Annotated in this window: 49 protein-coding genes (1 of these 49 running past the window's edge); 24 read left to right on the top strand and 25 right to left on the bottom strand. The window is 61.7% G+C overall.

The window, feature by feature from the left end; translation table 11 throughout:
* Positions 1–91: 91 nt before the first annotated feature.
* Positions 92–1444: a Fic family protein gene (locus tag HU759_RS12050; RefSeq protein ID WP_186617425.1), complete on the top strand. Its 1353-nt coding sequence runs from the start codon at positions 92–94 to the stop codon at positions 1442–1444.
* Between the two features lie 6 nt (positions 1445–1450).
* Here the strand turns inward: HU759_RS12050 and HU759_RS12055 are convergent, their stop codons facing one another.
* Positions 1451–1993 carry an acyl-CoA thioesterase gene (locus HU759_RS12055; RefSeq protein WP_017137744.1) on the bottom strand — a complete coding sequence of 181 codons (543 nt, stop codon included), beginning with the start codon at positions 1991–1993 and terminating at the stop codon, positions 1451–1453.
* A 106-nt stretch (positions 1994–2099) separates the two neighbouring features.
* Between HU759_RS12055 and HU759_RS12060 the strand changes: the two genes are divergently transcribed.
* The gene (locus tag HU759_RS12060; protein ID WP_017137745.1) at positions 2100–3056 is read left to right on the top strand and encodes a GlxA family transcriptional regulator; all 957 of its coding nucleotides are present in this window, start codon (positions 2100–2102) and stop codon (positions 3054–3056) included.
* A gap of 1 nt (position 3057) precedes the next feature.
* On the opposite strand, the gene HU759_RS12065 is transcribed toward HU759_RS12060, so the two are convergent.
* Positions 3058–3921, bottom strand: a complete 864-nt coding sequence (locus HU759_RS12065; RefSeq protein ID WP_099547761.1) for a LysR family transcriptional regulator — start codon at positions 3919–3921, stop codon at positions 3058–3060.
* Positions 3922–4023: 102 nt separating this feature from the next.
* Between HU759_RS12065 and HU759_RS12070 the strand changes: the two genes are divergently transcribed.
* Both HU759_RS12070 and HU759_RS12075 read left to right on the top strand, forming a co-directional pair.
* Entirely contained in the window at positions 4024–5022 is a 999-nt protein-coding gene (locus HU759_RS12070) for a quinone oxidoreductase (protein WP_186617426.1), read from the top strand.
* Positions 5023–5322: 300 nt separating this feature from the next.
* The gene (locus HU759_RS12075; protein ID WP_158235112.1) at positions 5323–5688 is read left to right on the top strand and encodes a hypothetical protein; all 366 of its coding nucleotides are present in this window, start codon (positions 5323–5325) and stop codon (positions 5686–5688) included.
* 121 nt (positions 5689–5809) lie between these two features.
* Here HU759_RS12075 and HU759_RS12080 read toward each other — a convergent pair whose 3' ends face one another.
* The gene (locus HU759_RS12080; protein WP_170038575.1) at positions 5810–6532 is read right to left on the bottom strand and encodes a pirin family protein; all 723 of its coding nucleotides are present in this window, start codon (positions 6530–6532) and stop codon (positions 5810–5812) included.
* A gap of 180 nt (positions 6533–6712) precedes the next feature.
* Between HU759_RS12080 and HU759_RS12085 the strand changes: the two genes are divergently transcribed.
* Complete coding sequence (locus HU759_RS12085) at positions 6713–7663, top strand: GlxA family transcriptional regulator (RefSeq protein ID WP_017137750.1); 951 nt, start codon at positions 6713–6715, stop codon at positions 7661–7663.
* Positions 7664–7810: 147 nt separating this feature from the next.
* On the top strand, positions 7811–9256 hold the full coding sequence (locus HU759_RS12090) for a winged helix-turn-helix domain-containing protein (protein ID WP_189660856.1): 1446 nt from the start codon (positions 7811–7813) through the stop codon (positions 9254–9256).
* Here HU759_RS12090 and HU759_RS12095 read toward each other — a convergent pair.
* Complete coding sequence (locus HU759_RS12095) at positions 9203–11965, bottom strand: winged helix-turn-helix domain-containing protein (protein ID WP_186617427.1); 2763 nt, start codon at positions 11963–11965, stop codon at positions 9203–9205. The two genes, HU759_RS12090 and HU759_RS12095, sit on opposite strands and share 54 nt — an antisense overlap.
* 57 nt (positions 11966–12022) lie before the next feature.
* Positions 12023–12421 carry an AraC family transcriptional regulator gene (locus HU759_RS12100; RefSeq protein WP_017137753.1) on the bottom strand — a complete coding sequence of 133 codons (399 nt, stop codon included), beginning with the start codon at positions 12419–12421 and terminating at the stop codon, positions 12023–12025.
* A 204-nt stretch (positions 12422–12625) separates the two neighbouring features.
* Here HU759_RS12100 and HU759_RS12105 point away from each other — a divergent pair, with 204 nt between their 5' ends.
* The 5 genes from HU759_RS12105 (at position 12626) to HU759_RS12125 (ending at position 17764) form a co-directional block, all read left to right on the top strand.
* Entirely contained in the window at positions 12626–13534 is a 909-nt protein-coding gene (locus HU759_RS12105; RefSeq protein WP_186617428.1) for a LysR substrate-binding domain-containing protein, read from the top strand.
* Between the two features lie 97 nt (positions 13535–13631).
* Complete coding sequence (locus HU759_RS12110; RefSeq protein ID WP_186617429.1) at positions 13632–14222, top strand: antibiotic biosynthesis monooxygenase; 591 nt, start codon at positions 13632–13634, stop codon at positions 14220–14222.
* Positions 14219–16057 (top strand): amidohydrolase, encoded by a 1839-nt coding sequence (locus tag HU759_RS12115; protein ID WP_186617430.1) that lies wholly within the window; start codon positions 14219–14221, stop codon positions 16055–16057. The genes HU759_RS12110 and HU759_RS12115 overlap by 4 nt, the downstream gene beginning before the upstream one ends.
* A gap of 28 nt (positions 16058–16085) precedes the next feature.
* On the top strand, positions 16086–16703 hold the full coding sequence (ycaC, locus tag HU759_RS12120; protein WP_017137757.1) for an isochorismate family cysteine hydrolase YcaC: 618 nt from the start codon (positions 16086–16088) through the stop codon (positions 16701–16703).
* A gap of 116 nt (positions 16704–16819) precedes the next feature.
* Positions 16820–17764: a LysR family transcriptional regulator gene (locus tag HU759_RS12125; RefSeq protein ID WP_225933044.1), complete on the top strand. Its 945-nt coding sequence runs from the start codon at positions 16820–16822 to the stop codon at positions 17762–17764.
* A gap of 66 nt (positions 17765–17830) precedes the next feature.
* Here the strand turns inward: HU759_RS12125 and HU759_RS12130 are convergent, their stop codons facing one another.
* The 6 genes from HU759_RS12130 to HU759_RS12155 form a co-directional block, all read right to left on the bottom strand.
* Positions 17831–18778 (bottom strand): D-isomer specific 2-hydroxyacid dehydrogenase family protein, encoded by a 948-nt coding sequence (locus HU759_RS12130; RefSeq protein WP_017137759.1) that lies wholly within the window; start codon positions 18776–18778, stop codon positions 17831–17833.
* Between the two features lie 13 nt (positions 18779–18791).
* Positions 18792–20048 (bottom strand): acyl-CoA dehydrogenase family protein, encoded by a 1257-nt coding sequence (locus HU759_RS12135; protein WP_225933045.1) that lies wholly within the window; start codon positions 20046–20048, stop codon positions 18792–18794.
* Positions 20045–21385: an LLM class flavin-dependent oxidoreductase gene (locus HU759_RS12140; protein ID WP_186617432.1), complete on the bottom strand. Its 1341-nt coding sequence runs from the start codon at positions 21383–21385 to the stop codon at positions 20045–20047. The genes HU759_RS12135 and HU759_RS12140 overlap by 4 nt, the downstream gene beginning before the upstream one ends.
* 14 nt (positions 21386–21399) lie before the next feature.
* Positions 21400–22374 carry an ABC transporter substrate-binding protein gene (locus HU759_RS12145; RefSeq protein ID WP_186617433.1) on the bottom strand — a complete coding sequence of 325 codons (975 nt, stop codon included), beginning with the start codon at positions 22372–22374 and terminating at the stop codon, positions 21400–21402.
* Positions 22375–22473: 99 nt separating this feature from the next.
* The gene (locus tag HU759_RS12150; protein ID WP_186617434.1) at positions 22474–24057 is read right to left on the bottom strand and encodes a rhodanese-related sulfurtransferase; all 1584 of its coding nucleotides are present in this window, start codon (positions 24055–24057) and stop codon (positions 22474–22476) included.
* Positions 24054–24665 (bottom strand): cysteine dioxygenase, encoded by a 612-nt coding sequence (locus HU759_RS12155; protein WP_017137764.1) that lies wholly within the window; start codon positions 24663–24665, stop codon positions 24054–24056. Before HU759_RS12155 ends, HU759_RS12150 begins: the two co-directional genes overlap by 4 nt.
* A 225-nt stretch (positions 24666–24890) precedes the next feature.
* Between HU759_RS12155 and HU759_RS12160 the strand changes: the two genes are divergently transcribed.
* Positions 24891–25796: a LysR family transcriptional regulator gene (locus HU759_RS12160; protein ID WP_186617435.1), complete on the top strand. Its 906-nt coding sequence runs from the start codon at positions 24891–24893 to the stop codon at positions 25794–25796.
* Between the two features lie 242 nt (positions 25797–26038).
* Positions 26039–26833, top strand: a complete 795-nt coding sequence (locus HU759_RS12165; RefSeq protein WP_186617436.1) for a class II aldolase/adducin family protein — start codon at positions 26039–26041, stop codon at positions 26831–26833.
* A 147-nt stretch (positions 26834–26980) separates the two neighbouring features.
* Here the strand turns inward: HU759_RS12165 and HU759_RS12170 are convergent, their stop codons facing one another.
* The 4 genes from HU759_RS12170 to HU759_RS12185 all read right to left on the bottom strand — a co-directional run bounded on the left by HU759_RS12170 (position 26981) and on the right by HU759_RS12185 (position 31929).
* The gene (locus tag HU759_RS12170; protein WP_017137767.1) at positions 26981–28063 is read right to left on the bottom strand and encodes an LLM class flavin-dependent oxidoreductase; all 1083 of its coding nucleotides are present in this window, start codon (positions 28061–28063) and stop codon (positions 26981–26983) included.
* Positions 28064–28358: 295 nt separating this feature from the next.
* Complete coding sequence (locus tag HU759_RS12175; protein WP_017137768.1) at positions 28359–29666, bottom strand: ATP-binding protein; 1308 nt, start codon at positions 29664–29666, stop codon at positions 28359–28361.
* On the bottom strand, positions 29663–30403 hold the full coding sequence (locus HU759_RS12180; protein ID WP_017137769.1) for a response regulator: 741 nt from the start codon (positions 30401–30403) through the stop codon (positions 29663–29665). The genes HU759_RS12175 and HU759_RS12180 overlap by 4 nt, the downstream gene beginning before the upstream one ends.
* A gap of 116 nt (positions 30404–30519) precedes the next feature.
* Positions 30520–31929, bottom strand: a complete 1410-nt coding sequence (locus HU759_RS12185) for a PLP-dependent aminotransferase family protein (protein WP_186617437.1) — start codon at positions 31927–31929, stop codon at positions 30520–30522.
* Between the two features lie 158 nt (positions 31930–32087).
* Between HU759_RS12185 and HU759_RS12190 the strand changes: the two genes are divergently transcribed.
* The 5 genes from HU759_RS12190 to HU759_RS12210 all read left to right on the top strand — a co-directional run bounded on the left by HU759_RS12190 (position 32088) and on the right by HU759_RS12210 (position 36264).
* A complete protein-coding gene (locus HU759_RS12190) occupies positions 32088–32252 on the top strand; it encodes a rubredoxin (protein ID WP_016968943.1) in 165 nt (54 codons plus the stop codon).
* Between the two features lie 27 nt (positions 32253–32279).
* Positions 32280–33149, top strand: coding sequence for a sugar phosphate isomerase/epimerase family protein (locus HU759_RS12195; protein WP_138452301.1), 870 nt, complete (start codon positions 32280–32282; stop codon positions 33147–33149).
* A 66-nt stretch (positions 33150–33215) separates the two neighbouring features.
* A complete protein-coding gene (locus HU759_RS12200) occupies positions 33216–33848 on the top strand; it encodes a LysE family translocator (RefSeq protein ID WP_017137772.1) in 633 nt (210 codons plus the stop codon).
* An 80-nt stretch (positions 33849–33928) separates the two neighbouring features.
* Positions 33929–34987, top strand: a complete 1059-nt coding sequence (locus HU759_RS12205; protein ID WP_099547776.1) for a diguanylate cyclase — start codon at positions 33929–33931, stop codon at positions 34985–34987.
* Between the two features lie 47 nt (positions 34988–35034).
* A complete protein-coding gene (locus HU759_RS12210; protein ID WP_170038553.1) occupies positions 35035–36264 on the top strand; it encodes a M20/M25/M40 family metallo-hydrolase in 1230 nt (409 codons plus the stop codon).
* A gap of 243 nt (positions 36265–36507) precedes the next feature.
* Here HU759_RS12210 and HU759_RS12215 read toward each other — a convergent pair whose 3' ends face one another.
* The 4 genes from HU759_RS12215 to HU759_RS12230 all read right to left on the bottom strand — a co-directional run bounded on the left by HU759_RS12215 (position 36508) and on the right by HU759_RS12230 (position 46067).
* Positions 36508–36906: a hypothetical protein gene (locus HU759_RS12215; RefSeq protein ID WP_346274596.1), complete on the bottom strand. Its 399-nt coding sequence runs from the start codon at positions 36904–36906 to the stop codon at positions 36508–36510.
* 25 nt (positions 36907–36931) lie between these two features.
* Positions 36932–41728, bottom strand: a complete 4797-nt coding sequence (locus tag HU759_RS12220) for an RHS repeat-associated core domain-containing protein (RefSeq protein WP_217858162.1) — start codon at positions 41726–41728, stop codon at positions 36932–36934.
* 146 nt (positions 41729–41874) lie between these two features.
* Positions 41875–44958 carry an efflux RND transporter permease subunit gene (locus HU759_RS12225; RefSeq protein WP_186618332.1) on the bottom strand — a complete coding sequence of 1028 codons (3084 nt, stop codon included), beginning with the start codon at positions 44956–44958 and terminating at the stop codon, positions 41875–41877.
* A 2-nt stretch (positions 44959–44960) separates the two neighbouring features.
* Positions 44961–46067, bottom strand: a complete 1107-nt coding sequence (locus HU759_RS12230) for an efflux RND transporter periplasmic adaptor subunit (protein WP_186618330.1) — start codon at positions 46065–46067, stop codon at positions 44961–44963.
* A gap of 101 nt (positions 46068–46168) precedes the next feature.
* On the opposite strand from HU759_RS12230, the gene HU759_RS12235 reads away from it, so the two are divergent.
* A complete protein-coding gene (locus HU759_RS12235) occupies positions 46169–47371 on the top strand; it encodes a multidrug effflux MFS transporter (protein WP_186618328.1) in 1203 nt (400 codons plus the stop codon).
* Positions 47372–47475: 104 nt separating this feature from the next.
* On the opposite strand, the gene HU759_RS12240 is transcribed toward HU759_RS12235, so the two are convergent.
* Complete coding sequence (locus HU759_RS12240) at positions 47476–48381, bottom strand: LysR family transcriptional regulator (RefSeq protein WP_187699730.1); 906 nt, start codon at positions 48379–48381, stop codon at positions 47476–47478.
* A 109-nt stretch (positions 48382–48490) separates the two neighbouring features.
* On the opposite strand from HU759_RS12240, the gene HU759_RS12245 reads away from it, so the two are divergent.
* The 3 genes from HU759_RS12245 to HU759_RS12255 all read left to right on the top strand — a co-directional run bounded on the left by HU759_RS12245 (position 48491) and on the right by HU759_RS12255 (position 51745).
* Entirely contained in the window at positions 48491–49357 is an 867-nt protein-coding gene (locus HU759_RS12245) for a pirin family protein (RefSeq protein WP_186618326.1), read from the top strand.
* Positions 49358–49441: 84 nt separating this feature from the next.
* Complete coding sequence (ycaC, locus tag HU759_RS12250) at positions 49442–50068, top strand: isochorismate family cysteine hydrolase YcaC (RefSeq protein WP_138453962.1); 627 nt, start codon at positions 49442–49444, stop codon at positions 50066–50068.
* A 231-nt stretch (positions 50069–50299) separates the two neighbouring features.
* The gene (locus tag HU759_RS12255) at positions 50300–51745 is read left to right on the top strand and encodes a mechanosensitive ion channel family protein (protein ID WP_186618324.1); all 1446 of its coding nucleotides are present in this window, start codon (positions 50300–50302) and stop codon (positions 51743–51745) included.
* A gap of 119 nt (positions 51746–51864) precedes the next feature.
* Here HU759_RS12255 and HU759_RS12260 read toward each other — a convergent pair whose 3' ends face one another.
* Complete coding sequence (locus HU759_RS12260; protein WP_186618322.1) at positions 51865–52563, bottom strand: SDR family oxidoreductase; 699 nt, start codon at positions 52561–52563, stop codon at positions 51865–51867.
* Positions 52564–52670: 107 nt separating this feature from the next.
* Between HU759_RS12260 and HU759_RS12265 the strand changes: the two genes are divergently transcribed.
* Positions 52671–53105 (top strand): helix-turn-helix domain-containing protein, encoded by a 435-nt coding sequence (locus tag HU759_RS12265; protein ID WP_186618320.1) that lies wholly within the window; start codon positions 52671–52673, stop codon positions 53103–53105.
* A gap of 321 nt (positions 53106–53426) precedes the next feature.
* Positions 53427–54014 carry a LysE family translocator gene (locus tag HU759_RS12270; RefSeq protein WP_170038538.1) on the top strand — a complete coding sequence of 196 codons (588 nt, stop codon included), beginning with the start codon at positions 53427–53429 and terminating at the stop codon, positions 54012–54014.
* Here the strand turns inward: HU759_RS12270 and HU759_RS12275 are convergent.
* From HU759_RS12275 to HU759_RS12290, 4 genes are all read right to left on the bottom strand, one after another.
* On the bottom strand, positions 53956–54849 hold the full coding sequence (locus tag HU759_RS12275) for an AraC family transcriptional regulator (RefSeq protein ID WP_186618319.1): 894 nt from the start codon (positions 54847–54849) through the stop codon (positions 53956–53958). The genes HU759_RS12270 and HU759_RS12275 overlap by 59 nt on opposite strands.
* Before the next feature lie 63 nt (positions 54850–54912).
* The gene (locus HU759_RS12280; protein ID WP_186618318.1) at positions 54913–55332 is read right to left on the bottom strand and encodes a GNAT family N-acetyltransferase; all 420 of its coding nucleotides are present in this window, start codon (positions 55330–55332) and stop codon (positions 54913–54915) included.
* Between the two features lie 193 nt (positions 55333–55525).
* On the bottom strand, positions 55526–56071 hold the full coding sequence (locus HU759_RS12285; protein ID WP_186618317.1) for a hypothetical protein: 546 nt from the start codon (positions 56069–56071) through the stop codon (positions 55526–55528).
* Positions 56072–56246: 175 nt separating this feature from the next.
* A protein-coding gene (locus HU759_RS12290) for a GNAT family N-acetyltransferase (RefSeq protein WP_170038530.1) crosses the window boundary here: on the bottom strand, positions 56247–56719 show its 3' portion. 19 nt of this gene lie beyond the right edge of the window; 473 of the gene's 492 nt are visible here — the last part of the coding sequence; its start codon lies beyond the right edge, outside the window; its stop codon occupies positions 56247–56249.

Consider the following 56719-nt stretch of genomic DNA (forward strand, 5'->3'; position numbering starts at 1 on the left):
CCCGCAACCCCACAGTCTGACTGCATAGTCCTTGACACCGCCAACCCCTTGCGCAAGGATCAACTCAATTTTCGAAAATTGAGTTTCAGCGATGGCGAGAATCCATAAGCCAACCGAATTCGCCGACTTGTTAAAGCAATATGGCCTGGAGATTTTCGAGCTGGCGCGCCTCTACAAAGCGGTCGACGGCAAAGGTCGGTACTTGCACTGGGATGAATTTCGTCGATATCCCGCGCCGGGCATCAATAAAGACGCTGCCTGGGCCGCGATTAAAATGTCGCGGGCCTGCGCAAGCAAGACCCTCGAACTGCGCAGCGAGTGTGGCAGCCCTTTTTTTGTGTGCACCACGGATTTCTGTGACGCGGTCGTTCACGCCGTGGAGTCGGTGACGTCCAGGCTGGGCGGGGCGGCGGCGTCGTCTCCCCAATACCGGGATAACACCCGCTACCTGGTTGACGCCTTGATGATGGAGGAAGCCATCTCCAGCGCCCAACTGGAGGGCGCCGCGACGACCCGTAAAATCGCCAAGGACATGTTGGCCAAGGAACGCCCGCCTCAAGATGATGATGAGCGGATGATCCTGAATAATTATCAGCTGATGAAGCATGCCAAATACAACAAGGACGAAAGTCTGTCGCTCGGGTTGATCTGCGAGTTTCATGGCATTGCCACGGCGGGCATTGATGAGGCGCATGTTCATCCGGGGGCCATCAGGGACGAAGACGATGTTTTTGTCGGCGGTGCGGGCAATGACATTGTGCATCAGCCGCCCAAGGCAGCCCTGCTGCCAGCCAGGCTTGAAGCGCTCTGCCGGTTTGCCAATGAGCGGCATGACGGGCAGGAGGGCAGGCACTTTATCCACCCGGTGGTGAAAGCCATCATCCTGCATTTCATGCTGGGCTATGAGCATCCTTTCAGGGACGGGAACGGGCGCACCGCACGCGCGTTGTTTTATTGGTTCATGCTCAAAAGTGGTTACTGGCCGTTTGAATATATTTCTATCAGCACGCTGCTTAAAGAGGCGCCAATGCAATATGGGCGTTCCTATGTCTACACGGAAACCGACGCCTTCGACCTGACCTATTTCGTGATTTACCAATTGCGCGTCATTGAGCGTGCAATGCAAGCATTCATGACGTATTTCGAGGCCAAAAGGAAAGAATCCACCGAGCTGATGGGCTGGCTGGATACGCTTGAATTGAAAGATGCACTCAATTATCGGCAGGGACATTTCCTGAAAAAGGTGCTGCAACACCCAGGGCGCACCTTCACGCCCAAGGAGATCACCCATGACTATGACGTTTCGGAAAATACCGCGCGTAAGGACCTGGAGAAGTTGGTTGGCATGAAGGTGCTGTTCAAGGTCCAGGAAGGCAAAAGCTTCCTGTACCTGGCCAGGGATGACGCCGAAGCCAACCTGAAGAAACTCGTATCCAAGGCCTAGGTGCGCTCAAACCTGCTCCTGCGCCCGCAACTGCACGCTCATCTCATCACAACTGTTTGCCCAGTCACTCAGCCACTGCGGCATGGGCGGTGACGCTTCGGCCAAGCCGAGTTCGCGCACAAAGTCGGCCGGGGGCAGGGTGCCCTTGGCGGAGCGGAACAGGCCGCGCATCACCACCACGCCCACCACTCGGCCCCGGCTGATAAAACGGTGCTCCATCAGGCTCCATTTGTGGTCCCAGCCGAGCATGCGCGTGTGTACCTCGAACACTTCAAAGAGCTTCAGCTCGCGGCGGAACTTGCCCCAGGTGTCGCCCACAATCGGCAACGCCTTGTTGCGCAGGGCCACGCGAAAAGCGCCGGTACGCAGCACAAAATCCATCCGCGCAACGTCTGCCAGGGTGAAGTACCGGCCGTTGGTGACGTGCCGGTTGATATCCAGGTCCAGCGGCCACACCCGCATGCGCACTACAGTGGTGTCCAAACCCTGCACGGGCTTGCGCCAGGGACGACGGAACAACATGAACAGCAATCGAAACCAGAGATTCATAAACGTGCCAGGCAGTTGATCAGAAGCCGCACTGTACGCAGCCGGAATCGGCTAAGGTAGGTGCGCAAATGACTTATTACATGTGAAAAACGCAAACAGGCTTTTTATGCACATTACCTTGCTCCTGGCCGATGATTGTTCTGCCGCCAACGCCACCCTGGTCCTGGAAATGCTCAGCGCCGCCAATCTGTTTGCCGACAGCCCACCCTTTGAGGTCGTGGTTGTCTCCCTGGACGGCCAGCCCGTGACCACGTGGAGCGGGCAGTGCATGCAGGTGGCGTGCGCGGCGGCGCAGGTGCGCCGCACCGACCTGATCCTGATCCCCGGTTTCCTGTTTACCCTCAAGCAGGCCTTGCCCACTTTTCCTGCCTACGGCCCGTGGCTGCGTGAGCAATATGCCCAGGGCGCGGTGCTGGCATCGATGTGCACCGCAGCTTTTTTGCTGGCCGAAAGCGGCCTGTTGCAAGGCTTGCGCGCTACCACCCACTGGGCGTTTGCCGAGCTGTTCCGGCGCCGTTACCCCGACGTGACCCTGGAGGACGCGCAGATCCTGTGTGAAGAAAACCGTGTAATCACCAGCGGTGGCGCCAGCGCGGCGATGGACCTGATGCTGCACCTGATCCGCCGCTTCGGTTCACCAGAGCTTGCGCATACCTGTGGCAAATACCTGTTGATCGACGGCGTGCGTACCGAGCAGTCGGTGTACGCCCTGTGGTCGTTGCCCAAGAACCACGGCGACGGCGAGATCCTGCGGGTGCAGCATTGGCTGGAGCAGCACTTTGCCCAGGCGTTGGTAATTGACGACGTGGCGCGGCGCTTTGGTTTTGGTGTGCGCAATTTCAAGCGGCGTTTCAAGGAGGCGACCGGCTATACGCCCGTGGGTTATGTGCAAACCCTGCGCCTGGAGCGGGCCAAGCAGATGCTGGAGTCCACGCGCATGACCCTCGAAAGCATCACCTACGCGGTGGGGTATGAAGACAGTAATTCGTTTCGCCGCCTGTTCCAGCAGCGCGTGGGGATGCTGCCGGCGGCGTATCGCAAGAAATTCCTCGCCACGGCCTGAATCAGCGACGTAGCTGCGCCTGCGCTTCAATACATTCCACCAGAAACTCCATCACCACTTTCACCGACGGTGAGCGGCGCATATCCGGGTAGACCGTCAGCCAGATATCACGCACCGGGCCGTCGCTGGGCGTGGGCAACCGGGTCAACAGCGGGTCGTGGTCGCCCACCAGGGTCGGCAGCACTACCGCGCCGACCTGCGCGCGCGCGGCCATCTGCTGGGTGATCAACTCGCTGGCGGCAAATACGATAGGGCGAGGGCCGCGCAGTTGGTGCAGCCAGGCTTGCTGGGGCAGGTGGTCGCGGCTGGCGTCGTAGGCGATGAAGGTCCATTGCGCTGCCGGCAAGTGTTCGAGCGCAGGTGCGGCGTACAAGCCGAAGCGCACCACGCCGACTTTGCGCCGCACCAGGGCTGCTTCGTCGGGGCGCACGGTGCGCAAGGCGATGTCGGCTTCGCCCTTGTCCAGCGCGGCCAGTTGAGTGGACGGCATCAGCACCAGATTCAGCTGCGGGTAGTGGGCGCGTAAACGCGCAAGCTGAGGTGCAATGCAGTGGTTGGCGATGGAGGGCGGGCAACTGACGCGCACAGTGCCGGCCAGTTCAATGGAGGCCACACGCGACAAGCGCATCACCTGCGTGGCCATATCGCCCATGCCCGCCGCCACTTGCGCCAAGGCCAGGCCTTGCGCCGTGAGCGGGCGGCTGCGGGGCAGGCGGTCCACCAGCTTTACGCCCAGGGCTTTTTCCAGTGCATCGACCCGGCGCCCGACGGTGGCGTGCTCCACCTGCAGCTCGCGGGCGGCGGCCGACAATGACTGGGTGCGGGCCAGCACAGTGAAGTAGTAGAGGTCCTGCCAATCGAACATCGGGTTATTTCCGCACAGAGGCTGGGAGGGATTGGGGAATATTGCAACCGAATAATCCCTTTTACCATGGCCGCTTCCCAGTGCAAACGGAGTTGTTCCCTGATGAAAGCCATTACCCTGCAAGCCTACGGCGGTCCCGATGTCGCCCAACTGCGCCATGATGTGGCCAAACCCCAGGTCACGGCCGGGCATGTGCTGGTCAAGGTGGCCTGCGCCGGGATTAATTTCATGGATATTCATACCCGCCAGGGCAAATACGCGGCGTCGGTGACTTACCCGGTGCGCTTGCCTTGCACCCTGGGCATGGAGGGCGCCGGCGTGGTGGTTGAGGTTGGCCCGGGCGTGAGCCACCTGGCCGTGGGCGACCGGGTGGCCTGGTGCATTGCCTGGGGCGCCTATGCCGAATACGCCAACGTGCCTGCCGACAAAGTCGCGCAGATTCCCAGCGCCATCCCCTTCGATCAAGCGGCTGCGGCGATGTTTCAGGGCTGCACCGCGCACTACCTGGTTGAGGACGTGGCGCGCTTGCAGGCAGGCAGCAGCTGCCTGATTCACGCGGCGTCCGGCAGCATCGGCCAGTTGTTGGTGCAGATGGCGCGGCGGTTGGGCGCGACCGTGTTGACCACCGGCAGCAGCGCCGAAAAATGCGCGATTGCCCGGCAACGTGGCGCCCACCAGGCCTGGACCTATGACGGCTTTGCCGATCAGGTGCTGCAAGCCACCGATGGGCGCGGAGTGGATGTGGTGTTTGATTCGCTCGGCAAAACCACCTTGCGCGAGAGTTTCCGTGCTTGCCGCTCGCGGGGTTTGATCGTCAATTATGGCAACGTGTCGGGCTCACTGAGCGATTTGGACCCGATTGAATTGGGCGAGGCGGGCTCGCTGTTTTTGACCCGCCCACGTCTGGCGGACCACATGGCCGACGGGGCGACCGTGCAGCGGCGTGCCAATGCGGTGTTCGCGGCGATGCTGGAAGGGTCGTTGAGCGTGGAGATCGAGGGCCATTACAGCCTGGAGACGGTGCAACAGGTACACGCACGCATCGAGGCGCGCCAGCAGATCGGCAAGGCGGTGTTGTGGGTGGACCGCGACCTGCGCTGATCGGTGTGGCGAGCAGTCTTGTTGTGGCGAGCAAGCTTGTTGTGGCGAGCAGGCTTGCCCTGCGTTGGGCTGCGAAGCGGCCCCAGTGCGGCTAATCCGATTTTTCAGTTAAACCGCGTGTTCAGGTTTCAGGGCCGCTGCGCGCCCCAACGCAGGGCAAGCCTGCTCGCCACAACAAGCCTGCTCGCCACAACAGCCCGTTAACCAGACGTTGGGTGGGGTACATGGCCAGATCGCAGGCGAAAAAAAACCGGCTGATCAGGCCGGTTTGGGGTGCCTCGCCAACAGCGAGGGTTATACGTGGTTGCTCTGCAGGCGATCCGAACCACCTTCAGCCAGGCCGCGTTCCTGCAGGCGATCAGCACCACCTTCAGCCAGGCCGCGTTCCTGCAGGCGATCAGCACCGCCTTCAGCCAGGCCGCGTTCCTGCAGGCGATCAGCACCGCCTTCAGCCAGGCCACGTTCCTGCAAGCGATCAGCGCCACCTTCGGCTATACGGCGTTCCTGCAGACGGTCAGAACCATTTTCGGCTACGTGGTTGCCTTGCAGGCGATCCGCGCCGCCTTCAGCGACAACCGGGTGGGCAAAAGCGTTGGCAGCCAGTACCGAGAAAGCGAGGCTAAGCAAGAGTTGGCGTTTCATGGTGGTGTGCTCCGAGAGTTGTAGTTGGGTGTTGCCGGGTATGGGTTTGATGGTACGCGTTGGATTTTTTAAGAGAACTTCATTGCGCTGATGGTGACTATCGACGCCAGCGATGGCCCGTTGTGGCGGGCCATCGTGCAGGCGCTCAAGGCATCTGCGGCAGTTCCTGAGGGCGCAGGTCAAACACCAGCACCTCGGCGTCTTCGCCCTGGCTCAGGCGGATCTGCCGCTCATTGCGCAGCCGTGCGCCATCGCCTTCCTGCAAGCGGTGGCCATTGAGTTCGACGCTGCCGCGGGCCACGTGCACGTACACATGGCGGTCCGCCGGCACGTCCAGGGTTGCGGTTTCGTCGCCGTTGAACAGCCCGGCATACACCCGTGCATCCTGGCGAACGTTGAGCGAGCCATCCGTGCCTTCCGGCGAGATGATCAACTGCAAGCGCCCACGTTTTTGCGCTGCGCTGAAGTGCTCCTGTTGGTAGCGCGGTTCGGCGCCGACCACATTCGGCACAATCCAGATCTGCAGGAAGTGCACGCCATGGCTCTGGCTGTGGTTGAACTCGCTGTGGGCCACGCCGCTGCCGGCGCTCATCAGTTGCACGTCGCCAGGGCGGATCACCGAACCGGTGCCCAGGGTGTCCTTGTGTTCCAGGGCGCCTTCGAGCACATAGGAGAAAATCTCCATGTCCCGATGCGGGTGCTGGCCAAAGCCTTTGCCGGCGGCGACGCGGTCATCGTTGATCACCAGCAGGTCGGAAAAACCCTGCTCCCTGGGATCCCAGTAGTTGGCGAACGAGAAGGTGTGGAACGACTTCAACCAACCGTGATTGGCGGCGCCGCGTTCCGAGGCTTTGCGAAGGGTCAGCATGGTCTTGTCCTCAAGTGAGCGCTGGCTGCGAAATGCAGGGCGCTTGCGTTGAGAAGAAGGTTAATGGTTTTCCAGTGATTCATTAATAAGCTGAAAATTGAATTAATGTCTCATTTTAGTTGACAGTTTCAAGCGTGCCATAATGCCGTCCCGACTCCCGTTACGATGGACTTGCTCTTGATGAAAACTGTGGCCATGGCGCTGTTTCCAGACTTCCTGCTGCTCGATATGGCCGGGCCGCTGGAGGTGTTTTCCATAGCCAATCGCTACTTGCCGGCGTCGGAGCATTATCGGATCCTGACGATCGGTACCGAGCCCGGTCCGCTGCGCGCCTCCAATGGCGTGCACGTGCATGCCGACCTGCAACTGGCGCATGCCGATGAGGCCTACGACCTTCTGCTGGTGCCCGGCGGGCCTGGCGCTTATAACGAATGCCATCCGGCTCTGCTGCCTTGGCTGCGGGCCGCAGCGCCTCGGGCACGGCGCTTCGGTTCGATCTGCACCGGCGCCTTTGTGCTGGGGCACGCCGGGCTGCTCGACGGCCACCGCGTCACCACGCACTGGCACTACACCGACCGCCTGATCAAAGGCTTTCCCAAGGCCACCGTCGAAACCGATCGCATTTACTTGCAGGATGGCCGCTTGATTACCTCCGGCGGGGTCACTGCCGGCATCGACCTGGCGCTGTCGATCATCGCCCAGGACCATGGCCGGCAGGTGGCGGTCGACGTCGCCAAGGTGCTGCTGGTGGTGATGAAACGCCAGGGCGGGCAGGCTCAGTTCAGCCCGATGACCGCCGCCGTCGCGCCGCTGGAAACCCCGATCACCCGCGTGCAGAACCAGGTGCTGGCGCAGTTGGATCAGCCATTGAGCATCGTGTCCATGGCCGCGCTGGCGGGCATGAGCGCGCGCCATTTTGCGCGGCTGTTCGCCAAAGAGGTGGGCATGACGCCCATGGCCTTTGTGCAAGGCGCGCGTATCGACCGTGCCCGGCACCTGCTGGAAAGCACAGACCTGCCGCTCAAGACCGTGGCTTTCCGCGCAGGCTTCGGCAGCGTGCGGCATATGCGCTTTCTGTTCAGTGAAAAACTCGGCCTTAACCCCACGCAGTACCGACAACAGTTCAGTTGACGCCGAAATGTCCGTCTGGCTGCCCTGATTGTCCGTGTCGCTCCCTGTGCCAGCATTGTCCTGTCACGCATAGCTGGCAAGATAGCCCCAGGCCCCTTGAAAGGAGGCGCAGGCGCCCAAGGCCGGGTGTTCCAGCGCTGTCAGCAGATGAACAATGCACACTCGGTGAGCTTCGGTCCCTATACCTTTCATCGCGATCAACGTCTGGTCAGCAAGACCGGCCAGCCGGTGCCATTGGGTGGGCGTGCGCTGGATATCCTCGCAATACTGTTGGAGACGCCGGGGCAATTTGTCAGCAAGGACACCTTGATCGGCCGGGTCTGGCCGAGCAGCGTGGTGGAAGAAAGTAATTTGCGCGTGCACATCGCCGCCCTGCGTCGTGCGCTGGACGGACAACGCTATATCCTCAATGAACCGCAACGCGGCTACTGCTTCGTGGCGCCGTCACCGGTGCCGTCACCGCGGCTTCGGCACAATCTGGCCGCACGGCTCAGCCCAGTGATCGGCCGCGACGAACTGCTGGGCAGCCTGGTGAGACGCCTGGGCGGCCAACGGCTGATGATGCTCACCGGCTGCGCCGGCATCGGCAAGAGCACCCTGGCACTGGCGCTGGCCGAACGGGTGTTGCCGCGTTATCGCGATGGCGTTTGGTGGCTGGACCTGGCAACTGTGCAGGCGCCGAACCGGTTGCTGGACTACCTGAGCGAAACCCTGCACCTCCAACCCTGTGTCGGCGCCCATGCACTGTGCGAGCAATTGGCCGCCCGGCAACTGTTGCTGGTGCTCGATAATGCCGATTTGTTGCTGGGCGCCTGCCGTCATCTGGTGCATACACTGCAAGCCAGGGCGCCTCAGGTGAGCGTGCTGCTGACCAGCCGCGAAACCTTGCAGGTGCCCGGCGAATGGGTGCACCACGTGCCACGGCTGGCGCTGCCGACATCGGCTGACCGGGGTGGTGTCGAGCAGGCCATGCTGTATCCGGCCCTGCAATTGTTTGTGGCGCGGGTGCGTGCCGGTCAGCAGGGATTTGTACTGCGGTCTGAGGACCTGGCGCCGTTGTGCGATATCTGCCGGCGTCTGGACGGCATCCCGCTGGCGCTGGAACTGGCGGCGGCCCAGGTTGAAGCCCTGGGAATACGCGGGTTGCAAAAGCAGTTACACAACGGCGTGCAAGTGTTAAGGCGTGGCCGACGCACGGCGGTCGAGCGCCATCAGTCGCTGACGGCGGCGCTGGATTGGACGTATCAACGCCTGAGCCTGCCGCAGCGTTGGCTGTTCCTGCAATTGGCGCTGTTCAAAAGCGCGGTGACGTTGCCGGCCTTGACCGAACTGGTGGCCGGCACTGAACTTGCGCACGCCGACCTGGCTTACCTGCTGGCACGCCTGGTCGCGATGTCTTCCCTGGTGGTCGAGCCCGGCCCCGGCCCGCGGCGCTATCGGCTGCTCAACAGTGTGCGCAGCTACGCCCTGGCGCAGCTGCGTGACCCGTTGCAGGTGGCGCGTTTGCAGCAGGGCTATGGGCATTATCTGGGGCCATTTTCAGGCCGGCCGTTTGTCCTGCAACTGGTCGAGCAGGCTGCGCACGCGGACTAGATCCTGGGTGGCATAGCCTTCGGTAAATTGCCCGTAGACCGAATTCAACAGCTCACGTGCTGCCCGCACACGGCCCTGGCTTTGCCACAGGCAAGCCAGTGAGGTCGCGCCGCGCAACTGCCAGGCCAGTGCGCCTTGCTCGTGCGCCAAGCCCAATGCCTCCAGCAGCAGCGATTCGCGCGCGCGCAGGTCGGGCAGGGCCTCGGCGCGCACCCTGAGAATCTCGGCCGTGCACCAACCGGCCGCGCCGTTTCTTGCGCGCTCAAATACCGTGTCATCTACCTGCGCGGCATTGAAGGTCACCAGTATGTCCTGAACCAGGCCCAGGCCTTGCAATGTCGCATGGGGTGCGGTGCCCTCGTAATGCCGCGCCCAGGTATGAAACAACTGCACCGAATGTTTCTGTGAGTGTTCCAGCAGCATCGCCAGCAGCGCGTGCGCCGCGCCGCTGCCACCGTTGTAGTGGGCAATCGGTACGCTGGCCAGGGCCAGGGTGTAGCAGATAGAGGTGCCGTGGTTGATCTGCAACGCCAGCTCCAGCGCCTGGTTTGCCATTCGTGCGGCCCGCTCTGGAAACCCGCGCAGCCACAGGATGCGCGCCAGCACCGTCAGCGACGCCACACTCTGGTCGTATTGCACGCCAAAGCCATGGGTGAAACGGTTGAGATGGCCGCTGTGGGCCATGCGCTGTAGTACTTGTTCGGCATTGTGCAGGGCCAGGACCTGGTTGCCCGCGAAATGCTGGGCCAGTACCCGTAAGCGCTGGGCACTCAAATCCAGCAGCGGATCGGTGCGCGGGTCGAGGCGGTCGAACTGCATGCTCTGCTCCAGCGCCTCACGGTAGCGGCCGGCACACAGGTTGACCGCCATGTGCCCGGAGACGGCTCGCAACTGGCCCCCATTGTCTTGGAGCGCTTGCGCCAGGCGCCGGGCCGCCACAAACGCAGCGATGGTCTGCGGTGCGCCGCCCAAGGCGTGATAGGACAGGCTGCCCAGGGCCAGTTGCAGTTGCATGGTCAACTGCGTGCAGGGCGCGCCCGATTGCGGCATCAGCGCCAGGGCCTGGTCTACGTACAGCCCATGTTCGCGCAGCAGCGACAACTCCTGCCACAAGGGCATGGCGCTGACCGTCAGGCGAATGCCAAGCAGGTGCGCGCCGTGTTCGCCCAAGCCCCAGTCGAGGGCGGCGCGAATGTCCTCGCGCAACGGCGCATAACGGTTGATCCACAGCTCGGTGGCAGTGAATTCCCAGTCTTCCCGCGCCTGGTCCATCAGCGCCAGACAGCGCGCCGCATGGCGTTCGCGTGTGCTGTCGAGTTCAGCTGCGTGGTCGAGCTTTTCCAGGGCATAGCTGCGGGTGACATCCAGCAGACGATAGACCATGTCATCATCGCCGGCCTCGACGTTGAGCAGCGACTTGGCCACCAGTTGGGTGATCGAACCCAGCACTTCGGCCGGTGCGATCTGCTCCCCGGCGATCACCGCCGCCGCGCTTGCCAGGCTGAACCCGCCGCGAAACACCGCGAGGCGGCGCAGGCAGATCTGTTCGCACGCGGTGAGCAGGTTAAAACTCCAATCCAGCGTGGCGCGCAAGGTTTGCTGGCGGGGCAGGTCGCTGTGCAGGCCACGGTTGAGCAGGCGCAGATTGTCCTCCATCTGCACCAGCAAACCCGGCAAGCCGAAGCGCTCGATCTGCGTGGCGACCAATTCGATTGCCAGGGGAATGCCGTCCAGGCGCTTGCAGATCTCGATCGCCAGGGGCAGTTGCGCCTCGCTGAGCTCAAAACTGTCCTGGTGCGACATGGCACGCTCGATCAGCAGTTGCAAGGCCGGGTAGCCGAGGGCCTGGGCGCGGTTCCCGGTGGCGGGTGGGCAGGCCAGCGGCTCCAGGCGTTGCACGTACTCGCCCTCGGCGCGCAGGGCTTCGCGGCTGGTGGCCAAAATGTGCAGGTGTGGCAGTTGACGCAGTAAGGTTTCGCTGATCAGCGCGATGTCGTCCAGCAGGTGTTCGCAGTTGTCGATCACCAGCAGCAACTGCCGCGCGTGCAGGCTTCGGGCCAAGGTCAGCAGCGGGTCATGTTCGGTGGGTGCGAGGTGGAGCAGGGCGGCCAGGTTGGGCAGGATCATTGACGGCGCGCTGAGCGGCGCCAGATCCAGCAGGTGAATGCCGTCGCGGTAATGGCCGATCAATAATTCCGCCACACGCAGCGCCACGGTGGTCTTGCCGATACCGCCCGCGCCGGTCAGGGTGATGAAGCGTTGCTGCGGCAGTTGCTGCACCAGTGCGTCGATCAACACCTGGCGGCCAATCATCCGCGTACGGCGCAGCGGCAGGTTATGGCCCTGGTTGTGGGGAATACCGTCGATGGCTGTCGTCATCGGTTCAATGCTCAGGGGGGCGACAAAGCTGTAACCGCGCTGGGCGACGGTGACGATATAGCGCTGCCCGGCCTGGCCATCGCCCAGGGCCTTGCGCAATGCGGCCATATGCACACGCAGGTTGCCGTCTTCGACCACCGTTTTGGGCCATACCCGCGTGATCAGTTCCTGCTTGCTCACCACATTGCCGGCGTGCTCCAGCAAAATCAGCAAGATTTCTAGCGCGCGTCGGCTCAGGCGCAAGGGGCGGCCAGCCTCCAGCACCAGGCGCTGGCGCGGGTGGACACGGTAGGGACCGAAATGCACGGCCTGGTCGTTGAGGTCACGCATAGTGGCCCCTGTTCAGGAAAAGAGTTTGGCCAGCATATTCCAGGCCGGTGCAGACCACTAGGCTGCAATCACCTGTGATTTTTGACGGATGTGGTGACTTCGCCAGGTCATCGGGTTCACGCCCTCGCTGCGCGTGAACATATGGCAGAAGTGCGCCTGGTCGCAGAAGCCGCATTCGACGCTGATCTGGGTCAGGCTCAGGGACGATCCGGTGATCAGTTCCTTGGCCCGCTGAATGCGCTGTTGGCGAATCCACTCCTGGGGCGACAGCCCGGTGGTGCACTTGAACGCACGGGAAAAATGGCTGCGCGACAGCGCACAGGCCTGCGCCAAGTCGGCAATTGCGAGGCTTTCGCCGAGGTTGGCGAGGATCAGTTGCTTGGCAACTCGCTCGCGCCGGGGGCACAAGCCACCGGTGACGCCAAGGCGAGGGGCACAGTCATCAAGTCGGGCCATGACAAATATCCGTAGTCGATGGGAGCGTTCCCGGTGAATGGATGCAGTGTAGACCGCTGTATTTTTGGCGCCGGGCCGTCTGGCTGGCGAGTTAATCGTTGTTAATTTCGCCAGGTGCGCGCCCGGAAAAGACAGCACAGGCATGCAATCTGCGATCTGTCCGGCATGCTTACCTGACGGCCTGATAACCGTTTGGATACCGCCATGAACCGCAACGACCTGCGCCGCGTCGACATGAACCTGTTGGTCATTTTCGAGGCGCTGATGTTCGAGAAGAACCTGACCCGGGTCGCCGAAAAACTCTTCATGGGCCAGCCGGCCGTGAGTGCCGCGCTCGGGCGCCTGCGCGATTTGTTCGACGACCCGTTGCTGCTGCGCAACGGGCGCGGCATGGAGCCCACGCCACGGGCGGTGGCGATACTCAAGGAGCTGCAACCGGCGATGGACACCATTTCAGGCGCGGTCAGCCGCGCCAAGGATTTCGACCCTTCCACCAGCTGCGCGGTGTTTCGAATCGGCCTGTCCGATGATGCCGAGTTCGGTCTGTTCCCGCCGTTGCTCAGCCAGCTGCGCGAAGAGGCACCGGGGATCATCGTGGTGGTACGCCGCGCCAATTACCTGTTGATGTCTTCGTTGCTGGCCAGTGGCGAGATTTCCGTGGGCGTCAGCTACACCACCGAACTGCCGGCCAATGCCAAGCGCAAGAAGCTGCGGGACATTCCCTGCAAGGTGCTGCGCGGCGACGACGGCGCGGCGCCGTTGACACTGGATGACTACTGCACGCGGCCCCACGCTATGGTGTCGTTCTCGGGGGACTTGAGCGGCAATATCGACCTTGACCTGGCGCGCATCGGCCGGGCGCGCAGGGTGGTGCTGGCGGTACCCCAGTTCAGCGGCTTGCGCGCACTGTTGGCAGGCACGCAGATCATTGCGACGGTGCCCGACTACGCCGCCTGTGCCTTGACCGAAGGCACGGTGCTGCGCGCCGAGGACCCGCCGTTCGCAATTGAAGCCTCGGAATTGTCGATGGTCTGGAGCGGCGTGCATGACAACGACCCGGCGGAGCGCTGGTTGCGCTCGCGCATCAGTGAGCATATGGCGCGTATGGCGTGAGCGCGCCAGGCGAAACAGCACAAACATCCAATTCCGGCCCCCCGTTCCCCGCCAGACTCCCCCCATCGCTCAACTCTCCAGGGGGGAATCACACCGTATGGACTCGACACCTGAAACCAGCCCCGACGAAGTCGTCACCCTGGTCGTCAAACACCTGATCAAGGCCGGCCGTGAAGCCGATTACGAGGCCTGGTTGCGGCGCATCGTACGCATCGCCGGCGAGCGCCCCGGCCACCTCGGTGTGGATGTGGTGCGCGGCAAGCAGGGCGGGCAAGCACTGTTTACCTGCGTCTTGCGCTATCGCTCCACCGACGCGCTGCAACGCTGGCTCGACTCCCCCGAACGCCAGGCGCTGATCGCTGAAGCGGCGCCGATGCTGGCCGACGGCGACAAAACCGAAATCGGTGCGGCTAATGAGTTCTGGTTCGCGCCACTGGCCGACAGCGCCGCCAAACCGCCGCGCTGGAAGCAGGCGGTGGTCAGCCTGTGCGTGATTCTGCCGCAAACCCTGCTGCTGCCGTTTATCTGGGGGCCGATCCTGCGTCTGCACCCGTTCCTGTCCAACTATGTGGTTTCCACTTTTTTGGTGACCCTGACCATTGTGTTGCTGGTGGTTTACCTGCTGATGCCGGCCGCCACCCGCCTGTTCGCTCCCTGGCTTGAAGCCTCTGTAAAGGACACCCTATGAACGCCGATCTGATTCTGTTCAATGGCCAGTTCCACACCGTGGACCGCGAAAACCCACGGGCCACTGCGGTCGCAATCCACAAGGGCCGCTTTGTCGCGGTCGGCACCGACGGCGAGGCCATGGCCCTGCGCGGCAGCGGCACCCAGGTCATCGACCTCAAGGGCCGCACCGTGATCCCCGGCCTTAACGACTCGCACTTGCACCTGATCCGTGGCGGGCTGAACTACAACCTTGAACTGCGCTGGGAAGGCGTGCCGTCACTGGTCGATGCGTTGCGCATGCTCAAGGATCAAGCCGATCGCACGCCGACGCCACAATGGGTGCGAGTGGTGGGGGGCTGGAACGAATTCCAGTTCGCCGAAAAACGCATGCCGACCCTGGAAGAGTTGAATCAGGCCGCGCCAGATACGCCGGTGTTCGTGCTGCACCTGTATGACCGTGCCTTGCTCAACCGCGCCGCCCTGCGCGTAGCCGGTTACACCAAGGACACGCCGAACCCGCCGGGTGGCGAGATTGTGCGCGACAGCAACGGCAACCCCACCGGCATGCTGGTGGCGCGTCCCAACGCGATGATTTTGTATGCAACCCTGGCCAAGGGCCCGAAACTGCCGTTGGAATACCAGGTCAATTCGACCCGCCAGTTCATGCGTGAACTCAATCGCCTGGGCCTCACCAGCGCCATCGACGCCGGCGGTGGTTTCCAGAACTACCCCGATGACTACGCGGTCATTGAACAACTGGCCAAGGACCAACAGCTGACGGTGCGCATCGCCTACAACCTGTTCACCCAAAAGCCCAAGGAAGAACTCAGCGACTTCAAGCACTGGACCGGCAGCGTCACCCTGCACCAGGGCGACGATTACCTGCGCCACAACGGCGCAGGCGAGATGCTGGTGTTTTCGGCGGCGGACTTCGAAGATTTCCTTGAGCCACGCCCCGACCTGCCGTTGACCATGGAGCAGGAACTGGAACCGGTGGTGCGCCATTTGGTTGAGCAGCGCTGGCCGTTCCGGCTGCACGCCACGTACGACGAATCCATCTCGCGCATGCTCGATGTGTTCGAGAAGGTCAACCGCGACATTCCGTTCAATGGTCTGCCGTGGTTCTTCGACCACGCCGAAACCATTACGCCGAAAAACATCGAGCGCGTCCGGGCCCTGGGCGGGGGTATCGCGATCCAGGACCGCATGGCGTTCCAGGGCGAATATTTTGTCGAGCGCTACGGCGCCAAGGCCGCCGAAGCCACGCCACCGATCAAGCGCATGCTGGCCGAAGGCGTGCCGGTAGGGGCGGGCACCGACGCCACGCGGGTCTCGAGCTACAACCCCTGGACTTCGCTGTACTGGATGGTCAGCGGCCGCACCGTCGGCGGCCTGGAGCTGCACGCCGAAGGCCTGCCGCGCCTCACCGCGCTGGAGTTGTTCACCCACGGCAGCGCCTGGTTCTCCTCGGAGCAGGGCAAGAAGGGCCAGATCAAGGTCGGCCAGTTGGCGGATGTGGCGGCACTCTCGGCGGACTTCTTCAGCGTCGATGAAGAAGCCATCAAATGGATCGAGTCGGTACTGACCGTGGTCGGCGGCAAGGTGGTGTACGGCGCCGGCGACTTCGAAGATTTCGCCCCGCCCCAAGTACCGGTGCTGCCGGACTGGTCGCCGGTGGTCAAGGTGCCGGGGCACTGGCGCCCAGGTTCACCGGTGCAAGCTCAAGTACACCACTGCAGCGGACCGTGCGGCGTGCATGCCCACGGCCATGAAAAAGCGCGGCTTTCCAGCGTACCGGTCAGCGATTTCCAGGGTTTCTGGGGCGCGTTTGGTTGCTCGTGCTTTGCCTTCTGATTTTAAAAACACCCAAAGGAGTTCACCCATGACTTACAAGCGCTTGAACAAAGATGACGCCGTTGTATTGCTGGTCGATCACCAGACCGGCCTGATTTCCCTGGTGCAAGACTTCTCTCCGAACGAGTTCAAGAACAACGTGTTGGCCCTGGCCGACGTGGCCAAGTTCTTCAACCTGCCGACCATCCTCACCACCAGTTTTGAAAGTGGCCCTAACGGTCCGTTGGTTCCGGAACTCAAGGCGCTGTTCCCGGACGCGCCTTACATCGCCCGCCCTGGCCAGATCAACGCGTGGGACAACGAAGATTTCGTCAAGGCCGTCAAGGCCACCGGCCGCAAGCAGATCATCATTGCCGGCGTGGTAACGGATGTGTGCGTCGCGTTCCCGACCCTGTGCGCCCTCGCTGAAGGCTTTGAGGTGTTCGTGGTGACCGACGCCTCGGGTACCTTCAACGAAACCGTGCAACAAGCCGCTTGGGCACGCATGACGGCCGCCGGCGCACAATTGGTGAACTGGTTCTCTGTCGCCTGTGAACTGCAAGTTGACTGGCGCAACGACATGGAAGGCCTGGCCAACCTGCTGTCGCCGCGCATTCCGAACTACCGTAACCTGATGAACAGCTACTCGGCGTTTACGGCCAAGTAAGCTGCGTTTGAAGGGGTAGATTAACCCTGTAGGAGGGGGCAAGCCCCTCCTGCATTTGATTGTGTCGTAGCGGCTGACAGGCTATAAACCAGCCAAATGTCCACCGAGAAGCGACAATGAACCCCTTCGAAGACATGCGCCTGTTTTGCCAGGTCATGGAGTCCGGCAGCTTCACCGCCGCCGCCGAGCAACTCGGCCTGTCCAAGCAGTTCGTCAGCCGCCGCCTTATCCAGTTGGAAGATCGCCTCGGCGTGCGCCTGCTCAACCGCTCCACGCGTCGGCTGGACGTCACGCCACTGGGCCAGAGTTATTACGAATCCGCTTTGCGCCTGCTCGGTGAAGTCGAGCAAGTGGAGCAGGGCATCGCTGGCCAGAACAGCGAACCGCGCGGCACGATTCGGCTCAGCGCGCCGTTGTCGTTTGCCATGGCCCATCTGGGCTGCCTGTTGCCGCAGTTCCTGCAACGCCACCCGCAGGTGTCGGTGGAAGTCGACTTGAGTGATCGCCCGGTGGACCTGATCGGCGAGGGCTACGACCTGGTCTTGCGCATCGGCACGCTGGAAGACTCAACCCTGATTGCCCGGCGCATCGCCAGTGTGCAGCGAGTGTATTGCGCCAGCCCTGATTACCTCGCCGCCAAGGGTACGCCGCTCAGGCCTGAAGACCTGGCCGACCACGACTGCCTGCCCTACGGCCATGGCCGCCAAGTGCAATGGCGCTTCAAAGGCAAGTTGCAGGCGCTCAGCGTCAGTGGGCGCATGCGCGTAAACAATGGCGAGTTGCTGCGCGACACTGCGATCGCCGGGTTGGGCGTGACCTACCTGCCGACTTTTATTGTTGCCGAGGCCTTGAAAGACGGGCGCTTGGTAACCCTGCTGGACGACTTCGCCCCCGAAGCCCTGACCCTGTCGGCGGTGTACCCGCAGCACCGGCAAAGTTCGCGGCCAGTGCAGGCGCTGGTGGAGTTTTTGCGCGAACGCCTGGCTGACCCACACGCATCTATTGTGAAGACTGGCTTATGTGGGAGCTGGCTTGCCTGCGATAGCATCACCTTGGTGTGACTGACACACCGAGGTGACTGCATCGCAGGCAAGCCAGCTCCCACACAAGCCAGCTCCCACACATATTCAAGGGGCGACAAGATTGGCCAACGTTGAACCGTCCACATACCGCTGCAGATTCGCCAGGAACGTGTCGGCAATCTCCTGCTGGCTGTTGGTCGAAATCGCCGAGGTATGCGGCGACAACCGCACCCGCGCATGGCTGTACAACGGGTGGCCCTGCGGCAGTGGCTCAGGCTCGGTCACATCCAGCGAGGCCAGGCCGATCTGACCGTTATCCAGGGCTTCCAGCAGGGCCTCCTGATCCAGCAAACCACCGCGCGCAATATTGATCAGGTGCAATCCCGGCTTGGCGCTGCCGAGCACATCACGGTCGACAATATGCCGCGTGGCCTCGGTGAGCGGCGCCGCCAGCACCAGGTGGTCGGCGCGGGCAAACAGGTCGTGGATGTCCTTGGCGGCCTCAACATGGTCCACCTCAAAGGGTGCCTGGCTCTGGCGCAGCGCAACCACGTTGATCCCCAAGGCCTGGGCTTTTTGCGCCAGGCTCTTGCCGATCGCACCAAAGCCGAGAATGCCCAATGTGCTGCCCTTGAGCGGGCGCAGCGCGGTGAATGTCCACTGGGCATCCTTCACCCAGATAGCCGGCAAATGCTTGGCCGCCGCAAAGATCGCCGCCAGGGCGAACTCGGCAAGGTTATCGGCCGCACTGCCCCGTGAGGTGGTCACCGGCGGGCCGTTGAACAGCCACTGCGGGTAGAAGTCGATGCCCGACGACACCAGGTGTACCCACTGCGCGCCATACGGCCAGCCCGGCGGCGGAGTATCGGGCGCGGTGTAGCCGCGCACATTGATAGGGCGCAGCAGCAGTATATTGGCCTGGGGCGGCAGGTCGCTGGGTACACCGGCCGGCACGCCGATCACTTGGGCATGGGGGTGGATCGAAGCAAGGCGTTCGCGCAATACCTGGTTGTAATCTTCGTCCAGCTGGCTGGCGATAATCACCTGACTCATGAGCGTTCCTTATTCATTGTTGCTCACGTTGAGCGAACACTGCTTTACCCACACCTTGCAGCACCGCGTCGTTCTGCGGCGTATGCACGCGGCTGCACAGCACGTCGCGGTAATGCCGTTGCAGCGGGCTATGGCGCGACAGGCCAGGGTTGCCCGAGGCTTCGATGGCAAGCTCCACGGCGCGGATCGCATTGCCGGTCACCAGGTATTTAAGCTGCGCCGCATTGGCGGCTGGCGTGTGGCCCTGGGCGGCGGCATCGAGCAGGCTGCGGTTGGCAAACAGCAGGGTGTCGATATGGCCGACGGTTTCCTGAAAACGCGGCAAGCTCGACAGCGCGGCGCCGAGGTTGGACGGCTTGCGCTGCTCCAGCCAGTTCACCAGCCAGTCCCGCGCCGCCTGGGCTACGGCGTCGTACACCGACGACAGCAGCACCGACATCCACAGGAACCCCTCGCCATCCAGCTCAGGTTGCGGTGCGCTCCAGGAGCTGACGCTGACGGCATGGTCCAGCGGCACCAGGACATTATCGAGCACCACTTCGTGGCTGCAGGTGGCGCGCATACCCAGGTGGTCCCAGGTGTCGATGATGCTCACGCCGGGGCTGTTTTTCGGCACCAGCCAGGCGCCCACCAGCGGGTCGGCATCATCACTGCGCGCCCACACGCTGAACCAGCTCAGGCCGTGGCTGCCGGTGGAGTAAATCTTGCGGCCGCTGATGCGCCAGCCGTCGGCGGTGCGCACCGCCGTGGTTGCCGGCAGCCCGCCACGGGCCGGGGTGCCCAGGTCAGGTTCGACGCGCAGCGCGTTGATCAACGCACCGTTGCGCACGGCGTCTTCGGCGACTTGTACGCGCAGGTGCTGCGGCCAGGTTTTGCTGTCTTGCAGGCGTGTGTGTTGCAGGTACTGCATCACCAGAATCAGCGCGGTAGACGGCTCGCCCCTGGCAATCGCGCTGATGGCCTTGCGCGCCTGCGCCAAGCTTGCGCCGCCACCGCCCAAGGCCTTGGGCACGGTGAGGGCGACCAGGCCATGTTCATGCAGCCGCGTGAAGTTGGCGTGGGGGAAGGCGCCGCTTTCGTCATACAGGTGCGCGCTGCTGGCCAGCTCGGCGCTGAGGCGTTCGAGCAGGGCGTCGAATTGCGCCGGCCCGTGTGGGAGCTGGCTTGCCTGCGAAGGCGGTGTATCAGCCACCCGCAAGGCAGGCCCGCAGACCGCTATCGCAGGCAAGCCAGCTCCCACCTTGGCTAGTCGGTTGAGAGGTTCACTCATGCCAGCGCTTCCTGTTGCACTTCAACTTCGCTGTACCGATTGGTCGGCACCTCCAGCCCCAGGTTATCGCGCAAGGTCTGGCCGCTGTATTCGCTGCGAAACAGCCCGCGTTGTTGCAGCACCGGCACCACCAGTTCGGTGAAGTACTGCAAGCCATCCGGCAGTACCGAGTTGATGATGAAACCGTCGCTGGCGCCGGACTCGAACCAGGTTTGGATGGCATCGGCAACCTGCTCCGGAGTGCCGACAAACTCGCGCTTGGGCCGCGAAAAACGCAAGGCCACTTCGCGCAGGGTCAGGCCTTCGTCCCTGGCCAGTTGCTTGATACGGTCAGAACCGCCTTTCTGGCTGTTGCTGCCCAGGTCGCCAAGCTCCGGGAACGGTGCGTCCAGCGGGTATTGGCTGAAGTCGTGGTCGTTGAAGGGGCGGCCCAGCGCCACAATCGCATCTTCGACGGTGACCAGGTCCACGGCCTGCTGATAACGGCTTTCCACCTCGGCAGCATCGCGCCCGACAATCGGACGAATGCCCGGCAAAATCGACAGGCTGCCCGCATCACGGCCAAAACACTTGGCACGGCGTTTTAAATCAGCCGAGTAAGCCTTGGCTTCTTCGAGCGTCTCGACATGCACAAAAATCGCATCGGAATGCTCAGCGGCAAAGTTGCGCCCATCTTCAGAGGTGCCCGCCTGGAAAATCACCGGCTGGCCCTGGCGCGAGCGGGCGATGTTCAGCGGGCCTTTGACCGAGAAAAACTCGCCCTTGTGGTTCAGCGCATGCAGCTTCTCGGGGGTGAAAAACTCGCCGCTCTGCTTGTTGTAGGCAAAGGCGTCGTCTTCCCAGGAATCCCACAGGCCCTTGACCACGTTCACGTGTTCCTTGGCGATGCGGTAGCGCACGGCGTGGGGCGGGTGCTCGGCTTTGCCGAAGTTGTCGGCGGTGCCGCTCAGCCAGGAAGTGACCACGTTCCAGCCGGCGCGGCCGCCGCTGATATGGTCCAAAGAGGCGAACTGGCGCGCCACCTGGTAGGGCTCGGTGTAGCTGACGGTCACGGTGGCGACCAGGCCGATGTGGGTGGTCAACGCGGCAAGGGCCGAGAGAAGGGTCAGCGGCTCGAAACGGTTGAGGTAGTGCGGGCTGGATTTGGCGTGAATGTGCAGGCTGTCGGCGATAAACACGAAGTCGAACTTGGCGCTTTCGGCCAACTCGGCCTGCTGTTTGTAGAAGCCAAAGTTGGTACTGGCATTCGGTTGCGCCTGCGGATGGCGCCATTCGCCCCAGCCGTGACCGACACCGTGGACCATAGCGCCCAGTTTCAGATGACGTGGCGTGCTCATGTGCGGCTCCTTGCTTAGCGCGATGCTTGGGAAGTGGGAAAACGTTCGGCGTTAAAGCTCGTGTCGAAACCCTGGGACACGTCGATGCGCTTGGGCAACAGGCCTTCTTGTTGATAGGTGTCGGCGGTGGCTTGCAAGCCCTTGATCACGCTGTCGTCAATCACCACGGGGTTCAGTTGCGTGTCTTTGGCCACCTCCAGGTGCACTGCCAATGGCAGGCCGGTGATCTTGGCCTGGGCGGCGGCGTATGCATCCGGGTGTTTGTTGGCCCAGGCGTAGGCACGGTCGACGCGGGCCACGAAGTCATCCAGTTGCGGGCGTTTGTTGGCGATGGCTTGGCTGGTGGCGGCGAAATACAGGTGGTTGCTCAACAACTGTTTGCCGCTGACCAGGACCCGGGCGTGGCTTTGTGAGGTGACCACCGTGGTGTAGGGATCCCATGTCGCCCAGGCATCGACGGTGCCGTTATCGAGTACCAGCCGGGATTCAGCGGGCAGCAGGAAAATGAATTGCACATCCTTGCTCGTCAGGCCTGCGCTGGCCAAGGCCCTGATCGCCAGGTAGTGCCCGATGGAGCCGCGTCCGGTGACAATTTTTTTGCCCCTGAGGTCGGCGGCCGTCTTGATCGGCGAGTCCTTGGGCACCACCAGGGCGGTGGTGTTGCGCCCTTCGGCGTGGATGATGCTGACCACCTTGAGCGCGGCACCGGCGCCCAAGGCGAACACATACGGCGCGTCGCCGAGGGCGCCAATATCGACGGCGCCCGCGTTCAGGGCTTCGCCCAGGGGCGAGGCGGAAGGGAACTCCGACCACTGGATTTGATAGGGCACGTTGTTGGTTTCGCCCGAGGCTTCCAGCAATGCCTTGATCGTGGATTTCTGGTTGGCCACGCGTAGCGGTTGCAGGTCGGCGGCGTGTGCAGTGCTGATCAGGCCGAGGGCCAGGGCGCTGCTCAGCAGCAGGTGTTTGAAGGGCGTGCTAAAGACCATGATGGATAAATCCCAGGCAAATTGAAAAGGTGTGGGTTACCTCCGCCTGGCAAGGGGTCGGTGCGGCCTGCCCCGGTGTGGGGCAGGCGTGAAGGTGGTTCAGATCACGTAGAAACCGTGGGTGCCATCGCGTGCCAGCTGGTCGACCAGGCCGAATTCCCAGTCCAGATACGCCTGCATGGCTTCCTTCGGGCTGTCGGTGCCTTCGTACGGGCGGCGATAGCGGTCGATACGCGGTGACGCGAGATGGGTTTCGCCTTCTTCCAGCGGCAGTTTTTCGGCGATCCAGTTAAGCGTGCCCCCTTGCAACAGGAACACCGGCTTGCCGGTGATGGCTTCGACGTCGGCGACCGCCAGGCGCGCCAGTTGGCTGGTGCCGCAGGTCAGCACATAACGTTCGGCGGGCGGTACCTTGGCCAGGGCCTGGGGCAATTGCGCACGCAAGGCCCAGAAGGCACCGGGGATATGGCGTTTGACGTAGTTGGCGCTGGGGGTGAAATCCAGCACCGCCGTGTCGCCATGGGGCAGCCACTCGGCAAGGGTGGGGGGGCTGATCAGTTCGGCCTGCAAGGGTGCCGGGACCGGCGCGACCCAGGCGCCTTGTTCGCTGAAGTTCGCCGCTTGCAGGTCGTCCAGCACGTACACCTCCCAGCCCAATTGCGCGAGCCATGAGGCGGACATGTTCGCCCGCACGCCGTCGTCATCGGCCAGCACCAAGCGCGCTCCGCGCACGCTGGCCACATGGTCGGTTTCCTGCACCAGCTGGCCGCCGGGTGTGGAGCGCGCGCCCGGCAAGTGGCCGGCTTCGAATTCCTCCGGCGTGCGCACATCGAACAGGTACGTGGTGCGCTTGGGTTCTTGCTGCCAGCGTTGCAGGTCGGCGAGCGTGGCGCGGCCAACCCGCGCCTTGTCGGCCACCCGGCGCGCATCCCGTGCAGCGATCTGGCGGTGTTCTTCGCGGGTCGGCGCAAAGCGGCGCGCTTGGCCATGGGCGAGTTTCTGCCCGGCCAGGGTCCAGCCGATGGTGCCGTTGCGCAGTGCCGACACCGGGTTGGCGATGCCTGAGTTGATCAGCGACTGCGTGCCGATAATGCTGCGGGTGCGCCCGGCGCAGTTGACGATGATACGGGTGGCCGGGTCCGGTGCCAGTTCACGGGCGCGCAGCACCAGTTCGGCACCCGGCACACTGATGCCGGTAGGAATGCTCATGGTCTGGTATTCGTCGAAGCGGCGCGCGTCGAGCACCACCACATCGGCCTGGCTGTCGAGCAGCGCCTGCACTTCTTCGGCAGCCAAGGAGGGTGTGTGGCGCTCGCTCTCAACCAACTCGCCGAAGGCTTTGCTCGGTACGTTGACGTCGATAAACAGCTCGCCACCGGCGCGTCGCCAACCGTCCAGGCCACCTTCGAGCAGGCTGACCTGGGTGTAGCCCAACGCAATCAGGCGCGCGGCGGCACGTTCGGCCAACCCTTCGCCATTGTCGTAGACCGTCACTTGGGTATCGCGACGGGGAATGCGCGCATACACCTCCAGCTCCAGCTTGGACAGCGGGATATTCGCAGCGAACAGCGGGTGCGACTCGGCAAAGGGCGCTTCTTCGCGCACGTCGACCAAGGCGACTTCTTCACGGTCCAACAGGGCCTGGCGAATCTGGGCGAAGCTGCGGTTCGATACGGTGGTCATAGGGCAGGGCTCTTTTCTTTGGACAAATCCCAGATGTTCGGGAGGTAGGCGTTGGAATAACCGGAGATAAACAGTTTCTCGCTGCCGTCGGGCTGATACACCGCACGGCGCACGGCACCAATATTGGCGCCGTACACGTGAATGCTGATCGACACCTGGTCGCTGTGGGCATTGCTGACCTGATGGATATCGCCGATTTTGGGCGACACCGCCTCAACCTGGCCGGGCAGCAGTTGAACCGGTGTGCCTTCGGCCACCAGGCTGCCATCGGGCGCACGCTCAAAACCCTGGGAGAACTCCGCACCACGCAACATGCCGATCAGGCCCCACACCCGATGGTCGTGAATCGGCGTGCGCTGGCCCGGCCCCCAGACAAAGCTGACGATGCTGAAACGCTGGCGCGAATCGGCATGCAGCAAAAATTGCTGGTAGCGCTCGGGATCCGGTTGGGCGTACTCGTCGGGCAGCCAGTCGTCATGGCTGACCAGTTGCGCCAACAGCTTGCCGCCACGGTGCAACAGGTCGCCTTCGCGCGGGTTGCCGTCGATCAGTTCCGCCAGGGCGCCTATAAAGGCTCTGAGTCTTTCGGGGTGTCGGGACTGGGTCATGGCAATTCCATCATGGCGGTTATGGGGATGGTTTGATGGGTTTATATAAGCATAATGTTTATAGTTAATATGCTATTTTTTAATGATTAGCTTATAGCTTTAGGTAATTTAGAACCGGTCTGAATAGCGTTAGACGTTATCGATCACAGCGCAGGCTATCCAGACCGCCGTGTGGCAACTATGCTTGCCACACATCTTAATGACTGTTCTCTATGTGCGGCCCAAATGAAAATTGACGATATCGATGCCTTTGTCGAAGTGATTCGTTGCCAGTCCATCAGCCACGCCGCCGAGTCGCTGCAGTTGACTCAACCGGCCATCACCCGCCGCGTGCAGAACTTCGAGCAGGCGCTGGGCGTGGAGCTGTTCGACCGCAACACCAAGCCGCTCAAACCTACGCTGATCGGCACGCGGGTGTATGAACAATGCCGGTTGATCCTGCGCGAGATGGATGCCCTGCGTGAGTTGGTGGCCACCGATGCGCCGCCCACCGGCGTGTTGCGCCTGGGCGTGCCGCAGACCATTGGCGATGTGGCGCTGCTGGATGCGCTCAAGCATTTGCGCAGTGAATACCCCGACTTGCGCGCCCAGGTCGCCACGGGTTGGGGCAGCCAACTGGTCGGCAAGATCGAGCGCGGCGAGCTGGATGCGGCGGTGGCGTTGTTCCCGGCGGGCAAGATCTTCCCGGACAACATTGTCGGCGAGTCCATCGGCAAGATGGAGTTGGTGGTGGTGTGTGCCAAGGCACAGTTGCCGAAAAAACCCTGCAAGTTGGCTGATGTGTACCAGGGCGGCTGGATTCTCAACCCGGATGGCTGTGGTTTTCGTGCCGGGTTGCAGCGCACCTTGTCCGACCAGGGTTTGGCGCTGCGAGTGAACCTGGAAACCTTTGGCACTGAGTTGCAACTGGGCTTGGTGGCGGACGGCCTGGGCCTGGGGCTGGTACCGCGCCCGCTGCTGGAGCGCAGTGCGCACCTTGAGCAACTGGCGGTGGTGCCGCTCAAGGACTTCAAGCCGGTGATGGATTTGTGGCTGATCTACCCGCACTTCCTGGGCAACCTGCAAGGGCCGGTGGATGCGTTTGGGACGCTGGTGGCGGCCTCTTTACACAAGATCCGCAATGCTGCGTGAGTGCAGACTGATCGTTCCCACGCTCTGCGTGGGAATGCCTCCTGTGACGCTCTGCGTCACGCTTTGGGACGCGGAGCGTCCAGGGCTGAATTCCCACGCGCAGCGTGGGAACTATCTATGTGGTAGCTGGTTTTTTTATAAAAAAAAATAATAATTAGCTTAGATTAAAATGTGATTTTTATTATTTTTGGCCATCCCCTAGGCTGACTGGAAGTCCTTAAGGCCATCCAGGAAGTTTTGCCATGAGCAGTGTCACCTCGATTTCCAGCGTTTCCAGCAATGTCCGCCAGCGCGTCACGCCAGAAGAGTGGGAGGTGCGCGTCAAACTGGCGGCGGCCTATCGGCTGGCGGCGCTGTATAAGTGGACCGATCACATCTACACGCACTTCTCCGCCCGTGTGCCGGGGCCGGATGAGCATTTCCTGATCAACGCCTACGGGCTGTTGTTCGATGAAATCAACGCCTCCAACCTGGTCAAGGTCGACCTCGACGGCACGATTGTCGACGACCCGACCGGCCTGGGTATCAACTACGCAGGTTACGTGATCCACAGCGCCATCCACGGCGCGCGCCATGACCTGCAAGCGGTGCTGCACACCCATACGCGTGACGGCATTGCGGTGTCGGCACAGAAGGATGGCCTGCTGCCGATCTCCCAGCACGCCATCGCGTTCTCCGGGCGCGTGGCGTACCACGGTTATGAAGGCGTGGCGTTGGACCTGGATGAGCGCGAGCGCTTGGTGGCTGACCTGGGCGATAAGAGTGTGATGATTTTGCGTAACCATGGGCTGTTGACTGCCGGTATCAGCGTGGAACACGCCTTCCAGCAACTGCAAGGGCTGGAGCGCGCGTGCAATATCCAGATCGCGGCGCAGGCGGGCGGCAATGCCGAGCTTATCTTCCCGCCAGCAGAGGTGGTGGCCAAGGTGGAGGAGCAGGCCAAGGTGTTCAGCAATGGCGCAGGGCCGGGTGTGGTGCGGCATTGGAATGCGTTGGTTCGGCAGTTGGAGCGTACGGATACCGACTACAAAAACTGAACCCATGCTTGACGCCAAACTCCTGTGGGAGCTGGCTTGCCTGCGATGGCGGTGTAACAGTCAAGATTGATGTTGACTGAGACACCGCCATCGCAGGCAAGCCAGCTCCCACAGTTGATCAGCTCTCACATGGGTTTTGTGGTGTGATTAGGCGACCTGTTTGGCTTGTTCGCGCTCGGCGACCAGCTGGCGGGTCAGTGGGATCAGCTGCTTGCCGTAGTCGATTGCGTCGTTGAGCGGGTCGAACCCGCGTATCAGGAAGGTGGTGATGCCCAGGTCGTAGTAGTCCAGCAATGCCTGCGCGACTTGTTCGGCGGTGCCGACCAATGAAGTGGAGTTGCCCTGCGCGCCCAGCAACTCGGCGATCCCGGTCCATAGGCGCTTATCCAGGCGCGAACCTTGCGCTGCCGCTGCCAGCAAGCGGCGCGAGCCTTCGTTGGGTGGTTCGCGGCGCACAAAGCCCTGCTTGTCAGCCAGTGCGGTCGCCTGTTGCAGGATTGTCTCGGCACGTGCCCAGGCCAGCTCCTCGGTTTGCGCGAGGATCGGGCGCAACGACAAGCTGAAGCGAATCGTGCGCCCGTGCTTGGCCGCTTCTGCGCGCACCTGGGTCACCACTTCGCGCACCTGCTCGTAGGTTTCACCCCACAGCGCATACACGTCGGCATGTTTGCCGGCCACCGCAATCGCGGCCGCGGAAGAGCCGCCGAAGTACAGCGGGATATGCGGTTGCTGCGGCGACTTCACCGTCGAGTGCGCGCCTTCGACCTGGTAGTAGGTGCCTTTAAAATCGAAAGGCTGCTCGTGGGTCCATTCCTGGCGCACCACGCTGAGGTATTCGTCGGTGCGTGCGTAACGTTCGTCCTTGCCGATATGGCTGCCATCGGCACGCAGTTCACGGTCATCGCCGCCGGTGATGATATGCACGGCCGTGCGCCCGCCGTTGAACACGTCCAGGGTCGCGAACTGGCGAGCGGCCAGGGTCGGCTGGGCAAAACCTGGGCGATGGGCGATCAGGAACTGCAGCTTTTGGGTCACGCTGGCGGCATGCGCGGCGATCAGCGTGCTGTCCGGGCTGTTGGAATGAAACGCCACCAACGCGCGGTCGAAGCCGGCCGCTTCGTGGGCGCGGGCCACGGTTTCGACGTAGTCCGGCTGCAGGGTAGGGCCGCTGCGCGGGTGAATCTCGGAAGCGTGATGGCCGCCGATGTAACCGATAAATTCGATGCTCATGGTCTGTCCTTGTCGATTGCGCGATTAACACCTCCTCCGGGCGTGGGGTCGGTCACTCGGGTCAAAAGTAAGGGCCGTGGCGGGGTCTGTAAAATGCCTGTTGGTTCTAACCTAATTATAAAAAGCAGAATTATCATGCGTAAATTTTATTAAAGCTGTGCATTCAATGTGGCAAGCCTGCTCGCCCTGCGTTGGGTGGCGAAGCCGCCCCAATTCAGACGGCGCGGTGAATCAACTGGAAGGGGCCGCTGCGCAGCCCAACGCAGGGCAAGCCTGCTCGCCACAGAACAGTGCGCTAAAGACTCAAACGAATCTCGGCGCACAAACCGCCTTCAACCCGATTGCTCAAGGTCAGCGTGCCGCCGATCGCCACCGCCAGTTGCTGGGCAATCGCCAACCCCAGCCCGGTGCCGCCGGTGCCGCGATTGCGTGAGCTTTCTACCCGGTAGAACGGCTGCAGCACCTGCGCCAATTCGTCTTCGGCAATTCCGGGGCCTTGGTCCAACACCTTGATCGACAACTGCCCATTGGCTGTCGAGCCGACTTCCAGCTCGGCGTTGCCGGCGAATTTAAGGGCGTTGTCCACCAGGTTCACCAACACGCGGCGCAGCGCGTGGGGGCGGGTGTCGAGGATCAGCGCGCTTTTGCCGCGCAGGCTGACCTGCTTTTGCATGTCCTGATAGTCAAACACCAGGCTGTCGAGAAAGGCGTCCAGGTCAATGCGGTGGCTGGCCTCGGTGGCGCCGTGAACGCTGCGCGCATACGCCACGCCCTCACGCACCAGGTGTTCCATTTCGCTGAGGTCGCTCCACAGTTTTTCGCGGTCGGCGCTGTCGTCCATAAACTCGGCGCGCAGTTTCATACGGGTGATCGGCGTTTGCAGGTCATGGGAAATCGCCGCGAGGATCTGCATGCGTTCCTTGAGGTATTCGGCAATGCGCTGTTGCATGGCATTGAACGCCGCGGCGGCATGCGCGACTTCACTCGGGCCGGTTTCGTCCAGGGGTGTGGGGTGAGCGTTCGGGTCGAGAGTTTCGACCGCACGGGCCAGGCGTGTCAGCGGGCGCACGGCCAGGCGCACCGCGACCCAGGTGCAGCCGAGCAGCAGCGCCAGTTGCAGCACCAGCACCACCGGCAACCAATAGGCTACGGGCAGGGCGGCGGGGCGTACGTCGAGGGTGATCGGGTTGCCATCGGCCAGGGTCAGGTGCACCTGGAAGTGTTTCTGGATGCCCGGAATATCGCGAAAGGTCAGAGCGTAATGCTCGCCCAGTGCGTCCGCAATCGAGGTGGCGGCCATTGGCACATCGTTGCTAGTCATCGGTTCACCGGCCTCGCCGGCGTTGAGCAAGTACCGGTAATTCTGCCGGTCGAGACGCGCCAGCCAACTGGCGCGTTCGTTGGCGGGCAGGCGGTCGAGGATGGCCACCGAGGTGGACACGTCGTTTTCCAGGTTGCCGAGCATCACCGTGCGCGCACTGATATAGCGCTCGTAGAACTGCGCACTGAATGACAACCCATGGGCACACACCAGGCTGATCAGAAAAATCAGCGACAGTTGGGACGCCAGTGTGCGCGGCCAGCCAAACCGCCATGGCCTCATTGCTCGGCCCCGAGGATTTGCACCGGCAGTGAAAACACATAACCCTCGCTGCGCACGGTCTTGATATAGGCCGGTTCGCGGGCGTCATCCAGCAAGCGTTGGCGCAAGCGGCTCACCAGCAGGTCGATGGAGCGATCGAACAAGTCGGCGTCACGCCCCTGGGTCAGGTTCAGCAATTGGTCGCGGTTGAGTACGCGCTGCGGGTGGTCGAGAAACACCCGCAACAGACGGTATTCGGCGCCGCTGAGGGCCACCAGGGTGTCGTCCTCGTCGAGCAGGTGGCGGGCGGTGGTATCCAGGCGCCAGCGACCAAAGCGAATCAGCCGCCCGGTTTCACTCACTATCAGGTTCGGTGGCAGCATGCGTGTGCGGCGCAATACCGCGTTGATGCGCGCGAGTAATTCACGCGCGGCGAAAGGCTTGACCAGGTAATCATCGGCGCCCATTTCCAGGCCGATGATGCGGTCGGTTTCATCGTTGCGCGCCGTGAGCATCAGCACTGGCGTGGCTTTGTGCTTGCCCACCCGCAGTTCGCGGCACAGCTGCAAGCCGTCGTCGCCGGGCATCATGATATCCAGCACGATCAAGTCCACGGGGGTGGTGTCGAGGAAGCTGCGCATCTGGCGGCCGTCGGCGACTACGGTGGTGCGCATGCCGTTTTTCTTCAGGTAATTGCCCACCAATTCGCGGATTTCCCGGTCGTCATCGACGATCAGGATGTGATCGACATGATCCATGCTGCCTTCCTCGTTAAATGCTCTTGGCCGCAGTCTAGCCATCGCCGCAGCCTTTGCCTTGTGCGCTTTGTATTGCAGTGTATCTGGCGCTGACCAGATACACGGCGAAGCAAAAATCAGTGGCGCACGGCCTTGAGCAACAGCGCCTCGAACACCCGCTGGGCGCGCGGCTCATCAGTGTGGGCGACATTGAAGCGCATCGAATTGAGGTGCGCCGGGTCGTAGCCGAACAGCGCGCCCGGCGCCAGCACCAGGCTGCGTTTCAACGCCTCCTGGGCCAGCAGTTCACCGTTTACGCCCTTGGGCAGGCGCGCCCAGATAAACATCCCGCCTTCATACGCCATCGGCAGCTCGCAGCCACAGCGCTTGAGCCATTGTTCGACGCGCCCGCCGGACTCCATCAAACGCTGGACCATACGCTTGCGGTGCTTGGCGTAGCTGCCTTCGCTGAGCATGCGGTAGACGATCTGCTCGAACAGCTCCGAGGTCACGCCGCCGCTCATCAGCTTCATGTTGGTGAGGTTGGCGGCCAATTGCGGCGCGGCCACCACGTAGCTGACGCGGGTGTTGGCGCTGAGGATCTTGGAGAACCCGCAAAGGTAGGTGACCTGATCCAGCCCGGCGAGGGCGGCCAGGCGCGGCGGCGGGTTGGGGTGCAGGTCGCCGTAGAGGTCGTCCTCGACGATATGGCAATGGTACTGCTGGGTCAGTTGCAGCAGGCGAAACGCCTGGCCGGGGCTGAAGGAATGGCCGGTGGGGTTATGCAGCACGCTGGTGGTCAGGTACAGGCTGGGGCGGTGCTCGGCCAGTAGTTGTTCGAGCGCGGCAAAATCAAAACCGTCGGGGCGCCGCTCGATGGTCACCACTTTGACCCCGTGCAGGGCCAGGTTGGCGTGGAAGTTGAAGTAGCACGGCGCGTCCAGCAGCACCGTGTCGCCGGGGCGTGCGAGCAGGCGCATGAGCATGTCCAGGCCCTGCACGGTGTTGGGCGTGGTGATGATCTGTTCCACCGGTACCGACAAGCCTTCGCCGTGCAGCTTCTGTTGCAGGGCCTGGCGCAAGGGCAGCAGCCCGGCCGGCGTGCCCAGGCCGGCGATGCGCAGTGACGGCGCACGCACCACGCTGCGCATCGTTTGGCGGATGGCCTCGCCGTTCAACCAGTCCTCCGGCAAGTGCCCGCCACCGGGGCGCAGCTCGCCGCTGGCGGTGACCAGAGGGCGGCGCAGCACGCTGAGCAGGTCTTGGGGCAGCAGGTCGACCCAGGTCGCGGCGGCCGGGCGTGCGGTTTCCATCGCCACAAAATAGCCGCGGCCCTGGCTTGAGGTCAGCAGGTGGCGCCCGCGCAGGCGGTCCAGTGCTTCGTTGAGGGTGAACTTGCTGACGCCCAGGGTCTGGGTCAGCTCACGCACCGACGGCAACTTGCTGCCGGGTGCCCATTCACCGGCCTCGATGGCCTGGCTGAAGGCGTCGACGATCTGCTGCACCTTGGGCGTGCCTTCCACAAAAGCGATGGCGGATACAAACATAAACCTTCCTTGTCTTTGCCGGTGCTTTTACCGGTGAAGTTAGGCCGGATTAGGCACCACTTTACCTGCCTTGTGCAATGACGCTGCCCTAGACTGCGCGCCATCTCGCCGGAAACTGGCGAAGTTTCTTACACGCGAGCAATGGATTTCGCATTCTCATGAAGACTTATATGTGCGCCCCCTGCGGTTTTATGTACGTAGAAGAATTGGGTATTCCGGAGGACGGAATCCCGGCCGGTACCCCTTGGGAAGAGGTGCCGGAAGACTGGACATGCCCTGACTGCGGCGTGACCAAGGCCGACTTTATGGCCATTGAACTCTAATCCTCCATCAACGAAAGGAATCGCTCCATGGAAAGCAAACTGATCAACCCCACCGTGCCGTTCTGTACCGGCGTGGCGCACCAGAAATACCTCAGCGCCGAAAAAGGCCTGCAAACCGCTATCGAGGGTGATTGCACCCATTGGTACATCGACGGCAGCCTGTTCGGCGAGATGGTCGACGACTGGACCGATGCACGCATTGAGAGCCTGCAGGCGCAAATCGCCGCCACCGGCGTCAAGCCGATCTTCCACGGCAACTTCAAGGCGCCGCTGGGCAGTGACGTCGAGGCGTTCCGCGCAGCGGCGGTGGACTACGTAAAAAAAGAGATTGATATCGCCAGCCGCCTCGGCGCGCCGTTGATCATCCACGGCGGCTGCATCGTTGAGCCAAAAATGGTGCTGATGGCCAAGAAAGTTGCGCTGGAACACTACCTCAAGTCGGTACAGGAACTGGCGAGCTACGCCGAGGCCAAGGGCACGGATATCTACCTGGAGAACCTGTCCAACTACGTCAACTACCGGCCGTTCCACTACATCTTTACCCATGAGGCCGAATACGCGTTTGTGTTCGAGCGCTTGAAGGCCCATGGCAACGTGTACTTCTTCCTGGATGCGGGCCACGCCAACATCGAGAACGGCCTGCCGGCCGACGTGGTGCGCAAGTATCACCACTTGATCAAGGGCATTTCTTTCAGCAACAACAATGGCGTGCAGGATCAGCACTTCGGCATTCATGACGGCAACTGTGATTACGCCGACGTGGTGCAGGCCATCGTTGAAACCAACTGGAAGGGCCTGGTGGCGTTCGAAACCCGCAACCAGACCGCGAAGGCCGCCCTGGCCGACCTGGCGCTGATGTACCGTGAATCCCTGACCACTGAAATTGCCGTTGCCTGACAGGCGCAGGGGCGTGCGTTTCAAGCGCGCCCCGTTGTTGTTTTTACCATTCCAAGGTTCTGGCCCATGACAAGTGCGTTAACGCTGTCTTCGTTTCTCTACTTCCTGCTGTTTTGCGCCACCATGACCTTCAGCCCCGGCCCCATGACCCTGTTGCTGCTAAGCCTGGGCTTGAAGGACGGCTTGCGCAGTTCGATCCCGGCGCAGATCGGCGCCAGTGTGTCCTACCTGATTTCCATCCTGATCTTTGCCGTGGGCTTTTCGGAACTGATCAAGGGCAACCTCGCCATTACCCAGACCATCCAGTTCGTCGGTGTGGCCTATATTCTGTACCTGGCCTACAAGCAGTGGACCAGCAGCGGCGTGTCGATCAACCAGGGCGGCGCCGTGGAAGGCTCGCGCAGCCTGTTCGGCAAGGGGTTGCTCACCGGGTTTTCCAACCCCAAGACCATCATCATGTTCAGCGCCGTGTTCCCGCAGTTTGCAGGCGCAGGCGAGCACAGCTCGGCGGCGGATATCGCCATCCTCGGGTTGACGTTTCTGACCCTGCAGTTTGCCAGCGGCTGCCTGTACTGCTATTTCGGCCAGCGCATCAAGCACGTGCTGGAAAACCCCAAGCGCCGGGTGCTGTTGCAGCGGATCACGGCGGTGCTGCTATTGGGTGTTGCGTTGATGCTGGCGCGCGGGTTTTCGCACTGAAGTATTAGCTGGTAAGCAGTAGTGGCGCTTTGACGTTGCCCTGTTAGACTCCAGGCACTCATCCAGGATTACACCCCACCATGTCAGCCGCCGGAGGAAATGGACTTCCGCTCGCTTCGCGCCTGTTCAAATCGCGGCTCTTGGGGCTGACGCTCGGTTTTGTCTGCGTGGTATTTGGCATGTACCCCTTGCACCCGTCGCTGTGGGTGTGGGCCTGGATGCTGATCAACGCCTTTGTGTGGCCGCACGTGGCCTACCAGTTGTCGCGCCGGGCGAGCAACTCACTGCGCAGTGAACGGCGTAATTTACTCTTCGATTCGTTTTGCGGCGGCTTCTGGGTCGGTGCCATGCACTTCAACCCGTTGCCCAGCGTGACCACGCTGTCGATGATGACCATGAACAACGTCGCCATCGGCGGGCCGCGCTTTATGCTCGCCGGCTGGGTGGCGCAGGGGCTGGGCATCGGCGCCGCCCTGCTGGTGTTCGCGCCGGCGTTTGTCGCGGTGACCAGCGAGGCGCAGCTGTATGCGTGCCTGCCGATCCTGATGCTGTATCCCCTGGCGCTGGGCTGGATCTGCTACCGCCAGGCCGTGACCCTGGCCCGCCACAAGCGCGAGTTGCTGGCCTTGAGCCGCACCGACAGCCTGTCTGGCTTGCTCAATCACGGCGCCTGGAAGGACCATCTGGAAATCGAGTTTCAACGTTGCCGCCGTGAACAGGTGGGCGCGGCCATTGCGCTGATCGACATCGACCATTTCAAGACCATCAACGACACCTACGGGCATGTCACCGGCGACATCGTGCTGCGCCAACTCAGCAAGGTGTTGCGCCAGAACCTGCGGGCGTCCGACCTGGCCGGGCGCTATGGCGGCGACGAGTTCTGTGTGATTTTGCCAGGCATGCCGCTCAATCGCGCCACCGAAGTGATGGACGCTTTGCGTGATCGCTTCAGCGCGCTGGCCTATGCGCAAGACCCGACCCTGCGCGCCAGCTTGAGCATTGGCCTGGCGCCGTACCAGCCGGCGCACGCCGACTCCACCAGTTGGCTCAACGACGCCGACCAGGCGCTGTATGAAGCCAAGAGCAGCGGGCGCAACCGCGTCAGTTCGGTGCAAGGCAGTTGGTTACGCTCGGTTTAGTGGGGTAGGGTAGCGCAGCACACCCCCACAACAACAAGGATCGGTCCATGCTCTTCACCTTCTCCCGTACCCTGCTGGCCGCCACCCTGGCCCTGACCTTCGCCGTGCCGGCCTACAGCGCCGAACCCCACAAGCAAATCCAGGCGGATGCCGAACAGTACAAGGCCGAGGCCCTGAAACTGCTCGAACGCCTGGTGAACATCGATTCGGGTTCTGGCTACGAGCCGGGCCTGACCCAAGTGCGCGACATTGCCGTGGATGAGCTCAAGCAGCTCGGTTTCAGCATTGAGCTGGTGCCCGACAAAGCGGCTAACAACAGCCATGTGATCGCCACCCTCAAGGGCACCGGTAAAGCCAAAATCCTGCTGATGGCGCATATGGACACCGTGTTCAAGGAAGGCTCGGCCGCCGAGCGACCCTTTCATATCAAGGATGGTCGCGCCTACGGCCCCGGCGTGATGGATGACAAGGGCGGCATCGTCGCCGGCATCTACGCGCTCAAAGTCCTGAAAAGCCAGGGCTTCAAGGACTACGCGCAAATCACCTTCCTGCTCGATGCCAGCGAAGAAACCGGCTCAGAAGCCGCCTCCGAACTGATCCGCAAAACCGCCAAGGCCCACGACGTAACCTTGAACCTGGAACCCGGTCGCCCAGCCGACGGCCTGGTGGTATGGCGCAAAGGCAGCGCCACTGCAGTGGTCGAAGTCAAAGGCAAAGCCGCCCACGCCGGCGTCGCCCCCGAACTGGGCCGCAACGCCGCCATGGAAGCCGCGCACCAGATTCTGCAACTGGGCAAACTCGGCGACGAAGAGAAGAAAACCACCATCAACTTCACCGTGATCAAGGCCGGCGACCGCACCAACGTCATCCCCGACCAAGCCACCGCCAAAGCCGACGTGCGCGCGGCACTGCCGGAAGAGTTTGATCGGATCGAAAAAGACCTGGCGCGGGTGTCAGCCAACAAATTGATCCCGGACACCGAAGTGAAAACCAGCCTGCTGCGCGGCCTGCCGCCGATGCCACAGACGCCGGAGTCGGACAAATTGGTCGCAATTGCCCAGGGAATCTACGGCGAACTGGGCCGCAAGCTGACCATTGAAGGCAGCGGCGGGGCAGCGGATGCGAGCTTGTCGGCTGGGGTTGGGACGCCGACGTTGGATGGGTTTGGGATTGTCGGTGGGAATATTCATACGCCGGAAGAATATGCCGAGGTGGAGAGCGTGGCGCCACGGGTTTATTTGTTGAGTCGGATGATTATGGAGCTGTCGAAGCGGTGATAAGGCGGCTCACCTGGTTACTCTGGGTGAACTGGCTTTGTGGCTGGCAAGCTAGGCTATTTTGTGGTGAACGAGGTTTTTGTGGCGAGCGAGCTTGCTCGCGCTGGGCTGCGCAGCAGCCCCAAAACCGTTACCCCGATACACCAGGAAAAATGCGCCGCCCTCATTGGGACCGCTTCGCGGTCCAGCGCGAGCAAGCTCGCTCGCCACAGGGGGAGTGGGCCAGTGAGAAAGGTGGTGTGCCTACCATGTTGATGGGTCTTCCTGGCTGGCTTTTTGGAGGTCGTCTTTCCATACCTCGTTGGCTAGTCGGTGAATGTCTGCGAAGAAACCGCGGGGGTTTACTATTTCCGTTTCGTCCCAGGCCATCGTTATGTATTCGTCATAATCACTCTCAAATTCTTTGGCGAAGTTAAAATCAGGCGAATCTAGAGCTTCCTTGAGTGTCGATATCAGTACGAAGCGATGTCTGTAAGAAAGATACATGAGGTCTTTTAAAATGAACTCGATAATGATTGTTTCTCTATCTTTTTCATCATTTGGATCATATTTCCATAGTGCTTCGCCGACGGTGTCTTCAAGGTCGTAAATCGATAGCGCTCCTAATATATGAGAAATGCTGGGAATGTAGGGTATGTCCATGAAAGGAGACTTCAACATTGGCTGCTCACTTAGGAAATGCGGTGAATGGTCGAGTTGGGTTGTTTTTATCAAATCTGATTTCAGCTCTATCCATGTTTTCTATATATTTTGGGTTTTTTGGGTTTTTGCTGTTAGGTTTGTAACCTCGACCTGCTCCAGGCAATTCAACTATAACCACAGGATTGCCCTGTTTGTCGAAACCTGTCGGTGATGGCGAATCGCCCTGCATTTTACCTAGGGCCTTGTTTATAGCGTGGAGTTGCATTTTCCAGGTTTTAAATTGAGAGCTTGAATTTATCGGCCCTTTCTTGCCTGTGGTTGGGTTTGTACCGTCTATGGAGCGTTGTTTTAAAGCGTGGTCTGGTATTTCGGGGCCGTGCTTTTCAGTGGCATGCATGTTGTATTTTTTTTCCCAGCTCAACACTCTATGCTTGGCATTCGACTCTGTTAGTTCACCTATTCTTGCCTGTCGTTCAGCTCTCGCCAAGTGAGGCAGAGCAGGTACTCCGTCATCAACGTTTGGCTTGGGCGGTTCTACAGTCGCAGTGGGTTTGCATGCACCGCTGCCAGGACAATTACTCAGCCCCAGCGGATCCACCCACCCCGTAGGATTCGGCACATACCGGTACGCATTAATCCCACCCGCCAACTTCACCGGGTCCGGCGTCAGGTAGCGACCAATATCTGGATTGTAGTAGCGATGGCGGTTGTAGTGCAGCCCGCTTTCCGCATCGAAATATTGGCCCTGGAAGCGCAGCGGATTGTCGATTTTTCTGACGTCTAGGCGGGCGATTTCACCGTAGGCGCGGTAGTGCGCGGACCAGACGATTTCGCCTTCGGGGTTTGTCAGTTCCTGTGGCGTGCCGAGGTGGTCGAGTTGGTAGTGAAAGGGCTTTGTTTCTTGTGGGCCAAAGCCTTCCAGCAGTACCAACGGGCGAAAACTATCTGGCTCGTAGATATAGCTGCGATGGCAGTCCGCGTGGTGTTCAGCTACCAGCTTGTCGCCTTGCCAGAAAAACTCCGTGGTTTTTCCGTCCACCGTTTTGCTGATCCGCCGTCCAAACGGGTCATAGCGATAGCTGGCGGTTTGCCCGTTGGGCTGTGTGATCCCTATCAACCGATGCTGGCAGTCGTAACGGTACTCGGTGACGAGCTGATGACCCTTGCCACGTCGCTGTCGGATCAGATTGCCGAAGGCGTCGTAGTCGTAGTGATGATCGCCCTGAATCATCAACCGGTTCCCCGCCACGATGTCCGGGCCGGGGCGGTCTTGCATGAGCAGGTTGCCAGCCGGGTCGTGGCCGAAGCGTTCCTGCACGTCTTGCGAGTGGTCGGCGCGGGTCAGGCGGGCGAGGGGGTCGTAGTGGTAGTGGTGTTCGCCTTTGCGGGTGTCGAGCAGGCGGGCGAGGTTGCCGCTTTTGTCGTAGTCGTATTGGCGTTGGTAAAGGGTGTGTTGCTGTTGGCTGACGGCGTGGGTGTGCAGGCGGTTTTGGTCGTCGTAGTGGTAGTGGCTGAGGAGCTGGCCCTGCTGGCGTTGGTGTTCGCGGCCGGTCTTGAACAGATGGGAGGTGAGGGTTTTGCCGTTCAGTTCGACGGTGGAAAGGTGGCCGCCTTTGTCGTGGTTGAAGGTGAGGCGGTTATTGTCTGGCAGGCGCAGTTTGTGCAGTTGGCCGCAGGCGTCATAGCCGTAGCGCAAGGTGCCCCAGCCTTGGTGTTCGGCGGTGAGGCGGTTTTGTGGATCGTACTCGTAGGCCAGCGCCCAGTGGCCGTCGTCGACGCTTAGGAGGTTGCCTTGGCGGTCGTAGGCATAGTCGACAACATTGCCGTCCGGCAGGGTTTTTCTTACGAGGCGCCCGGCGTGGTCTCGCTTGTAACGGGTAACGAGCTGACTGCCGTCGTCGCCGTGTTCGGTTTTTTCCGCCAGGTTGCCGTTGAGGTCATACACGTAAGCCGTGCGCTGGCCGTCAAAGCCGATTTCCTGCTGGATCAGGCCATTGGGGTGGTAATCGAGTTGGTAGGTTTCGCCTGCCTCGTTTTCGATCGAGGTCAGCAGCAGGCGCGCATTGTCGTAGCGATACTTGACGTGGGTGCCATCGGCGTTGATTCGGCGGCTGATCAGGTGCAGGCCGTCGGCGTATTCGTAGCGGGTGACGTGGGTAAGTTCGTCGTGTTCGGCGGTGATTTTTCCGTAGGCGTTGTAGCTGTATTCGCGTGTTGCACCGCCTGGCAATACGACACGAATCAACCGACCCACACTGTCCCACTGAAACTGGGTCAGCGCTCCCTGTTCATCCTCGCGGGCAACCTGCCGACCAAGGTCGTCATAGCGATAACGCTTGATACCCCCATTGGGCAGCAGCTCCTCAAGCAACTGCCCACGCTCATTCCAAACCAGCCGATGGCAACTGTTATCGGGAAACCAAACCCCCGTCAGCTGCCCATATTTGTTGTAGCTGTAGTCCGTAATATTGCCGTCAGGATCGGTCTTGCGAATGACGTCGCCCTGATCGTTACGCTCATACTTCCAAACGGCCTCACCACGGCGTACAACCCGCACGAAACCGTTGTCATGCTCGTAGGACGTCGGCTCATCGTCCCCCGGAAACAGCGCCACCAAGCGTCCGGCGTCGTCGTACTGATACGCCGTCACCGCCCCAAGCGGGTCCTGCTCGACCGTCAGCCGGCCCTTGTCGTCATAAGACTTGAAGTGCTCAGCACCGTCCGGATCAATGCGCTGCACCAGTCGCGCACGGTCATCGTGGACATACACTTCCCGGCTACCATCAGCGTTATGCACCGTGACACGGCCGTCGTCACCCCAGGCATACCGCGTATCCATCTGCGAAAAGCTGGCCCAATGCCGAACACACCGCGCCGCCTTGCCAGCCCGTTCCCATTCCCAAAAGAAACTCGCCCCACCGGCCAGCCCGCGCTCAAGAATGATGTGCTGCTCGTCGTAGCGATAAACCTCGCTTTCACCCACCGCATTGGTCGCAGAGACCAGTCGGCCAAGTTCGTCATAGGCGTAGGAAACAACTTTCTGCTCAGTGACCCATTCAAACGGCTCATGCCCTTTGGCCCGATGAACCTGATAGTCCACCGCCACAATGCGGCCCAGCTCATAACGCAGAAACAGCGAGCGACCTACACCATTGTCCAGCCGCTCAACCCGCCCCAAACGATCGCGGAAAACCCGCAACCGGTTGTCATATGCATCGCTGATGGCGGTCAGCACACCCTCTTGAAAGTGGTAGAACCGCGACGCCTGGGCCAGCACCAGTTCATCGGGCAATTCCCCCAAATAGATCGCCGCTTCAGCCAAGCTATTGGTAATCGCCGGTCGAGCAGCGGAGGGCAGCACAAACTCAGTACGGCGATTCTCATGATCCGTCCACACCACCGAATCACCGGAAACAGAAAGCCGCTGCGCCAGCGAATGACTCCAGCCAAACCCCAACCCGCAATCGACTTCCACCGCACTGGTGCGATACACCCGCGTCCACTCAAACGGCAAAATCCCGTCCAACGTGCCATCGGTGAGGGTCAGCAATTCCTCGCCGGTGACCATCGAAACGGGGCAACCGTGGGTGACGGTTTTGTCCGCAGGGGCCGCCGCATCGCCGTTCAGGTTCTTGCCCGAAGCCGGCACATCATCCACAGGTTCCTGGCGCACCAACGCGGTCTGCTGCGTCTTGCCGCGCACCGCCGGCACCGGGTTGGCAACCAACTGATCCCCAGCCTTCAGCGGCGCAACCGGCACGGTCTTGATCGGCGTCGCGGCACTGCCCAGCAAGATCGGCTTGGCCGCCTCGACATGCTCACCCAAGCGAGATTTACCGAATTGCCCGGCCAGTTGCTCCAACCACTCACGCGCACGCCGAGACTTGATGCCGCCCAGCACCTGGGCGCTCATGCGTATCGCAATCCCCATACCGCCCGTGGCCAGGGCCAGCACCAGGTTGATCAGCACGTCGGCGCTGATCTCGCCCAGCAACTCGTTCATGTACGCAGGCGGCAACAACCGCATCCAACTGACCATGGCCGACAGGTAGATGAACAACAGCGGCTCATCGCTGAGCACCAACAGACCTTTCGCAAGCGCCTCGGCGCTCACATTCAGCAGCTGTTCAAACTCGGCCTGGGACAGATAGCTCAGCAGCTTTTCAGCGTTGCCCAGCGGGTGTGCAAGCCACTCAAACAGCTGCTTGAGGCTGTCCCAGAGTGAGTACAGCGCCTGGCCAAACCCCTTGGCATACGCCTGGTCCAGCAACAGATAACGCTTGAGGAAATTGGCCTCGGAGTAGTCCTGCCACAGTGGCGCAAATGTGCCGCTCCACTCGCTGCGCAGCCAACCTTCCAGCGGCGCGATCACCGACTGATACGAGGCATACAGCGCTTTGAAGTGTTCGCTGGAAACGTTGGGGTAAAAATTGACCCGGTACTGCTGGTTGCGATCACACTCGGTGATTTCGAGAATGCCGCCAGGGCCGATGGTCTTGTGGATCGGCTCGCCCAACGGGCCACCGTTGGGGTCGACGCGTTGCAGCACCACCGGCGTATTGCCGATGGGCACAAAGCGCGCGCTTTGGAACATGTGCACCAGGGTCAACGTGCCGTTGGCCTGGCAGGTGGCGACGGTGGTGCTGGGAATGATCGAACGGTCGATCGGCGCCACCAGCGCCACTTCGTCACCGACCTTGAACACCTGTTCGACGTCCAGCGCTGAAAAGCTGAAAAAGCTTTCTGCCCAGGCATCGTAGGTATTGAGGCAGCGCCGGAAATCGCCAAGCACGGACTCGACGTCGCGCGTCTTCGAATCCATGGCCGCCAGCACCAACAGGCCAATAGTCTGGCCGGTGGCGGCGATCAAAAGACAACCTTGTAAGTCGGAAAAACCATCTGCAATCCCTCGCACTGTGTGATCAGGCGAAGGACTTTGCAGAGATTTTCAGGACAACTCTGTAGAGCTTATCCGGTGGTTACGTGGGAAGTTTCAACGGCCTTCGTGCGCTCCCGCCCAATCACCAGGCTGCACAGCGCCGGCAGGAACAGCAGCGTCAACACGGTGCCTACCAGCACCCCGCCAATCAGCACGTAGGCCAGGGACGACCAGAACACCGACAGCGTCAACGGAATAAACGCCAGCGCCGCCGCCAATGCGGTCAGGATCACCGGCCGCGCCCGGCGCACGGTGGCTTCGATAATCGCCTCGCGCACCGCCATGCCATGGTCCTGGTTCTGGCGGATCTGGTCGGTAAAGATCAGCGTGTTGCGCATCAGAATGCCGCCGATGCCGATCAGGCCCAGAATCGCGTTGAACCCGAACGGCTGGTTGAACAGCAGCAAGGTCGGCACCGCGCCAATCAAGCCCAGCGGCGCCGTGGCAAAGACCATGAACATCACGCCGAATGAGCGCACCTGGAACATGATCACCGTGAGGGTCAGCAAAATCATGATCGGGAACAGTGCCGCCAGCGCCACGTTGGCCTTGGCGCTTTCTTCCACAGGGCCGCCGATCTCGATCTGGTAACCGGCGGGCAGCTTGGCGATCAAGGGTTGCAGGTCTTTGTACACGGCCATTTCCACGTCGGGCGGTTGCACGCCGTCGATGATGTCGGCGCGCACTTCCACGGTGCTTGCACGGTTGCGACGTTTGAGGATCGGCTCTTCCATCACCGCCTGGAAGTGCCCGACCTGGGCCAGCGGCACCGAGGTGCCGGCGCTGTTGGTGAGGGTCATGTTGTTGAGGTTGCCGAGGTTTTCGCGCTGGTTGCCCTGGGCGCGCGCGACCACCGAGACGGTGCGGTTGCCTTCGCGCACTTCGGTGATCGGGTTGCCGCTGAGCAGGGCGTTGAGCTGGGATTTGACCTCGTTGGGCGTGAAGCCCAGCAGGCGCAGGCGGTCCTGGTCCAGCACCAGCCGATAACCGCTGGTGCGCTCGCCCCAGTCGAGGAAAGCGTCCTTGGTCAGCGTGTTGGCCGCCACGACACGGCGCACGTCTTCGGACACCCCGCGCAGCACATCCAGGTTCGGCCCGGACACACGAAACACCACCGGGAACGGCACCGGCGGGCCAAACAGCAATTGCGTGACGCGCACCCGCGCTGCCGGGAATTCGCCGGCGGCAATGCGCTCGCGCATGCGCAGTTTCAGCGCATCGCGGGCATGGGAATCCGGGGTTTGCACAATCAGTTTGGCAAACGCCGGGTCGGGCAGCTCGGGGTTCAGCGACAGGAAAAAACGTGGTGCGCCGCCGCCCACATAGGTGTCGACCAGGCTGGTCTGCGGCTCTTGCAGCAAGGCTTTTTCCAGCTGCGCCGCCACCGCTTCGGTGCTTTTGAAGGCGCTGCCGGGCGGCATGTACACCTCAAGGATCAGCTCGGAACGGTCGGAGTTGGGGAAAAACTGCTTCTTCACCACGCCCATGCCCAGCACGCACAGTACAAAGGCACCGACCACCAGGCCAGTGACCAGCCAGCGCTGGCGCACGCAGGCTTCGACCAGGCTGCGCAGTTTCTGGTAATAACGGCCGGCGTAAATCGCGTCATGCCCGCCTGGTACCGGTTTGATCTGCGGCAGCAACTTCACGCCCAGGTACGGCGTGAACACCACGGCCACCAGCCAGGATGAGATCAGCGCAAAGCCGACGATCCAGAAGATATTGCCGGCATATTCGCCGGCGCCGGAGCGCGCAAAACCCACCGGCAGAAAGCCGATGATGGTTACCAAGGTGCCGGTGAGCATCGGCGCCGCAGTGGAGCTCCAGGCAAACGTGGCAGCGTGAATCCGGTCAAACCCTTCTTCGAGTTTTACCACCATCATTTCGATGGCGATGATCGCATCGTCCACCAGCAAACCCAGGGAAATAATCAGCGCGCCCAAGGTAATGCGGTCAAATTCACGTCCGGTGATCAGCATGATCACAAACACCACCGACAAGGTCAGCGGCACCGCAGCAGCCACCACCAGCCCGACGCGAAAGCCCAGGGCCAACAGGCTGATCACCATCACCACGGCCAGGGCGACGAAGAACTTGAGCATGAATTCATTCACCGCCAGGCTGATGTTTTTCGCTTGGTCGGAGACCTTGGCGAAGTTCACCCCCAGCGGCAGGTCTGCCTGGATTCTGGCTTCCTGGGCCTTGAGGCTTTTGTCCAGTTCCAGGCCGTTCCAGTGTTTCTCCATGATCACGCCAAGCATCAGCGCCGGGTCGCCCTGATGGCGGATGCGGTAGCTGGGCGGGTCTTCATAACCACGGCTCACGGTCGCCACATCGGCAATGCGCAGCACACGGCCGTTGACTTCCAGCGGTACGTTTTCGATCAGCGCCAGGCTGTCGAAGGCGCCGTCGATGCGGATATAGGCACGCGCGCCGGCGGTTTCGACAAAGCCCGACGGCGCCACGGCGTTCTGTGCGGCGAGGGCGGCGAAGATCTGGTCCGGCTTGATGCCCAGCGTGGCCAGGCGCTCATAGGAGAACTCGACAAATATCCGCTGCGCCTGCTCGCCGAGGATATTGACCTTCTTCACGCCCGGCAGGTTGAGCAAGCCCTGGCGCAAGTCTTCGGCCATCTGCACTTGCTGGCGATGGGGCAGGTGTTCGGCTTCCAGCGCATACAGGGCGAAATACACATCGGAATATTCGTCATTGAAGAACGGTCCGATCACGCCTTTGGGCAGTTTCGCCGCTTCGTCGCTGAGTTTTTTGCGGGTCTGGTAGAACAGGTCCTGGATCTCGCTGGGGCGCGTGGACTCCTTGTAGGTCATGCGCATCGACACAAAACCGGGCTGGGCGATGGTCTCGACGCGGTCGTAGTAGTCCAGTTCCTGCAGGCGTTTTTCCAGGCGGTCGGCGACCTGTTCCTGCATCTCCTGGGCGGTGGCGCCGGGCCAGGCGGCGGTGATGGTCATGACCTTGACGGTAAACGACGGGTCTTCGGCGCGCCCCAGCTTGCCGAACGAGAAGATCCCGGCGGCGAGGATCGCAATGATCAGAAACAGCGTGACGGCGCGGTGCTTTACCGCCAGTTCGGAGAGGTTGATGCCGCGCATGCTCAGTGGTCCTGTTTACGGTTGAGGGCCAGTGCCTGGGCCGGCAGCAGGCGCACGGTGTCGCCGCTGTGCAGCAAGTGCGCGCCGAGGGCGACTACGATCTGGCCGGGCGTTACGCCACTGTCGAGCAGCGCGTCTTCCTGGCCGAGGCTGGCCACGTTAACGGGGGCGAAGCTGACCTTGTCGTCCGCGCCGATCACCCACACGCCGGTGCCTTGCCCCGCATCCTGCAACGCGCCGATGGGCACGCGGGTTTGCTGGGCCTGGCCATTGCCTTGCAGGCGCACGGTGATGGTAGAGCCGAGGGCGAAACGGTCGACGGCGCCATGCAGCACGTAGCGTGCGCGGTAGGTGCGGGTGGTCGGGTCGGCACTCGCCGACAGCTCGCGCAGGGTGGCTGTCACGGCCTGGTCCTGTGCGCCGAACGGGAAGGCCAGGGCTTTTTGCGCGGCTTGGTCGCGCTGGTTTTCCGGCAGGTTGACGATGGCTTCGCGGGCGCCGTCGTGGGCCAGGCGCGCCACGATCTGGCCTTCGGCGACCACTTGGCCGCGATCCACGCGAACATCGGTGATGATGCCGTCGCCGTCGGCCTTGAGCACCGAGTAGGTGCGGCGGTTTTCGATCTGGCTGGCATCCGATTGCGCCGCGGCCAGTTCGGCTTCGGCCACGCGCAGGTTGGTCGCCGACTGGTCGAAGATCTGCCGCGACACGGCGCCGGTGCTGGCCAGGCGCTGGTAACGGTTTTCGTCATCACGGCGTTGGCGCAATTGGGCCTGAGCGGCGTTGACGCGGTTTTTGGCCGAGCGCAGGGCCAGTTCGAAGTCGCCGATGTCCAGTACCAGCAAGGTGTCACCACGGGCGACATGCTGGCCGGGGTCGACCTTGCGTTCGATGACTTTGCCGCTGACCCGGAAGCCCAAATCGCTTTCGGTGCGCGCCGCGACCACGCCGGTGTAGGCGCTTTGCTGGGTGCCGGCGGCTTCTACCTTGGCGGCCAGAACGGGACGCGGCAGGGGCACTTCGGCGGCGGTGTCGGCCTTGCTGTTGCAGCCGCTGAGGATAATCAACAGGGCCAGGGGCGTGAGAAGACGCAGGGGAAGAGGGCGCATGACGGGCTCCAGGGGTGGCCAATGGATAAAAAATTATGGACATAATTTTTTGCTCATATTATGGTCGAAATATAAATTAATCCAGCCCCCGGATATTCCTTATGTCGAACGCCCCGGCCCCGTCGCGAAGCCTGTTGTTTTTACTGGTGGCGCTCACCGCACTCGGTGAAGTCTCGACCCAATTGCTCATCCCCGGCCTGGGCGCCATCGAGCAGGCACTGGCGGCGCCAGCGGGTTCGGCGTTGATGGCGTTGTCGGCATTTGTGGCTGCATTTGGCCTTGGGCAATTGCTGTTCGGGCCGCTGTCGGACCGCATCGGCCGTCGCCCCGTGCTACTTGGCGGCCTGGCGCTGTATGTGCTGGCAACCCTGTCGATGCTGCTGGTCAGCGACATTCAACAGTTCATTGCCGCCCGCGTGCTGCAAGGCCTGGGCGCCTGCGCCGCGCTGGTGCTGGCGCGCACGGTGGTGCGTGATGTGTGGAAGGCCGAAGCGGGGCCGGCGCTGGCGTTGACCATGATCGGCATGCTCTACGCCATCGTCGTGGCGCCGATGATCGGTGGCCTGCTGATCAAGCTGCTGGGCTGGCAGGCGCCGATCGTGCTGGCGCTGGTGATCGGCAGTGTGGTGCTGGTGTTGGCGCTGTTGTTCTTTCGCGAGAGCAATCACTTTCTGGACCCCAAGGCCGGGCATTGGCGCACCCTCGGCGGCCAATACCTGGATCTGCTCAAGGGCCGCCAGTTTCGGGCGTACGCGGTGGCGTTGGCCTGTACCTACGGCGCGATGTTCGCGGTGATCGCGGGTTCATCGGCGGTGTTTATCAACCTGCTGGGGTTCAGCAGCCTGGAGTACGGGCTTAATTTTGGCCTGATCGTGTCGATGCTGATCGTTGGCTCTACCTACACCCGGCGCAATATCCTGCGCCTGGGGCCGCAACGCATTGTGTCGATAGGCGTGACGCTGGTCGCCATCGGCGGGATTCTAGCGGTGGTGATTTACGAGCTGTTCGGCCTGTCGGCGCTGGGCCTGGATATTCCGGTGGCATTGGTCACCCTCGGCGGCGGCCTGGTGTTGCCGGGCTCTGTCACGGGCGGGGTGATGCCCAACGCCCATCGTGCGGGGTTGGCGGCGGGGTTGATGGGCTTTTCGCAGATGTTTGGCGCGACGTGCAGTGGCCTGTTGCTGAGCCATCTGCGTGATGGCAGTGCCACGCCGATGATCATGATCCAGGCGAGCTTTGCGGTTTCGGCGTTTGTGGCGTTCCAGCTGCTGCGCCAGCGCCAAGCGCTGCTGGCCGCGGCGTAGGTCTGTTTTTCTGTGGGAGCTGGCTTGCCTGCGATAGCATCACCGCGTTTCTACTGAAAGACCGAGGTGTCTGCATCGCAGGCAAGCCAGCTCCCACAGTTGAATCAGGCCATGTCGCTGTGCGCGAATTCCTCGCCGAGAAAATCAATCAGGGTGCGCACCGACGGCAACAGCCCACGGCGCGAAGGGAAAATCGCGTGCACGATCCCGGTCCTTGGCGACCAACCCGGGATCAAGTTGACCAGGCGCCCGGCGGCAATGTCCTCGCGCACCACCACACTCGGCAGGTGCGCAATACCCACCCCGGCGCACACCGCGTGGCGCAACGCCAACAGGTCATCGGTGATCATCCGTGGGAAGTGTCGAATCACCGCGCTGGCACCGTTCTCGCCAAACAATTCCCACTGGTACTCACGCTGCGCCGAGCCCCAATACACGCTCGGCAACCCATTCAAATCCCCCGGCAATGGCGGGCTGGACAGGCGCGACACAAACGCCGGGCTGCCCACCAGGCACTGCGTGCTGTTGCCAAGCACCTTCATCACCAGATCGGTGTCTTCCAAGGGCGGAAAGCGAATGCGCAGGGCGATGTCAAAGCCTTCGTGAATCACATCCACGCGCCGGTTGGTGCTCTCCAGGTGCAACTCCACCAGCGGGAATTTGAGCATATAGCGGGTCAGCATCGGCCCGACCCAGGAGTTGAGCAGGGCGGTGGGGCAGCTCAAACGCACAATGCCCTGGGGCTCGGAACGGTTGCGCTCGATCACTTCGGCAGCGGCTTCGGCCTCCACCCGCATGGCCAGGCAGCGCTGGTAATAGACCTGGCCGATTTCGGTGAGCGAACAATGCCGGCTGGTGCGGTTGATCAGGCGCACACCCAGGCGCTCTTCGAGCTCGCTGATACGCCGGCTGAGCTTCGATTTAGGCATGTCTAGCGCGCGGCCCGCGGCGGCAAAACCACGGTGCTCGACCACTTGGGTGAAGTAATAGAGGGTGTTGAGGTCTTCCACTATCGTTCTCCAAATAGAACGCTAAGGGTTATTTTTGCCGTCTAGCGCGGTAAAGGTAGCGGATTTAAGCTGTGTACATGCACTGCTTTCACGCCTTTGGAGAAACGCCATGAAAAATATCATCGGTATCTACACCAGCCCACGCAGCCATTGGGTAGGCGACGGCTTTCCGGTTCGCACGCTGTTTTCCTACGACACCATGGGCAAGCACATCAGCCCGTTCCTGTTGCTGGACCACGCCGGGCCGGCCGATTTCACCCCGACCCAAGCACGTCGTGGCGTAGGCCAGCACCCGCATCGCGGCTTTGAAACCGTGACCATCGTCTACAAGGGCGAAGTCGAGCACCGCGATTCCACCGGCGCTGGCGGCACCATTGGCCCAGGCGATGTGCAATGGATGACGGCGGCCAAAGGCATCTTGCATGAGGAGTTCCACTCCGCAGCGTTTGCCCAAAAGGGCGGCGCGCTGGAAATGGTGCAGTTGTGGGTCAACCTGCCGGCCAAGGACAAAATGACCGATGCCGGCTACCAGACCATCCTCGACGGCGATATCCCGTCGTTACCCCTGGCCGACAACGCCGGCAGCCTGCGCCTGATTGCCGGTGAGTTTGCCGGTAAACAAGGCCCGGCCCGCACCTTCACGCCGATCGACGTGTGGGATGTGCGCCTCAATGCCGGTAAGTCTGTGACCCTCGACCTGCACGCCGGGCGCAACACCGCGCTGGTAGTGCTCAAAGGCACGGTGCAGGTCAATGGCCAGGAACTGGTGCGCGAAGGGCAACTGGCGTTGTTCGAACGCGACGGCGACCAACTCGCCCTGGAGTCGAACAACGATGCGATGTTCCTGCTGCTCAGCGGCGAACCTATTGATGAGCCTATCGTCGGCCACGGCCCGTTCGTGATGAACACCGAGCAAGAGATTCACCAGGCCTTTGCCGACTTCCAGTCCGGCCAGTTCGGCCAGATGCACTCCTGATTCAACCCGCAACACCCAACCCAGATGGCCAGGCCGGTTTACCGGCCAAGGATGGCTGTCGCCCATGGAAAAGAGGAAGCACTCATGACTACTCCCTACAAGCGTCTGGACAAGGACAACGCTGCCGTTCTGCTGGTTGATCATCAGGCTGGCCTGCTGTCTCTGGTGCGAGATATCGAACCGGACAAGTTCAAGAACAACGTGCTGGCCCTGGCTGACCTGGCCAAGTACTTCAAGCTGCCAACCATCCTCACCACCAGCTTCGAAACCGGCCCCAACGGCCCACTGGTACCGGAGCTGAAGGCACTGTTCCCGGACGCGCCGTACATTGCGCGCCCTGGCCAGATCAATGCCTGGGACAACGAAGATTTCGTCAAGGCGATCAAGGCCACTGGCAAGAAACAACTGATCATCGCCGGTGTGGTAACCGAGGTTTGCGTGGCGTTCCCTGCGTTGTCGGCTCTGGCTGAAGGGTTTGAGGTGTTCGTGGTGACGGACGCGTCCGGCACCTTCAACGAAATCACCCGCGATTCGGCCTGGGACCGCATGTCGGCCAACGGCGCGCAACTGATGACCTGGTTCGGCCTGGCCTGTGAGCTGCACCGCGACTGGCGCAACGATATCGAAGGCCTGGGTACCTTGTTTGCCAACCATATCCCGGACTATCGCAACCTGTTTACCAGCTATAACGCGCTGACTGGCGCCAAGTAAGCGCAAGACCCAAGGGTTGCCACATACCCTCTGTGTGGAGCGGGTTAGTGTGGGAGCTGGCTTGCCTGCGATGGCATCACCTCGGTTTATCAGTCATACCGAGGTGTCCGCATCGCAGGCAAGCCAGCTCCCACACAAAGCCTGCTTCCACATTAAGCCTGTTCCCACATTTTGTTATTCAGTATTGCCGATTCATGCGATCTTCTCGCCACACACCCTGGAGTCGCCTGGATGCCCTCATTTATCGCTGATCACCCGATGCTGTGCGCCGTGGCGCTGATCTTTATCGACATCGCCGTGTGGCGGCTTATTTCCGCCAACCTCGCCAACTGGAAGCTGGCGGCGCGCCTGGCGATCTTTGCGGTGTTCAGCGCCGTGCTGTTCAACGACGGCATGAACCCCATGCAGCTTGCGCCCTATGGCGACAACACCGCCTTGCACCTGGCGGCCACGGCGTTGCAGATCGGCTGGTGGCTGTTCGCAGCGCGCACCCTCACGGTATTGCTCGGCACGGTCATGATGAATCGCGTCGGGCACGGCGGGCGCTTGCTGCAAGACCTGCTGGGCGCAGTGATCTTCCTGATCGCGATCATCGCCGCCATGGCCTATGTGCTCGACTTGCCGGTCAAGGGCGTGCTCGCCACTTCCGGCGCGGTGGCGATCATCGTCGGCCTGGCGCTGCAAAGCACCTTGAGCGACGTGTTTTCCGGGATCGTGCTCAACACCACCAAGCCGTATCAGGTAGATGACTGGATCTCCATCGACGGCACCGAAGGGCGCGTCACTGACATCGACTGGCGTGCCACACGCCTGCAAACCTCCCAGGGCAGCATGGCGGTGATCCCCAACTCCCTGGCGGCCAAGGCCAAGATCATCAACTTCTCACGCCCGGCGGACATGTTCGGCCTGGCGGTCAGCCTGCAAGTCAGCCCGCATGCGCGCCCGCAAACCGTGATCGAAGCGCTGGAGCGTGCGATGCAAGGTTGCCGGCCATTGCTGGCCAAACCCGCGCCCAGCGTGGCGTTCAAAACTTCGGCCAGTGGCGGCGTGGAATACGAGATCAGCGGGTTCGTGCCGGCCATGGGCCAAAAGCGCGAAGTGCGTAACCAGCTTTACGACCTGGCGTTCCGCCACCTGCAAGCAGCGGGCGTGGGCCTGCTGTCGGCCACTGAAAGCAGCGCGCCGCCGGTGATGTCCCACGCACGGGCATTGCTGGAGCGTTCGTCGATTTTCTCCACGTTGCGCCAAGAGGAAAAAGACACCTTCAGCCAGAACATGACCCTGCACACCTATCGTGCCGGCGAGATGATCCTGCCGGCGGGGGAGGTCAGCGACCATTTGTTTATCGTCGAGTCCGGCGTGGTCTCGGTGATGTTGATCAAGGATGGCCACAAGTTCGAAGCCGGGCGCATGGGGCCGGGCGAGGTGATTGGCGAGTCGGGGATTTTGTCCGATCAAGCGGCGCTGGCGGACTTCACCGCCAAGACCTTCTGCACGCTGTACCGCATCGAGAATGAATACCTCAAACCCTGCCTGGACGCGCGCCACGACATCAGCGAAGCGATGAAGGCACTGCTGGATTTTCGTGTGCACGCCGCGCAAGCCCTGACCCAGGACGCGACGGTGGTGCCGGTCAAGAAAGGCTTTTTGCAATGGCTGCGTAACCGCGGGTTGTGAGCCCGTAGCGCCTCAAATCAAAAGCAAAACCTGTGGGAGCTGGCTTGCCTGGAAGCTGACTAGTGTGGGAGCAGGCTTGCCTGCTCCCACATTCAGACCGTTGGGCAGTGTGCGCTTGCTCAATGACTCAAATACACCGGGCTGTCGGTGGACAGCGAAGCTTTTACCGCGTGGGTCATGTCGGTGATCAGCGCTTCTTCGCGGTCCTCACTTAATGCCTTGAGGGTAATGGCAACCACTTCCTGCGGGGTGCTTTTTGGCGCCTGCACATCCGCCACCATGTCAGTGTCGATATAGGCCGGGTGTACGCCGATCACCAAGGTGTTCTGCTCGCGCAATTCACCACGCAGGCCATTGGTAAGACCCCACTGCGCCGACTTGGAGGTGCTGTAGCCGCCGGAGCCGGGCGGGCTCAGCCAGCTCAGTACCGAGAGGATATTGATCAACGCACCGCCACCTTGTTTGGCCAGGATCGGCGCAAAGGCGCGGCTCAGGCGCAAGGTGCCGAAGGTGTTCACCTCAAAGTGCTGTTGCAGGTTTTCGATGCTGTCTTCGGCCAGCAACGAGCCGTACTTGAGCCAGCCCGCGTTGTTGATCAACACGCTGACATCGCCGCATTGCTCGGCGGCGCGCTGCACGCTGGCCGGGTCGGTAATGTCCAGGGGAATCGGCGTGCTGCCGGGGATATCCACACTGGCCGGGTCACGTGCACCGGCATACACCTTGGCCGCACCCGCTGCCAGCAGCGCGGTGACAAACGCTTTGCCCAGGCCACGATTGGCACCGGTAACCAACACCACTTTTCCACGAATATCCATGATGCACTCCAGGCGACGAATTAGGTTTAATAATGAAACCGTTTTTATCTTGAGCCTGTTGGTCCTATAATGCAACCTAATATTTCTGATTGCCCGGAGGCCCGACGATGAAACGCAAATGCCTGGAAGGCGACTGTTGCCCGGTCGCCCGCGCACTCGACGTGGTGGGGGATTGGTGGACGCTGCTGATCATCCGCGACGCCTACGCCGGGGTGACGCGCTTCGGTGACTTCCAAAAACACCTGGGCGTGGCGAAAAACATCCTCGCCACGCGTCTCAAGGACATGGTCGAACAAGGCCTGTTGCAAACCAGTGAAGTGGGCGCGCGCAGCGAATATCAACTCACCGACAAAGGCCGCGCGCTGATGCCGGTACTGGTGACCCTGGCGCAATGGGGCGAAACCTTCACGCAGCCGGCCGATGTCGCCACCCACTTGCTGGATGCACGTTTGCTCAAGCCGCTGCGCAAGGTCGAGATCGTGTCCGAAGACGGCCGGGTGCTGGGCCTGGAAGACATCATCACCCAGATGCCAGCGGCATAACGACTGGGCCATTGTGGCGAGCAGGCTGTTGTGGCAAACAGGCTTGTTATGGAAAACAGGCTTGTTGTGGCGAGCAGGCTTGCCCTGCGTTGGGCTGCGAAGCAGCCCCAGCTCTTTCTGCCTGACTCACCGCGCCGCCTGGATTGGGGCGGCTTCGCCACCCAACGCAGGGCAAGCCTGCTCGCCACAAAGGGAACATGGCGACCTGAAACGCTCTCAGGCAAAGCCTCCAAGACCTCAGGGGCATTTTCTTCAATACCACCGCCGTTCAGCCCTTTACCGTGAAGCCATCGTCACTCGGCATCACCAAAAGGAACTGCAATGAGCTTGATCATCTCCATGGCCGCCTTCGCTTTGGCCACGTCCATCACCCCCGGCCCGGTCAACGTGGTGGCGCTCAGCTCCGGCGCGCGCTTTGGCTTTGCCGCCAGCCAGAAACACGTAGTCGGCGCCGCCGTCGGTTTTACCTTGCTGCTGGTGCTGATCGGCCTGGGCCTGCATGAAGTGCTGGTGCGCTGGCCGATCCTCACCCAGTTGATCCAGTGGGGCGGGGTCGCCTTTTTGCTGTACATGGCCTGGAAACTCGCGGTCGACGATGGCCGACTCGACGCCGAAGGCACTGCCACCGCGCCATCGATGCTCTACGGCGCGATCATGCAATGGCTCAACCCCAAAGCCTGGCTGGCCTGTGTGGCGGGCATGGGCTTGTTCGTGGCCGATGGCGATGCGCGCCAAGTGTGGCTGTTTGCGGCGCTGTACCTGGTGATCTGCTACCTGTCGGTGGCGTGCTGGGCCTACGCCGGCACGTTTTTGCGGCGCTACCTGAGCAACCCGCAAGGCGTGCAGCTGTTCAACCGCTCAATGGCCGCGTTGCTGGTGGCCAGTGTGGGTTATTTGCTGATGGCTTGAGCAAGTCGCGGTACTGGCCCGGCGTGGCGGCGAAATGCAGTTTGAAGGTGCGCTGAAAATGCGCCTGGTCGGCAAACCCGGCGGCCAGGGCTACATCGGCGATCAGCTCGCCATTGCGCAATTGCGTGCGGGCAAACTGAATGCGCCGGTTGACCAGAAACGCATGGGGCGTGAGCCCGTAATACTGCTTGAACGCACGAATCAAATACGACGGCGACAGCTCGGCCGCCAGGCAAATATCCTCCAGCTTCAACGCTTCGGTGCAGTGCGCGCGGATGTACTCAGCGGCGCGCTCCAGCTTGTGGTTGACCTCACGCAGCGGCGTCAGCGACGGGTTCAGGCGCTGCTGCACCTCGGTGAAATAACTCACCAGCGCACTCTCTTTCTGCAGCAACTCGGCCTGCTCATCCAACAGAATGCCGTACAGCTCGATCAGGCCGTGATACAACACCGTGTCGCGGGTATGCGGCGTATTGAACGGCCGATAACCCTGCTCGGTACTGAAACCCAGCTGGTATTGCAGGTCCGTCAGCCACGGTGTGTCGAGGTAAATCATGTGATACGACCAATGCTGGTCGTGGATCGGGTTGCACGCGTGCACATCGCCGGGGTTCATCAACACCACCGTGCCGGCGCTGATCTCGAAGGTCTGCGCGCCATAGTGGTAATAACTGCGCCCACTGGTGATGGCGCCGATGGAAAAATGCTCGTGGGCGTGACGGGTGTAAGTGACCTTGCGCCCGTCGGCGATGGTGCGCGCCTCGATGAACGGCAAGCGCTCGTCACGCCAGAAGCGTGGCGCGTGCGCAGGGTGAGGCGGGGTGTTCAGCGACATGGCGGTGGCTCCATCCCTTGAGACGAGTTGCGATCATTGCACAGACCGCCGGGGGCGTCAGCTTCAAAGCTGTTTGGACAAAAACACCCGGCTGCTGCCTTCGGGCTGGCAGGGTATTTCACCCAACCGCACCCACCCCTGTTTCTCGTAAAACCCCGGTGCCTGAAAACTCAAGGTGTACAGCACCGCATGCTGGCAGCCCCGGCGCCGCGCCTCGTCTTCGAAGGCCTGCAGCAACTGGCTGCCCAGGCCCGAACCGCGCAGGGCGTCGGGCAAGTGGAACAGGTCGAGGAAGGCCATGCCCAGGGTGGTTTTACCCGTGATGCCACCGAGGAGCTGCTGAGTGTCCGGGTCTTTGAGCAACACCATCAGTGGCCGCCGATCATTGGAGCCGGTGAAGGCCTCATTGAAGGCGGCGAGGCCATCGCCCAGCAGGCGCTCGGCGTCGGGGTTGGGTTGGTCGCTGATTTCAATCATGCTCATGCGTTCTCGCTCCTCAAAGCCGCTGGCGCACCATATGCAGCAGCCGTTCACCCACCTGATCAAACCCTTTGTTTTGCGCCACAACCTGTGCGCCTTCCATCAGCAGAGACAGCTCCTGCGAGCGGCCGAAGGTGTGGGCCGGGTTCGTCTAGCGCTTAGAACACCCTCCACGGAGCCTAACACCGTCAGCGACTCACACTCGCTGCCAGCCGCCCATGTTGTCGGCCTTGATTTCGAAATCGATGGCTTCGCGGTAAGCGTCGCCAAGATTGGCGTGCAGCCCCCCGCCGAGTGCTTGGGTAGGCTGCCATGTTTGCGTCTCTGGATCGAACACTTCGGCATCGTCACCGGCAGTGTCATCCATCTTGTTGCGAAAGGGCGTGTCGCTATCAATTCGGTGTTCGAGGCTGGCCCAGAGTTTGGTATTCGAATTGACCAGCGGGAAATCTGCCTGGTTTTCCGTCTTGCCCCTTGGGGACATGATTGTATGCAAGGCCTGGGGCTCGCGATCCAAGGGAGCACGGTGAGCTGCCTCATGCATGTGTTGGATGTGCGAAGGGGGAGTGTAGGGCGTACGGGTGATTGGAAACATGGACGTACCTCGGCGATCTTTAAGAAAACGTATCGCCAGAACCTGATCCGGCGATTCCTTTCGAAAACTACAGAGCCCTGCCAAGGCATTCAATAAGGTGATTTTTTGCAGATGTAACTGCTCAAAACTGCTGGTGACTGCGCTCATGTAACGATGGGTGCGGTCTATAGGCCGTGGCTCAAAACCGCGTATGACGTTTCAACTTGGCTGTCAGAAAAGGCAATAGAGGCGAGCTTCTTACCTGTTGCAACACAGCTGCCCGTTCAATGATGGCTGGCGGGCGTAAATCCCGTTACATAAACACGACCAGAAAGTTAACGGCCTAAAGGCCCATCACCATCTCATGCCACGCCATCCCGCCATGCTCCGACGGCGACGGCCGTACATAGCCGTAACCCATGCGCGTATACAACGGCACATGCTGCTCCTTGCACATCAAATGAATCGTTTGCTTGCCCATCGCGCGCATGCGCTGCACAAACTCAGTCATCAGCAGTTTGGAATAGCCCTTACCCTGCTGCGCCGGGTCGACCACCACCGACATGATCACCACATTCGGCGCCTCGGCCGCATGCCCCACCAACTCCTTGAACGCCTCATCCGACATCACCACCTGATGGGCGCAGCCACAATTGATAAACCCCACCACCGCGCCATCCGCCTCCAGAATCAAAAAGCCCTCGGGGTACTGCGCAATACGCGTGGCGATTTTCTCCAGCGTCGCGGCTTCGTCGCCTTCGTAGGCGCTGGTTTCGATTTCAAAGCAACGCGCGGCGTCGGCGGGCAGGGCGTTGC

The organism is Pseudomonas sp. OE 28.3, from assembly GCF_014268205.2.
Lineage (GTDB): Bacteria > Pseudomonadota > Gammaproteobacteria > Pseudomonadales > Pseudomonadaceae > Aquipseudomonas > Aquipseudomonas edaphica.

Excerpts from the sequence above, each read along its gene's own strand:
- HU759_RS12175 (WP_017137768.1), bottom strand. The coding sequence starts at position 29,666 with ATGAGGCCATGGCGGTTTGGCTGGCCGCGCACACTGGCGTCCCAACTG.
- HU759_RS12135 (WP_225933045.1), bottom strand. The coding sequence starts at position 20,048 with ATGAGTGAACCTCTCAACCGACTAGCCAAGGTGGGAGCTGGCTTGCCT.
- HU759_RS12235 (WP_186618328.1), top strand. The coding sequence starts at position 46,169 with ATGTCGAACGCCCCGGCCCCGTCGCGAAGCCTGTTGTTTTTACTGGTG.
- HU759_RS12280 (WP_186618318.1), bottom strand. The coding sequence starts at position 55,332 with ATGAGCATGATTGAAATCAGCGACCAACCCAACCCCGACGCCGAGCGC.
- ycaC (WP_017137757.1), top strand. The coding sequence starts at position 16,086 with ATGACTTACAAGCGCTTGAACAAAGATGACGCCGTTGTATTGCTGGTC.
- HU759_RS12055 (WP_017137744.1), bottom strand. The coding sequence starts at position 1,993 with ATGAATCTCTGGTTTCGATTGCTGTTCATGTTGTTCCGTCGTCCCTGG.
- HU759_RS12140 (WP_186617432.1), bottom strand. The coding sequence starts at position 21,385 with ATGAGCACGCCACGTCATCTGAAACTGGGCGCTATGGTCCACGGTGTC.
- ycaC (WP_138453962.1), top strand. The coding sequence starts at position 49,442 with ATGACTACTCCCTACAAGCGTCTGGACAAGGACAACGCTGCCGTTCTG.
- HU759_RS12215 (WP_346274596.1), bottom strand. The coding sequence starts at position 36,906 with ATGGACATACCCTACATTCCCAGCATTTCTCATATATTAGGAGCGCTA.
- HU759_RS12100 (WP_017137753.1), bottom strand. The coding sequence starts at position 12,421 with ATGGCCCGACTTGATGACTGTGCCCCTCGCCTTGGCGTCACCGGTGGC.
- HU759_RS12115 (WP_186617430.1), top strand. The coding sequence starts at position 14,219 with ATGAACGCCGATCTGATTCTGTTCAATGGCCAGTTCCACACCGTGGAC.
- HU759_RS12180 (WP_017137769.1), bottom strand. The coding sequence starts at position 30,403 with ATGGATCATGTCGATCACATCCTGATCGTCGATGACGACCGGGAAATC.
- HU759_RS12150 (WP_186617434.1), bottom strand. The coding sequence starts at position 24,057 with ATGACCACCGTATCGAACCGCAGCTTCGCCCAGATTCGCCAGGCCCTG.
- HU759_RS12270 (WP_170038538.1), top strand. The coding sequence starts at position 53,427 with ATGAGCTTGATCATCTCCATGGCCGCCTTCGCTTTGGCCACGTCCATC.
- HU759_RS12245 (WP_186618326.1), top strand. The coding sequence starts at position 48,491 with ATGAAAAATATCATCGGTATCTACACCAGCCCACGCAGCCATTGGGTA.
- HU759_RS12085 (WP_017137750.1), top strand. The coding sequence starts at position 6,713 with ATGAAAACTGTGGCCATGGCGCTGTTTCCAGACTTCCTGCTGCTCGAT.
- HU759_RS12255 (WP_186618324.1), top strand. The coding sequence starts at position 50,300 with ATGCCCTCATTTATCGCTGATCACCCGATGCTGTGCGCCGTGGCGCTG.
- HU759_RS12265 (WP_186618320.1), top strand. The coding sequence starts at position 52,671 with ATGAAACGCAAATGCCTGGAAGGCGACTGTTGCCCGGTCGCCCGCGCA.
- HU759_RS12095 (WP_186617427.1), bottom strand. The coding sequence starts at position 11,965 with ATGCGTGACCTCAACGACCAGGCCGTGCATTTCGGTCCCTACCGTGTC.
- HU759_RS12125 (WP_225933044.1), top strand. The coding sequence starts at position 16,820 with ATGAACCCCTTCGAAGACATGCGCCTGTTTTGCCAGGTCATGGAGTCC.
- HU759_RS12170 (WP_017137767.1), bottom strand. The coding sequence starts at position 28,063 with ATGAGCATCGAATTTATCGGTTACATCGGCGGCCATCACGCTTCCGAG.
- HU759_RS12050 (WP_186617425.1), top strand. The coding sequence starts at position 92 with ATGGCGAGAATCCATAAGCCAACCGAATTCGCCGACTTGTTAAAGCAA.
- HU759_RS12065 (WP_099547761.1), bottom strand. The coding sequence starts at position 3,921 with ATGTTCGATTGGCAGGACCTCTACTACTTCACTGTGCTGGCCCGCACC.
- HU759_RS12220 (WP_217858162.1), bottom strand. The coding sequence starts at position 41,728 with ATGGATTCGAAGACGCGCGACGTCGAGTCCGTGCTTGGCGATTTCCGG.
- HU759_RS12225 (WP_186618332.1), bottom strand. The coding sequence starts at position 44,958 with ATGCGCGGCATCAACCTCTCCGAACTGGCGGTAAAGCACCGCGCCGTC.
- HU759_RS12200 (WP_017137772.1), top strand. The coding sequence starts at position 33,216 with ATGACAAGTGCGTTAACGCTGTCTTCGTTTCTCTACTTCCTGCTGTTT.
- HU759_RS12130 (WP_017137759.1), bottom strand. The coding sequence starts at position 18,778 with ATGAGTCAGGTGATTATCGCCAGCCAGCTGGACGAAGATTACAACCAG.
- HU759_RS12105 (WP_186617428.1), top strand. The coding sequence starts at position 12,626 with ATGAACCGCAACGACCTGCGCCGCGTCGACATGAACCTGTTGGTCATT.
- HU759_RS12070 (WP_186617426.1), top strand. The coding sequence starts at position 4,024 with ATGAAAGCCATTACCCTGCAAGCCTACGGCGGTCCCGATGTCGCCCAA.
- HU759_RS12060 (WP_017137745.1), top strand. The coding sequence starts at position 2,100 with ATGCACATTACCTTGCTCCTGGCCGATGATTGTTCTGCCGCCAACGCC.
- HU759_RS12160 (WP_186617435.1), top strand. The coding sequence starts at position 24,891 with ATGAAAATTGACGATATCGATGCCTTTGTCGAAGTGATTCGTTGCCAG.
- HU759_RS12285 (WP_186618317.1), bottom strand. The coding sequence starts at position 56,071 with ATGAGCGCAGTCACCAGCAGTTTTGAGCAGTTACATCTGCAAAAAATC.
- HU759_RS12145 (WP_186617433.1), bottom strand. The coding sequence starts at position 22,374 with ATGGTCTTTAGCACGCCCTTCAAACACCTGCTGCTGAGCAGCGCCCTG.
- HU759_RS12110 (WP_186617429.1), top strand. The coding sequence starts at position 13,632 with ATGGACTCGACACCTGAAACCAGCCCCGACGAAGTCGTCACCCTGGTC.
- HU759_RS12195 (WP_138452301.1), top strand. The coding sequence starts at position 32,280 with ATGGAAAGCAAACTGATCAACCCCACCGTGCCGTTCTGTACCGGCGTG.
- HU759_RS12260 (WP_186618322.1), bottom strand. The coding sequence starts at position 52,563 with ATGGATATTCGTGGAAAAGTGGTGTTGGTTACCGGTGCCAATCGTGGC.
- HU759_RS12230 (WP_186618330.1), bottom strand. The coding sequence starts at position 46,067 with ATGCGCCCTCTTCCCCTGCGTCTTCTCACGCCCCTGGCCCTGTTGATT.
- HU759_RS12155 (WP_017137764.1), bottom strand. The coding sequence starts at position 24,665 with ATGACCCAGTCCCGACACCCCGAAAGACTCAGAGCCTTTATAGGCGCC.
- HU759_RS12205 (WP_099547776.1), top strand. The coding sequence starts at position 33,929 with ATGTCAGCCGCCGGAGGAAATGGACTTCCGCTCGCTTCGCGCCTGTTC.
- HU759_RS12210 (WP_170038553.1), top strand. The coding sequence starts at position 35,035 with ATGCTCTTCACCTTCTCCCGTACCCTGCTGGCCGCCACCCTGGCCCTG.
- HU759_RS12090 (WP_189660856.1), top strand. The coding sequence starts at position 7,811 with ATGAACAATGCACACTCGGTGAGCTTCGGTCCCTATACCTTTCATCGC.
- HU759_RS12190 (WP_016968943.1), top strand. The coding sequence starts at position 32,088 with ATGAAGACTTATATGTGCGCCCCCTGCGGTTTTATGTACGTAGAAGAA.
- HU759_RS12185 (WP_186617437.1), bottom strand. The coding sequence starts at position 31,929 with ATGTTTGTATCCGCCATCGCTTTTGTGGAAGGCACGCCCAAGGTGCAG.
- HU759_RS12275 (WP_186618319.1), bottom strand. The coding sequence starts at position 54,849 with ATGTCGCTGAACACCCCGCCTCACCCTGCGCACGCGCCACGCTTCTGG.
- HU759_RS12080 (WP_170038575.1), bottom strand. The coding sequence starts at position 6,532 with ATGCTGACCCTTCGCAAAGCCTCGGAACGCGGCGCCGCCAATCACGGT.
- HU759_RS12165 (WP_186617436.1), top strand. The coding sequence starts at position 26,039 with ATGAGCAGTGTCACCTCGATTTCCAGCGTTTCCAGCAATGTCCGCCAG.